Source organism: Lutibacter sp. (assembly GCF_046055765.1).
GTDB lineage: Bacteria > Bacteroidota > Bacteroidia > Flavobacteriales > Flavobacteriaceae > Lutibacter.
This window is the reverse complement of sequence record NZ_JASFZF010000040.1, coordinates 57,672-115,342: the sequence shown is the minus strand read 5'-3', so window position 1 is coordinate 115,342 and position 57,671 is coordinate 57,672. Positions and strand designations below refer to the sequence as shown.

General features: G+C 28.0%; 56 protein-coding genes and 2 pseudogenes (1 of these 58 only partly in view). 32 read left to right on the top strand and 26 right to left on the bottom strand.

Features of this window, described 5'->3' with window-relative positions; translation table 11 throughout:
* The 3 genes from QM495_RS05050 to QM495_RS05040 all read left to right on the top strand — a co-directional run.
* Positions 1-329, top strand: the end of a protein-coding gene (locus tag QM495_RS05050) for a rhodanese-like domain-containing protein (RefSeq protein ID WP_408671021.1). Its footprint begins 676 nt before the window's first position; only the last 329 of its 1,005 coding nucleotides appear in the window; its start codon lies beyond the left edge, outside the window; the stop codon is at positions 327-329.
* Between the two features lie 121 nt (positions 330-450).
* Positions 451-1,494 carry a porin gene (locus QM495_RS05045; protein ID WP_408671020.1) on the top strand — a complete coding sequence of 348 codons (1,044 nt, stop codon included), beginning with the start codon at positions 451-453 and terminating at the stop codon, positions 1,492-1,494.
* Positions 1,495-1,608: 114 nt separating this feature from the next.
* Entirely contained in the window at positions 1,609-2,262 is a 654-nt protein-coding gene (locus QM495_RS05040) for a Crp/Fnr family transcriptional regulator (protein ID WP_408671019.1), read from the top strand.
* Here QM495_RS05040 and QM495_RS05035 read toward each other — a convergent pair.
* The 4 genes and pseudogenes from QM495_RS05035 to ligA all read right to left on the bottom strand — a co-directional run.
* Positions 2,259-2,480, bottom strand: a pseudogene (locus QM495_RS05035) (BRCT domain-containing protein); the annotation flags it as partial. The gene QM495_RS05040 and the pseudogene QM495_RS05035 sit on opposite strands and share 4 nt — an antisense overlap.
* A gap of 15 nt (positions 2,481-2,495) precedes the next feature.
* Positions 2,496-3,062 (bottom strand): exonuclease domain-containing protein, encoded by a 567-nt coding sequence (locus QM495_RS05030; protein WP_408671018.1) that lies wholly within the window; start codon positions 3,060-3,062, stop codon positions 2,496-2,498.
* An 11-nt stretch (positions 3,063-3,073) separates the two neighbouring features.
* Positions 3,074-3,820: a helix-hairpin-helix domain-containing protein gene (locus QM495_RS05025; RefSeq protein WP_408671047.1), complete on the bottom strand. Its 747-nt coding sequence runs from the start codon at positions 3,818-3,820 to the stop codon at positions 3,074-3,076.
* 129 nt (positions 3,821-3,949) lie between these two features.
* Positions 3,950-5,548: pseudogene (gene ligA / locus QM495_RS05020) on the bottom strand (NAD-dependent DNA ligase LigA); the annotation flags it as partial.
* Between the two features lie 205 nt (positions 5,549-5,753).
* Between ligA and QM495_RS05015 the strand changes: the two are divergent.
* Genes QM495_RS05015 through QM495_RS05005 form a run of 3 tightly spaced genes read left to right on the top strand, consistent with a single transcriptional unit; the run spans position 5,754 to position 7,884 of the window.
* Entirely contained in the window at positions 5,754-7,004 is a 1,251-nt protein-coding gene (locus tag QM495_RS05015; protein WP_408671017.1) for an NAD(P)/FAD-dependent oxidoreductase, read from the top strand.
* A 28-nt stretch (positions 7,005-7,032) separates the two neighbouring features.
* Complete coding sequence (locus tag QM495_RS05010) at positions 7,033-7,344, top strand: TusE/DsrC/DsvC family sulfur relay protein (RefSeq protein ID WP_408671016.1); 312 nt, start codon at positions 7,033-7,035, stop codon at positions 7,342-7,344.
* A gap of 36 nt (positions 7,345-7,380) precedes the next feature.
* Complete coding sequence (locus QM495_RS05005) at positions 7,381-7,884, top strand: DsrE/DsrF/DrsH-like family protein (RefSeq protein WP_408671015.1); 504 nt, start codon at positions 7,381-7,383, stop codon at positions 7,882-7,884.
* Positions 7,885-7,920: 36 nt separating this feature from the next.
* On the opposite strand, the gene QM495_RS05000 is transcribed toward QM495_RS05005, so the two are convergent.
* The 3 genes from QM495_RS05000 to QM495_RS04990 form a co-directional block, all read right to left on the bottom strand.
* Positions 7,921-8,829 carry a DMT family transporter gene (locus tag QM495_RS05000; protein ID WP_408671014.1) on the bottom strand — a complete coding sequence of 303 codons (909 nt, stop codon included), beginning with the start codon at positions 8,827-8,829 and terminating at the stop codon, positions 7,921-7,923.
* A 55-nt stretch (positions 8,830-8,884) separates the two neighbouring features.
* Positions 8,885-10,330: a glyceraldehyde-3-phosphate dehydrogenase gene (locus QM495_RS04995; protein ID WP_408671013.1), complete on the bottom strand. Its 1,446-nt coding sequence runs from the start codon at positions 10,328-10,330 to the stop codon at positions 8,885-8,887.
* Between the two features lie 119 nt (positions 10,331-10,449).
* Positions 10,450-11,859, bottom strand: coding sequence for a Do family serine endopeptidase (locus QM495_RS04990; protein WP_408671012.1), 1,410 nt, complete (start codon positions 11,857-11,859; stop codon positions 10,450-10,452).
* Positions 11,860-12,023: 164 nt separating this feature from the next.
* Between QM495_RS04990 and dapF the strand changes: the two genes are divergently transcribed.
* The 4 genes from dapF (at position 12,024) to QM495_RS04970 (ending at position 15,190) form a co-directional block, all read left to right on the top strand.
* Positions 12,024-12,803 carry a diaminopimelate epimerase gene (dapF, locus tag QM495_RS04985; protein ID WP_408671011.1) on the top strand — a complete coding sequence of 260 codons (780 nt, stop codon included), beginning with the start codon at positions 12,024-12,026 and terminating at the stop codon, positions 12,801-12,803.
* Positions 12,803-13,324 (top strand): GNAT family N-acetyltransferase, encoded by a 522-nt coding sequence (locus QM495_RS04980; RefSeq protein WP_408671010.1) that lies wholly within the window; start codon positions 12,803-12,805, stop codon positions 13,322-13,324. The genes dapF and QM495_RS04980 overlap by 1 nt, the downstream gene beginning before the upstream one ends.
* A 2-nt stretch (positions 13,325-13,326) precedes the next feature.
* Positions 13,327-14,361 carry an endolytic transglycosylase MltG gene (gene mltG / locus QM495_RS04975; protein ID WP_408671009.1) on the top strand — a complete coding sequence of 345 codons (1,035 nt, stop codon included), beginning with the start codon at positions 13,327-13,329 and terminating at the stop codon, positions 14,359-14,361.
* Positions 14,362-14,566: 205 nt separating this feature from the next.
* Positions 14,567-15,190, top strand: a complete 624-nt coding sequence (locus QM495_RS04970; RefSeq protein WP_408671008.1) for a peptidoglycan-binding protein LysM — start codon at positions 14,567-14,569, stop codon at positions 15,188-15,190.
* 52 nt (positions 15,191-15,242) lie between these two features.
* Here the strand turns inward: QM495_RS04970 and QM495_RS04965 are convergent, their stop codons facing one another.
* The 3 genes from QM495_RS04965 to dnaA are packed head-to-tail and all read right to left on the bottom strand — an operon-like array spanning position 15,243 to position 17,850.
* A complete protein-coding gene (locus tag QM495_RS04965; protein WP_408671007.1) occupies positions 15,243-15,959 on the bottom strand; it encodes an SAM-dependent methyltransferase in 717 nt (238 codons plus the stop codon).
* A complete protein-coding gene (locus tag QM495_RS04960; RefSeq protein ID WP_408671006.1) occupies positions 15,952-16,413 on the bottom strand; it encodes a low molecular weight protein-tyrosine-phosphatase in 462 nt (153 codons plus the stop codon). Before QM495_RS04960 ends, QM495_RS04965 begins: the two co-directional genes overlap by 8 nt.
* Positions 16,414-16,422: 9 nt before the next feature.
* Positions 16,423-17,850, bottom strand: a complete 1,428-nt coding sequence (dnaA, locus tag QM495_RS04955) for a chromosomal replication initiator protein DnaA (protein ID WP_408671005.1) — start codon at positions 17,848-17,850, stop codon at positions 16,423-16,425.
* Positions 17,851-18,016: 166 nt separating this feature from the next.
* Here dnaA and QM495_RS04950 point away from each other — a divergent pair, with 166 nt between their 5' ends.
* Entirely contained in the window at positions 18,017-18,424 is a 408-nt protein-coding gene (locus tag QM495_RS04950) for an acyl-CoA thioesterase (protein WP_408671004.1), read from the top strand.
* Here QM495_RS04950 and QM495_RS04945 read toward each other — a convergent pair.
* Entirely contained in the window at positions 18,414-18,980 is a 567-nt protein-coding gene (locus tag QM495_RS04945; protein WP_408671003.1) for an IMPACT family protein, read from the bottom strand. The genes QM495_RS04950 and QM495_RS04945 overlap by 11 nt on opposite strands.
* 139 nt (positions 18,981-19,119) lie before the next feature.
* Here QM495_RS04945 and QM495_RS04940 point away from each other — a divergent pair, with 139 nt between their 5' ends.
* Entirely contained in the window at positions 19,120-20,172 is a 1,053-nt protein-coding gene (locus tag QM495_RS04940; RefSeq protein WP_408671002.1) for an isoaspartyl peptidase/L-asparaginase family protein, read from the top strand.
* A 3-nt stretch (positions 20,173-20,175) separates the two neighbouring features.
* On the opposite strand, the gene ribD is transcribed toward QM495_RS04940, so the two are convergent.
* Positions 20,176-21,216 (bottom strand): bifunctional diaminohydroxyphosphoribosylaminopyrimidine deaminase/5-amino-6-(5-phosphoribosylamino)uracil reductase RibD, encoded by a 1,041-nt coding sequence (gene ribD, locus QM495_RS04935; RefSeq protein WP_408671001.1) that lies wholly within the window; start codon positions 21,214-21,216, stop codon positions 20,176-20,178.
* 22 nt (positions 21,217-21,238) lie between these two features.
* On the opposite strand from ribD, the gene QM495_RS04930 reads away from it, so the two are divergent.
* From QM495_RS04930 to QM495_RS04895, 8 genes are all read left to right on the top strand, one after another.
* Positions 21,239-21,730, top strand: a complete 492-nt coding sequence (locus tag QM495_RS04930) for a GNAT family N-acetyltransferase (protein WP_408671000.1) — start codon at positions 21,239-21,241, stop codon at positions 21,728-21,730.
* Complete coding sequence (gene prmC / locus QM495_RS04925; RefSeq protein WP_408670999.1) at positions 21,730-22,578, top strand: peptide chain release factor N(5)-glutamine methyltransferase; 849 nt, start codon at positions 21,730-21,732, stop codon at positions 22,576-22,578. Before QM495_RS04930 ends, prmC begins: the two co-directional genes overlap by 1 nt.
* A gap of 37 nt (positions 22,579-22,615) precedes the next feature.
* Positions 22,616-23,929 (top strand): DEAD/DEAH box helicase, encoded by a 1,314-nt coding sequence (locus QM495_RS04920; RefSeq protein ID WP_408670998.1) that lies wholly within the window; start codon positions 22,616-22,618, stop codon positions 23,927-23,929.
* 19 nt (positions 23,930-23,948) lie between these two features.
* Positions 23,949-24,626 carry a tRNA (guanosine(37)-N1)-methyltransferase TrmD gene (trmD, locus tag QM495_RS04915; RefSeq protein ID WP_408670997.1) on the top strand — a complete coding sequence of 226 codons (678 nt, stop codon included), beginning with the start codon at positions 23,949-23,951 and terminating at the stop codon, positions 24,624-24,626.
* Positions 24,627-24,713: 87 nt separating this feature from the next.
* A complete protein-coding gene (gene rplS, locus QM495_RS04910; RefSeq protein ID WP_408670996.1) occupies positions 24,714-25,064 on the top strand; it encodes a 50S ribosomal protein L19 in 351 nt (116 codons plus the stop codon).
* Positions 25,065-25,845: 781 nt separating this feature from the next.
* Positions 25,846-28,071, top strand: coding sequence for an NADP-dependent isocitrate dehydrogenase (locus QM495_RS04905; RefSeq protein ID WP_408670995.1), 2,226 nt, complete (start codon positions 25,846-25,848; stop codon positions 28,069-28,071).
* 120 nt (positions 28,072-28,191) lie between these two features.
* Complete coding sequence (locus QM495_RS04900; protein ID WP_408670994.1) at positions 28,192-28,416, top strand: DUF6095 family protein; 225 nt, start codon at positions 28,192-28,194, stop codon at positions 28,414-28,416.
* Positions 28,416-29,471 carry a D-alanine--D-alanine ligase gene (locus tag QM495_RS04895; RefSeq protein WP_408670993.1) on the top strand — a complete coding sequence of 352 codons (1,056 nt, stop codon included), beginning with the start codon at positions 28,416-28,418 and terminating at the stop codon, positions 29,469-29,471. Before QM495_RS04900 ends, QM495_RS04895 begins: the two co-directional genes overlap by 1 nt.
* Here the strand turns inward: QM495_RS04895 and QM495_RS04890 are convergent.
* The 7 genes from QM495_RS04890 to QM495_RS04860 are packed head-to-tail and all read right to left on the bottom strand — an operon-like array spanning position 29,464 to position 36,152.
* Positions 29,464-29,958: a DinB family protein gene (locus QM495_RS04890; RefSeq protein ID WP_408670992.1), complete on the bottom strand. Its 495-nt coding sequence runs from the start codon at positions 29,956-29,958 to the stop codon at positions 29,464-29,466. The two genes, QM495_RS04895 and QM495_RS04890, sit on opposite strands and share 8 nt — an antisense overlap.
* 55 nt (positions 29,959-30,013) lie before the next feature.
* On the bottom strand, positions 30,014-30,619 hold the full coding sequence (locus tag QM495_RS04885; protein ID WP_408670991.1) for a hypothetical protein: 606 nt from the start codon (positions 30,617-30,619) through the stop codon (positions 30,014-30,016).
* A 2-nt stretch (positions 30,620-30,621) separates the two neighbouring features.
* Positions 30,622-32,091, bottom strand: a complete 1,470-nt coding sequence (locus QM495_RS04880) for a polysaccharide biosynthesis C-terminal domain-containing protein (protein ID WP_408670990.1) — start codon at positions 32,089-32,091, stop codon at positions 30,622-30,624.
* Positions 32,091-33,170 (bottom strand): non-hydrolyzing UDP-N-acetylglucosamine 2-epimerase, encoded by a 1,080-nt coding sequence (gene wecB, locus QM495_RS04875; RefSeq protein WP_408670989.1) that lies wholly within the window; start codon positions 33,168-33,170, stop codon positions 32,091-32,093. Before wecB ends, QM495_RS04880 begins: the two co-directional genes overlap by 1 nt.
* Complete coding sequence (locus QM495_RS04870; protein WP_408670988.1) at positions 33,167-34,444, bottom strand: glycosyltransferase; 1,278 nt, start codon at positions 34,442-34,444, stop codon at positions 33,167-33,169. The genes wecB and QM495_RS04870 overlap by 4 nt, the downstream gene beginning before the upstream one ends.
* Complete coding sequence (locus QM495_RS04865) at positions 34,441-35,631, bottom strand: glycosyltransferase family 4 protein (RefSeq protein WP_408670987.1); 1,191 nt, start codon at positions 35,629-35,631, stop codon at positions 34,441-34,443. Before QM495_RS04865 ends, QM495_RS04870 begins: the two co-directional genes overlap by 4 nt.
* 5 nt (positions 35,632-35,636) lie before the next feature.
* Complete coding sequence (locus QM495_RS04860) at positions 35,637-36,152, bottom strand: methyltransferase (protein WP_408670986.1); 516 nt, start codon at positions 36,150-36,152, stop codon at positions 35,637-35,639.
* A 287-nt stretch (positions 36,153-36,439) separates the two neighbouring features.
* Between QM495_RS04860 and QM495_RS04855 the strand changes: the two genes are divergently transcribed.
* Both QM495_RS04855 and QM495_RS04850 read left to right on the top strand, forming a co-directional pair.
* Positions 36,440-39,370, top strand: a complete 2,931-nt coding sequence (locus QM495_RS04855; protein WP_408670985.1) for a two-component regulator propeller domain-containing protein — start codon at positions 36,440-36,442, stop codon at positions 39,368-39,370.
* A 9-nt stretch (positions 39,371-39,379) separates the two neighbouring features.
* Positions 39,380-40,132 carry a LytR/AlgR family response regulator transcription factor gene (locus QM495_RS04850; RefSeq protein ID WP_408670984.1) on the top strand — a complete coding sequence of 251 codons (753 nt, stop codon included), beginning with the start codon at positions 39,380-39,382 and terminating at the stop codon, positions 40,130-40,132.
* Here the strand turns inward: QM495_RS04850 and QM495_RS04845 are convergent.
* Together QM495_RS04845 and QM495_RS04840 are read right to left on the bottom strand one after the other, a co-directional pair.
* A complete protein-coding gene (locus QM495_RS04845; RefSeq protein ID WP_408670983.1) occupies positions 40,125-42,545 on the bottom strand; it encodes a hypothetical protein in 2,421 nt (806 codons plus the stop codon). The genes QM495_RS04850 and QM495_RS04845 overlap by 8 nt on opposite strands.
* Positions 42,546-42,815, bottom strand: coding sequence for a DUF4834 domain-containing protein (locus QM495_RS04840; RefSeq protein ID WP_408670982.1), 270 nt, complete (start codon positions 42,813-42,815; stop codon positions 42,546-42,548). It abuts the gene before it with no gap.
* A gap of 100 nt (positions 42,816-42,915) precedes the next feature.
* Between QM495_RS04840 and QM495_RS04835 the strand changes: the two genes are divergently transcribed.
* Genes QM495_RS04835 through QM495_RS04810 form a run of 6 tightly spaced genes read left to right on the top strand, consistent with a single transcriptional unit; the run spans position 42,916 to position 48,351 of the window.
* Positions 42,916-43,863, top strand: coding sequence for a transporter (locus tag QM495_RS04835; protein WP_408670981.1), 948 nt, complete (start codon positions 42,916-42,918; stop codon positions 43,861-43,863).
* A 4-nt stretch (positions 43,864-43,867) separates the two neighbouring features.
* Positions 43,868-44,986 carry a GTP cyclohydrolase gene (locus tag QM495_RS04830; protein WP_408670980.1) on the top strand — a complete coding sequence of 373 codons (1,119 nt, stop codon included), beginning with the start codon at positions 43,868-43,870 and terminating at the stop codon, positions 44,984-44,986.
* Positions 44,987-45,694, top strand: a complete 708-nt coding sequence (locus QM495_RS04825) for a 16S rRNA (uracil(1498)-N(3))-methyltransferase (protein ID WP_408670979.1) — start codon at positions 44,987-44,989, stop codon at positions 45,692-45,694.
* Between the two features lie 4 nt (positions 45,695-45,698).
* Positions 45,699-46,391 carry a DUF4159 domain-containing protein gene (locus tag QM495_RS04820; RefSeq protein ID WP_408670978.1) on the top strand — a complete coding sequence of 231 codons (693 nt, stop codon included), beginning with the start codon at positions 45,699-45,701 and terminating at the stop codon, positions 46,389-46,391.
* 1 nt (position 46,392) lies between these two features.
* On the top strand, positions 46,393-47,298 hold the full coding sequence (locus tag QM495_RS04815; protein WP_408670977.1) for a bile acid:sodium symporter family protein: 906 nt from the start codon (positions 46,393-46,395) through the stop codon (positions 47,296-47,298).
* Positions 47,299-48,351: a lysophospholipid acyltransferase family protein gene (locus QM495_RS04810; RefSeq protein WP_408670976.1), complete on the top strand. Its 1,053-nt coding sequence runs from the start codon at positions 47,299-47,301 to the stop codon at positions 48,349-48,351. It abuts the gene before it with no gap.
* On the opposite strand, the gene QM495_RS04805 is transcribed toward QM495_RS04810, so the two are convergent.
* The 4 genes from QM495_RS04805 to QM495_RS04790 form a co-directional block, all read right to left on the bottom strand.
* Positions 48,341-51,259, bottom strand: a complete 2,919-nt coding sequence (locus QM495_RS04805) for a glycoside hydrolase family 3 N-terminal domain-containing protein (protein WP_408670975.1) — start codon at positions 51,257-51,259, stop codon at positions 48,341-48,343. The genes QM495_RS04810 and QM495_RS04805 overlap by 11 nt on opposite strands.
* Before the next feature lie 29 nt (positions 51,260-51,288).
* Positions 51,289-51,777 (bottom strand): ABC transporter ATPase, encoded by a 489-nt coding sequence (locus tag QM495_RS04800; protein ID WP_408670974.1) that lies wholly within the window; start codon positions 51,775-51,777, stop codon positions 51,289-51,291.
* Between the two features lie 2 nt (positions 51,778-51,779).
* On the bottom strand, positions 51,780-52,598 hold the full coding sequence (locus QM495_RS04795) for an exonuclease domain-containing protein (protein WP_408670973.1): 819 nt from the start codon (positions 52,596-52,598) through the stop codon (positions 51,780-51,782).
* 99 nt (positions 52,599-52,697) lie between these two features.
* Entirely contained in the window at positions 52,698-53,546 is an 849-nt protein-coding gene (locus QM495_RS04790; protein ID WP_408670972.1) for a PPK2 family polyphosphate kinase, read from the bottom strand.
* A gap of 386 nt (positions 53,547-53,932) precedes the next feature.
* On the opposite strand from QM495_RS04790, the gene QM495_RS04785 reads away from it, so the two are divergent.
* From QM495_RS04785 to QM495_RS04770, 4 genes are read left to right on the top strand one after another with little or no spacing between them, the layout of a single operon-like run.
* A complete protein-coding gene (locus tag QM495_RS04785; RefSeq protein ID WP_291805314.1) occupies positions 53,933-54,163 on the top strand; it encodes a ferredoxin family protein in 231 nt (76 codons plus the stop codon).
* 18 nt (positions 54,164-54,181) lie between these two features.
* Positions 54,182-55,264, top strand: coding sequence for a 3-methyl-2-oxobutanoate dehydrogenase subunit VorB (locus QM495_RS04780; protein ID WP_408670971.1), 1,083 nt, complete (start codon positions 54,182-54,184; stop codon positions 55,262-55,264).
* Positions 55,265-56,038: a thiamine pyrophosphate-dependent enzyme gene (locus QM495_RS04775; RefSeq protein ID WP_408670970.1), complete on the top strand. Its 774-nt coding sequence runs from the start codon at positions 55,265-55,267 to the stop codon at positions 56,036-56,038. It begins immediately after the preceding gene.
* 5 nt (positions 56,039-56,043) lie between these two features.
* Positions 56,044-56,607, top strand: coding sequence for a 2-oxoacid:acceptor oxidoreductase family protein (locus QM495_RS04770; protein ID WP_408670969.1), 564 nt, complete (start codon positions 56,044-56,046; stop codon positions 56,605-56,607).
* 101 nt (positions 56,608-56,708) lie between these two features.
* On the opposite strand, the gene QM495_RS04765 is transcribed toward QM495_RS04770, so the two are convergent.
* Positions 56,709-57,659, bottom strand: a complete 951-nt coding sequence (locus QM495_RS04765; protein ID WP_408670968.1) for an NAD(P)H-dependent flavin oxidoreductase — start codon at positions 57,657-57,659, stop codon at positions 56,709-56,711.
* Positions 57,660-57,671: the final 12 nt, after the last annotated feature.

Genomic DNA, 57,671 nt, shown 5'->3' with positions numbered 1-57,671 from the left:
TTGTAGCATCTCCTTCTGATTATTTCATCAATAATTTCTTTAGTGAAACAGATTATACTGGATTTGGTCATATTAGCGGAGCTCACAGAATTTCACCATTAACATTAGCTAATGGAGAGTATAAAAATTTAGATGACTCAGCAAAAGTAGTTACGTATTGCTATACTGGTCAAACATCTGCAGTTGTAACTGCTTGTTTAAGAGTTTTAGGGTATGATGCTTATAGTTTAACATTTGGAATGAATGGTTTAAACCATAGTAGTTCTCAATGGGCATCAAACCATTGGGGAGTTGATAGTCACGCCAAAGGATTACCTCTAGTAAACTAATTAAACAACTAAAAATATCTAAAACTAAAGCTCTAAAAAACAACATTAAATTATAAAATGATGTTTTATAACCAATAAGTAATTACCGTTTTTTAGAGCTTTTTAATTAAAAAAAACACAAATGAAAACAAAAATAATTATACTTTTTTCAATATTCTTCGCATTACAATTCAATACAACATTCGCACAAGGATGTGAAGATGATACACCTGCAACTGCTACTACTGGAGTTCCTTCAACAAGTAGCTCAACTGTGTTTGGTTATATCCAACCACAGTACAATAACTATTTTACAGATCAAGGCGAAAATACCTTTAATTTTAAAAGAGCAAGACTAGGTGTACGCGGAAGAGTAAACCGCTCTTTCTCATATTATTTCGTTTTAGAAACTAGTGCTTTTATTGGTGGTGGAGACGCTTATTTATTAGATGCATTTGTAACTTATGATAAAAATAAATGGGCTAAAATTTCATTAGGATCTTTCAAACAACCATTTGGTAGAGAAGTTACCACAGCTTGTCATTCTTTAACTACAATTGACCGATCAATTGTAGCCGATCAATTAGTTGCTCCTCAAAGAGATATGGGTTTAATGGTATTAGGTGGATCCAACAAAACTAAATTCAAATATGCAGTAGCACTTATGAATGGAAGAGGATTAGGAGTTAAAGATAATAATGAGAAAAAAGACGTAATCGGACGTGCTTCTTATCAAGTACTAGATTTTATGAATGTTGGTGCTAGTTTTAGATATGGATATCCTAATAATGAAAATGATGATAGAACAACTTATGGAATTGATGCATCTGTTAAATATAAAGATTTAACTGTACAAGGTGAATATATTTATGACGAAGGTGATTATAACAGAGCTGCTGGTGGTGGTTGTGGTTCGGAACCGTTAGAATTAGGAGAAAAGAGAGATGGTGCTTATATTATGGCAAGCTATAACATTAATGAAAAAATTCAACCAGTATTCAAATATGAATACTTTGATCAAGACACTGACTTGAAAAAAATTGGTTACCAAGAAAGAATGACAATTGGGCTTAATTATTTCTTTAATAAAAAAACACGTCTTCAAATCAATTATCAAGCTAATATTGAAACACATATTAACATAGATAACGATGCACTTTTAATGCAAATGCAAATAAGATTTTAAAAATAATTCACTTATAATTATTTGATTTAACAAACTCCTGATAATTATCAGGAGTTTGTTTTTATTGATTTTGTAACTTTGGTTATATTATTTTTACATTAAAATAACAAGGTTATGAATACTGACAAAACACTATTATTAGATAAACTAAAGGATTATTATACCGAAATTTTTGAAAAAGAATTGATTGATGAAATTGTGAACGTTGGTATCTATAGAACTATTGAAAGCGGAGGTACTCTTATTGATATTGGTGATAATATGACACATATTCCACTAATTTTAAATGGAGCCATAAAAATTATTCGTGAAGATAAAAATGGTGATGAAATTGCTTTGTATTTTTTAGAAAAAGGTGACACTTGCGCTATTTCATTTGTGAATTGCCTAAACAGATCTAAAAGTATGTTTAGAGGTGTCGCAGAAAAAGAAACTGAAGGAATTTTTGTACCGGTAAATAAAGTTGATGAATGGCTAAAAAAATATGAAACGTGGCGTCATTTTATTATTGACAGTTATCATGTACGCTTAATTGAAATGGTAGAAGCTATTGACAGTTTAGCATTTATGAAATTAGACAATAGATTACTAAAATATTTAACTGATAAAGTTAAAATAATGCAAGATTATACACTTATAATTACACATCAAGAAATTGCTGATGATATAAACACATCTAGAGTAGTTGTTTCTCGTTTGCTAAAAAAACTTGAAAATGAAGGGAAACTTAAAATAAGAAGAAATAGAATTATAATTGAGAATATTTAATGTCTCAGTTTTAAATAATCTAATTCAGAAATTATAGGAATATTTAAATCTTTAGCTTTTTTAAGTTTACTTGGCTCCATATTCTCACCAGCTATTACATAGCTGGTTTTTTTTAAAATAGAATTCCCTACTTTTCCTCCATTATTTTCAATAGATTTTTTTAAATCGTCTCTATTAAATTTAGTAAATATCCCAGAAACAACAAAAATTAATGTATTGAGTTTCTCTGATTTCTACCATTTAAAATTAGCATTGGAAATTGAATTCCTTCTTGAATTATTTTTTTTACTTCTTTTTATTAACTTAAAATCGCCTGTAGTTAGTTTATGATAAACTTTACCACAAATAATCGCATCTTCTAAAGCATTATGATAATTATTTTGCTCTATTTCAAAATAACTTGCAACTGTAGATAATTTATGATTTTCAATAGCTAAATATCTTCTCGATAATTTAAGAGAACAATCTATCTCAAAATTTACTTTAGGCAAACTATAAATATCTAAGTTATAGTTTAAAACTGATACATCAAAACTATAATTATGTGCAACTAATTTTCTCCCTTTAAAAAAAGGGTATATTTCTCTCCATATATCAGGAAATTCTCTTTCATTAATAACATCCTGTAAACTTATTCCATGTATTCTTTGAGCATAAGGATTAAATTTCAAATCTTTAGGTTTAATTAAAGAATAGTACTCATTAATAACTTTCCCTTCTTCAAATTCTGCTATTCCAATTGAACAAGCATTTTTACCATTTGATGTTTCAAAATCAAAGGCAACAAAATTTTCTTTCATAACAAATTTATCTATAATAATATATTAAAAAAATAATTCTCAGTTATAACTTTAATACCTAACTTTTCTGCTTTTACCTTCTTTGCTGGCCCCATTTTTTCCCCAGCAATTAAATATGAGGTGTTTTTCGATAAAGAAGTAGAATTTTTACCACCATTTTCCTCAACTATTTTCTTAAGCTCAACTCTATCTATTGAAAACTTTCCAGAAACAACAAAAGATAACCCTTTTAATTTTTCTGTTTCATTCTCATTCTTAAGCATTTCAAATTGTAAGCCTATTTTCCTTAACCTGTTAACAATCTTAATATTTCTTTCTAAAGTAAAAAAAGCAATAACACTTTTAGCAATAACCTCACCTATTTCATCAACTTCAACTAAGTCTTCATACGAAACACTCATTAAAGTATCTATAGTTTTGTAGTGCTTAACCAATTTTTTTGCCACAGTTTCACCAACAAATCTAATTCCTAATGCAAACAAAACTTTTTCAAAAGGTATTATTTTAGATTTTTCAATTCCTTTAATAATGTTTTTAGCTCCTTGTTCTCTTATTCCTATAATTTTTCTGTTTGAAATTTTTAAAACTGTCGCCTCAAAATTTTTATGCTTGCTAATTCGGTTTTTCGAATCTCTTAATTCATCAATAAAACCAATACTTTTGGCGCTTTCTAATAGTTCTTCAAAATCAGTGTTAAAAAATCCTTTATCGAGTGATTTATTATAAAATTTTAAAAATAAAAATTCTTCCAACGACATGTAACCTTCAAGAAAAGGAAATCTATAGTATTGTGAATTCTTATATTCATCAAATCTTTCTTGAAATTTTAACTTAAACTTTTCAAAAATCTTTTGTTCATTTTCGTTTTCAAACAATAAATTTCGATCTAATAATTCTTCAATAGATTTAACTTTTTTAGCAATTACTTCTGCTAATTTTCTTGATATATTACTATACCCTAAAGCAAATATTGCATCTTTAATTTTTACTTGTAAATGATTTTTCAGCTTTAAACCAGCTTCGTTATTATGATGTACTTTTTCTAAATTAACAATTTCATCTTCTTTTAAAAAGTACAAATCTGAATAATCTGTTAATAATCCTTTTTCATACAACAACTCTACCGTTTCAGCTCCTAAACCATCAATATTCATTGCTTTCCTACTAATAAAATGCTGAATTCTACCTGTAATTTGAGTAGGACAACCATATTCATTTGGACAATAATGCTTTGCATCACCTTCATTCCTAACTAACAAAGCATTACAATCTGGACAATTAGTTATATAGACTGTTGGCATAGAATTTTTAGGTCTTTGCAGAAGATCAACTCCAACAATTTTTGGGATAATTTCACCTCCTTTTTCTACAAAAACAGTATCTCCAACCCTTATATCTAATTTTTCAATTTGATCAGCATTATGTAGGGAAGCTCTTTTAACAGTTGTACCAGCCAATTGAACTGGTTCTAAATTTGCTACTGGAGTAATTGCACCAGTCCTTCCAACTTGATATGTAATTTCATTTAAAACCGTGCTTTCCTGTGCTGCTTTAAATTTAAAAGCAATTGCCCAACGTGGCGATTTAGCGGTAAAACCTAATTCATCTTGTTGCTCTAAAGAATTCACTTTTACAACTACACCATCTGTCTCATAAGGTAATTCATGCCTTTTTATATCCCATTTTTCTATAAAGTTAAAAACTTCATTTATAGTTGAACAAACTTCAATTGCTTTAGGCACTTTAAAGCCTATATCCCTAGCAAATTTTAAAGTGTCAAAATGAGATGTTCTTTGATTTTTAGTAGTAACTATGTGATATAATAAGCAATCTAGCGGTCTTCTAGCAACTTCTTTACTATCCTGTAGTTTTAAACTGCCACTTGCCGTATTTCTTGGGTTCCTGTAAGGATCTTCTCCTGCTTCAATACGTTCTGCATTCATCCTATTAAAACCTTCTAACGGTAAAATAATTTCTCCTCTTATTTCAAATTCATCAGCAAAATGCTCTTTTAAAACTAATGGTATAGATTTTATTGTTTTAATATTTGCTGTAACATCATCACCTTCAAAACCATCACCTCTAGTAACAGCGCTCACTAAAACTCCATCTTTATAACTTAGATTAATGGAAGCACCATCATATTTTAACTCACAAGTATAATTTACATCTTCAGTTTCTAATATTTTTTTTATGCGCTTTTCCCAATCTAATAAATCATCTTTTGAATATGAATTATCTAAAGAATACATTCTATTTTTATGAACAACTGTATTGAAATTTTTAGTGATTTCACCACCTACTCTTTGTGTTGGAGAATTAGCATCGAAAAATTGTAGATTTTCAGCTTCTAATTTTTCTAATTCTTTCAATTTTAAATCAAACTCATAATCTGAAATTGTTGCATTATCCAATACATAATAATTATAATTATGTTCTCGGAGTTCATTTCTTAATTGTTTAATTTTTTCTTCAATATTTAACATTCTATTCAAATTATATCTAGGCTAAAATAATCATATTTTTTAAAGTTTTTAAAGCTATACAAAAATTACTACAAACTTTTTACATTATTAAATATTATGTAACTTTTATTACGTTTCAACCTGATATTTATCATATGTATCGTTATGTAACTATAGTAACTTTACTGTGTAATAATTGATACATAATATATTTAAACAGTTAAATATGAAAAACTTACTTATTTTAGGTGCAGGAACAGCAGGTACAATGATGGTGAATCATTTAAGGCCAAAACTTTATTCTAATGAATGGAATATTACAATAGTTGATCAATATAAAACACATTATTATCAGCCTGGCTTCTTATTTCTCCCTTTTGATAGCTATACCGAAGATCAGGTAAAAAAAACTGGAAAGAGGTTTCTTCCAACTAGGGTTAATTATATTCAGAAAAAAATAGAAAAAATTCTTTCAGAAGAAAATAAAGTAGAACTTGAAGACGAAACACTAGACTATGATATTTTAATAATTGCAACAGGCTCTAAAATTGCTCCTGAAGAAACTGAAGGTTTAATTGGGCCTCTTTGGAAAAAAGATATTTTTGATTTTTATACCTATGAAGGCTCTTTAGCCTTACGTAACAAACTACGTGATTGGGAAGGTGGAAAATTAGTAATTCACATTACTGAAATGCCTATTAAATGTCCCGTTGCACCTTTAGAATTTGCTTTTTTAGCTGATTCTTATTTCCGAAAAAAAGGAATGAGAGATAAAGTAGATATTACATATGTTACTCCATTAACCGGTGCTTTCACAAAACCAACATGTTCAACAGCTTTAACGTACCTCTTAGATGAAAAAGGTATAAAAATGGAAGCTGATTTTTCTATAGAACATATAGATAATGACAAGAAAGAAATTGTAGATTATGAAGATAGAAAAATTCCATTTGATTTATTAGTAACCATACCAACAAATATGGGAGATGAAGTGATAGAAAAATCTGGTTTAGGAGACGATTTAAACTTTATACCTACAGATAATAATACTTTACAGTCTTTAGCAAATGAAAATATTTTTGTAATTGGAGATGCTACAAATGTACCAGCTTCTAAAGCTGGATCTGTTGCACATTTTCAAGCAGAAACATTAACAGACAACATTCTTTTATATATGGATGGATATCCTTTAAAGAAAGAATTTGACGGACATGCAAATTGTTTTATTGAAACTGGAGACAACAAAGCATTATTAATCGATTTTAATTACGTTACAGAACCAGTTCATGGAAAATTTCCTTTTGCAAAAATTGGACCTCTAAAACTCTTAAAAGAAAGTGTATTTAATCACTGGGGTAAATTAGCCTTCAGATGGATTTATTGGAATATGCTATTAAAAGGTATTGCCATTCCTTTTGTTTCAAGAAATATGAGTTTTAAAGGAAAAATTTTTGATATAAAAACAGATACAAAATAATTATTAAATATATAAAACACAAAATATTATGTCAGTAAAAACTATAGCAGGAGTAGATGTAAACGTTTCAGAAGAAGGATATTTAGAAGATATGTCTCAATGGAACGAAGAAATTGCAAAAGAAATTGCAAAAGAAATAAATATTGAATTAACAGATAAACACTTTGAGGTTATAAATTATCTACGTGAAAAAACAGAAGCTAAAGAAACCTTAACCATAAGAAAAGTTGGTAAATCAGGTGTTGTAGATATTAAAGGATTGTATAAGCTATTTCCAAAAGGCCCCTTAAAATTCTCATCAAAAATTGCAGGAATACCGAAACCAACTAGTTGTATATAATTCGGTTTAAAAATATTAATTTAAAAATTAAAAAAAATGAGTACAGAAGAAAAAAAACCTTTAGAAAAAGTTTGTTTAATATGTGCTAAAGGAAGCTTAGAAGATGTGTATGCAAGCCTAGTAATGGCTAATGGAGCTGTTATGGAAGGAATAGAAACCAATGTGTTTTTTACCTTTTTTGGGCTAGATGCTATCACTAAAAAAACAATGAATAATTTACACACAGCAACAACTGGAAATCCAGCAATGAGAATGCCTGGTGGATTACCTTTCCCAACAATGCTTGGTGGATTACCAGGAGTAGAATCTGCTGTTTCAAGTATGATGCGTAAACAAATGGGTGATTTAGATATGCCTCCTGTTGATGAATTTTTAGAAATGATTACTGCGGGTGGTGGTAAAATTTACGCATGTAAATTAGCTATTGATATGTTTAAATTGAAAAAAGAAGACTTATCAGATGAAATATCTGATATTATTACAATTGGCCAATTTTATGAAATGTGTGATGGAGATAGAACTCAAATAATATTTACATAACCCTTATTTTATTGAACCTTGAAAAAGTCAAATCAACTAGTTGTTTTGGCTTTTTTTATGCTTCATTTTACCAAAAGCAATAAATAAAAGACCAACAATCGTAACAAATCCACCTATTAAAGCAATAGTAGGTGGAAATTGATTAAAATAAAGATATGAACCAAGCAATACAAAAATTCCCTTTGTACTTGCTATTATTGCTTTTTTAGACAAAGGAATATATTGCAATGCTAAATAACCCGCAATAACTGTTAAAAATGGCCCTAAAAGAGAACCTATAAAAATATTCCGTACAGCTCTTGTTGAAATAACCAATGAATCCTCAACATAATTTAAAGCTATAATTGAAAAAAATAGTAGAAAAAAACTTCGACTTGTTGTAAAAATTATTGGATGAATTTTTTGAATATTTTTTTTAATAACTACTGCACTAATTGCGGCCAACATACTAGAATACAATACATATTGAGAGCCATCAATAAACATATTTTTAAAACTAGAATTTCCTTTATAACTTATTACAAATGCACCCGATAAAGCTAATAGCATTCCCAAAAGTTCTAAGTTTGAAAACCGTTCTTTTAGTAAAATAAAACTTAAAGCTATTACAAATACAGGAGATATATTACCAATAAAAGAAACAATTGTAGGATTAGAAATTGTATGAATAGATTTGAAGAAAAAGTAGGTACCAACAACTTCAATAATTCCAATTACAAATAGTATTAAATATTGCTTTTTTACAAGTCCTTTTAAGTTATTATAAGTTTTTTTATACCAAGCGTATAATAAAATCCATATTAATCCAAAACTAAACCAATAAACACCAAATTGAGGTAAACTTACTTCTGTAAGGGCTGCCTTACTAAAAATATATACATTTGATACAGCTATTACCGAAACTAATGCCAATAAAAAACCTTTGACAGAATTTGATATTTTCATTCGTCAAAGGTACTTTATAAACTATCAGAGAAAGCAACAATTGTTGCTACAACCACTAATAATAAGTGAACTTTTTTAATTGTGAAATATATTTTGCAAGCCTAATAACTTGGTGAGTATAACCATATTCATTATCATACCAAACGTATAAAACAACATTCTTACCATCACCATTTGAAATAGTTGCATGACTATCAAAAATTGCTGGAGCCGGTGTTCCAACAATATCAGAAGAAACCAATTCATTACTTAGTGAATACCTGATTTGCTCAACCAAATCGCCTTCTAAACAATATTTTTTCATTGTATTATTTATAGTTTCTTTGCTTGCTGCATTTTCTAATCGCAAATTTAAAATTGCTAAAGAACCATTAGGTACCGGAACACGAATAGCACTTGAAGTTAGTTTCCCTTCAAATGATGGCAATGCCTTAGAAACAGCTTTTCCCGCACCTGTTTCTGTAATTACCATATTTAAAGCTGCAGCTCTACCTCTACGATACTTTTTGTGCATATTATCAACTAAATTTTGATCATTTGTATATGCATGAATGGTTTCTAAATGTCCATTAATTACCCCAAAATTATCTTCAATAACTTTTAAAACAGGGGTTATAGCATTCGTTGTACAAGAAGCTGCTGAAAAAATATCAATTTTTGAAGGGTCATACTCTAATTGATTTACACCATGCACAATATTTGGGATTCCTTTTCCTGGAGCTGTTAATAATACTTTAGCAATACCTTTTGCTTTTATATGCCTTCCTAAGGACTCTTCGTCTCTAAAAGCACCCGTATTATCAATTACTAATGCATCAGAAATTCCATAACGTGTATAATCAATTTCTTCAGGGTTATTCGCTGAAATTACATGAACTGTTGTTCCATTAATTATCAACGCTTTTTTCTCAATATTAGCAGTTACCGTACCATGAAAATCACCATGTACTGAATCATTTCTTAGTAATGAAGCTCTTTTCTCTAAAACAGATTCAGTGATTTCACCACGAGTTACAATTGCTCTTAAACGCATTAAATTACCTTTACCAGTAAGCGCCACTAATTCACGAGCTAACAAACGACCAATACGACCAAAACCATAAAGGACAACATCTTTTGATTCAAATTTTTTGTTATTTTTGGCATCTTTAAATCTATCTTCAATAAAATCTTTTATTGTACATTTATCTTCATCTAAATGAGATTCATAAACTAATTTACCTATATCAATTTTTGAAGGTGGTAACTCATGATTTTTAATTTCTTGTGCAATTTCAACAGCATCAAAAATTGAAATTGGTTTTTCTACAAAATCGCTAGCATACTCAACTAAATTTAATATTTCACTAACATTTCTATCTAATAATTGATTTCTAAATAATACGAGTTCCACAGTATTATCGTACCATAAATCACTTATTATCCTAATAAATTTTACAGTTGCTCTTCTTCTATTGGCTTGAAAAGCAAGTTCTTTTTCGTAAATTTCGTTAAATGACATTTTATGTTGTGTTGTTTAAATTTCGGTAAAAATACCTATTTCAAACGTTTTCGCAAAGGTATTAAGCATAAAAAAATCCTTTCAAATAGTGAAAGGATTCTAAATTATTTTTTTAAACTTTATCTAAAAATGTACCGTTCAATTTCACCATTTAAATTTAACATTTCAATTCGTAATACTTCCCCTTCCGTTTTAGTGGCAATCATTTCATTTACATCATCAACTGAGTTTACTTTTTGATTATTAATTGCAATAATAACAAAACCTTTTTTAACACCATAGTACATGAGTTCTTTGTTTGAAATCTCGGTAATTTTAACTCCATTAGCTATGTCTAATTTTTTTAACTCATTTTTATCCAAATTTTTCAACTCTAAACCAAGAGTAGAAACTTTGCTTATTTCATTTTTACTCAGCTTCACATTAACAGTATAGTCTTTTCCATTTCTTAAATAAGTAACTGCAACTGTTTCGTTTGGTCGTTTGGTCCTTAAAAAACCTTGTAAATCGGCAAAAGTTGCAATTTTCACATTATTAAGTTTAACAATAATATCTTCTTTCTTTAAACCTGCTTTTTCTGCTCCTGAATTATCTGCTACACCAGCAATATAAAAACCTTCTGTGATATCAATATCTAAATTTTCGGCAGCTTTATTATTTAATTCACCACCACTTACACCTAAAATTGCCTTTTGGACATTCCCAAACTCCATTAAATCTTCCACAACTTTTTTTGCAATGTTGGATGGAACCGCAAAAGAATATCCAATAAAAGAACCTGTACTTGAAGTAATTGCAGTGTTTATTCCAACTAATTCACCTCTAGTATTCACCAAAGCACCACCACTATTTCCTGGATTTACAGCCGCATCCGTTTGAATAAACGAGTCTGTAATATTTCCATTCCTTTTTAAATCTCTTCCTTTAGCACTAACAATACCTGCCGTTACAGTGGAGGTTAAATTGTATGGGTTACCAACTGCAAGCACCCACTCACCTACTTTAATTTCGTTAGAATCTCCAAAAACAATATATGGTAAATTAGTAGCTTCAACTTTTAACAATGCAATATCATTAGTTGAATCAGTTCCAATCATTTTTGCCTTATAAACCTTTTTATTATTTAAAGTAACTTCAATTTCAGTTGCATTTTTTATTACATGATTATTTGTAATTATATAGCCATCAGAAGAAATAATTACACCACTTCCTGTTCCAATTTGAGAATATTGCTTTATTCCACTCCCCTGTCCATAAAACAATTCAGCAAAAGGATCTCTTACAGTCTTTAATGATGTATTTTTTACGTGAACTACAGCGTTTAATGTTTTTTCTGCAGCTACAGTAAAATCAGTATTTTCAGTCGAGGCAATTAGCCTACTTGTATTGCTAGCTGTAACCATATTTGGCTTTGATTCAACAGCTTTTTCAATTACAATTTGAGGATTTTCTAAAAATAATTTATAAGCTCCAAGTGTAAGTATTCCTCCTAAAGCTGAAAATAAAACGATACTTGCTATTTTTTTCATTTTTTAAACTTTTTTATAATTTAATACTCAAAATTAAAATATATTTTTTCTTAAAAAAATGCTTTAACGCTATATTAACACTCATTTAACTGAGTTTAACACTTTAGAAGTTGTTCTATATTTTTAACAAAAAAAACTATGCTTAATTTACTACATTTGCAATAATGAATCTACATTTTTACAAATATCAGGGAACTGGAAACGATTTTATTATGATTGATAATAGAAACTTAGCATTTCCCGTAAGCAACATACGTTTAATTAAAAATTTATGTGACAGACGTTTTGGAATTGGTGCCGACGGATTAATTTTGTTAGAAAACTCTGAAGAAGTAGATTTTAAAATGAAATATTTTAATGCAGATGGAAATGAAGGTAGTATGTGTGGAAATGGAGGAAGATGCATTGTTGCATTTGCAAATAAGCTTAACATTATAAAAAACAGCACTTCATTTAACGCAATTGATGGTTTACATTATGCTACTATAAACCAAAGTATTGTTAACCTAAAAATGGCTGATGTTACTAAAATTGAAGTTTTTAAAAACCATTTATTTTTGAATACAGGTTCCCCACATCATGTTACTTTTTGCGATACCATTGAGAATTTAAATGTTAAAAAGTTAGGTTCAAAAATTAGAAATGGATCACCATACTTTGATGAAGGAACAAATGTTAATTTTGTAGAACAAGTTTCAAGTAATTCATTTAACGTAAGAACTTATGAGCGAGGTGTTGAAGATGAAACTTTAGCTTGCGGAACTGGAGTTACAGCAGTTGCAATAGCAGCAAATAAAATTAATAAAACTTCAAAGAACTCCATAAAACTTAATGTTTTAGGAGGTCAATTAGAAGTTTCATTTAACATAGAAGAAGGCACTTATAAAAATGTATTTTTAAAAGGTCCTACTCAACTTATTTTTGAAGGAAAAATAACAATTTAATGGCAACTTTACTTGGTAAAAATATAAACTTACGAGCTTTAGAACCTACGGATTTAGAGTTCTTATTCGCTACTGAAAACAATGAGTCTTTTTGGGAAATTAGCAGTACACAAACACCTTTTTCTAAGTATATTCTAGAAAAATATATTGAAAATTCACATCAAGATATCTATGAAGCCAAACAATATAGATTTGTTATTTGTAACGCAAAAAACACCCCTGTTGGAATGATTGATTTGTTCGATTTTAACCCACAACATAAACGTGTTGGATTGGGTATTTTGTTAACTTCTACAAACCAACATAAAGGTTATGGCACTGAAGCCCTAGGGTTGATTATAGATTACGCATTTACTTTTTTAAATGTACATCAACTTTTTGCAAATATTACAGCAGATAATTTAAACAGCATTGCACTTTTTGAAAAATTCAATTTTATAAAATCTGGAATAAAAAAAGATTGGGTTTACTCAAATTCTAGTTTTAAAGATGAAATTTCATACCAATTAATTAAAAAATAAACATGAATATAAAAAAATTATTTTTATTAATTTTTGGATTACTAATAGCAATTGGAAGTACTTTAGCTTACAACTATTATAACAAAATTTACAACCCAAACACTACCAGAGAAGGTTTTATATATATTCCAACAAATAGTAATTTTAAAGATGTTCAAAACTTAGTTCGTCCTTTTCTAAAAAGAGTTAAAACGTTTAACTGGGTAGCAATTAAGAAAAACTACCCTAATACAATTAAATCAGGTAAATACCACATTTCAACAGGTTTAAACAATAATGAACTTGTTAATTTATTACGAAGTGGAAAACAAACAACTGTTAACTTATCATTTAACAACCAAGATACCTTCGAAAAATTAGCTGGCAGAATCTCTATACAAATTGAACCGGACTCAATAACAATTTTAAAAGCTTTAACCGATTTAAATTTTATTGAAGAAGCCGGATTTAAAAATAACACCGCCATTGGAATGTATATTCCAAATACTTATGAGTTTTATTGGAATACCTCTGCAATTGAATTTAGAACTAAAATGCTTAATGAATACCACAAGTTTTGGAATTCAACTAGAAAAGAACAAGCAAAGAAATTAAATTTATCAATAAATGAGGTTATTACTCTTGCTTCAATTGTTCAAAAAGAAACCACCAATAAAAATGAACGACCAATGGTTGCAAGACTATATATAAATAGGCTTAATGATAAATGGCCATTACAAGCTGATCCTACGATTATTTTTGCTTTAAAAAAAGAGTTAGGAAATGAAACCATAATTAAGCGAGTTTTAACAAAAGACTTAGAAATTAATTCACCTTATAATACTTATAAAAATAATGGCTTACCACCAGGCCCAATTGCAATGCCTGATATCTCTTCTATTAATGCCGTTCTTAACCCAGCAACTCATAATTATTATTACATGTGTGCTAGTATCACCTCAATTGGGAAACACGAATTTGCTAAAACATTGTCACAACACAATAAAAATGCTGTTAAGTATCAAAAATGGCTAAATAAACAAGGGGTAAACAGATAAATAATAATAGAGAATTCACTTAAATAATTTAACATCTACATTAAACCATCAGAATTGAGATGAATATTTCATTTTTATTAACAAAAGCCCTGAATTGTTAACAATTTGTTAATTTATAAAATATTATTAGTAAATTAACATTTATATAAAAATATACATTACATTTGCACCCGGAAATTTAAAAGGTAATTAAAACCTTTAAATCATGAAAAAAGTAATAATATTTTTTGGTTTATTAATTTTAGGAACTGTAATTTCTAGTTTTTCTAAAGATAAAAAGACCGACAACAATTCCACTTTCCTAAGTAGAGGAATTAGCATAGTACTCACAGAAGATGAAAGTTTCTCTAAAAATCCAACACACAACATTCCATTTGTTGGTAATTCATTTAATGGATTTAAGGAAGCAGTAGCCTTTAAAGAATCTCAAGGAAACTATCATATAGTTAATACACTTGGTTACTTAGGAAAATATCAATTTGGAAAATCGACCTTAAAAAGGTTTAACATTTATAACTCTCAACTATTTTTAGAATCACCCGAATTACAAGAAAAAGCTTTTATAGCACTTTGCTCTGTTAATAAATGGATTTTAAGAAAAGATATTAAAAGAAGTGTTGGGGAAAAAATAAACGGTATTAAAATTACTGAATCTGGTATTATTGCAGCTGCGCATTTAGCAGGCGCTGGAAATGTAAAAAAATACCTAAGAAGTAATGGAGAAAATAAATTTATAGATGCTTATGGATCATCTATTCAACATTACTTAAAACAGTTTTCAGGGTATGACACTTCATTTATTGAAGCTAACAAAAAACCTGTTATATAATTTGAATTACATTGGTTAAATAAAAAAAGCATCAACAATTGTTGATGCTTTTTTATTCTTTATGAATTATAAATATTGTTGGTCTTTTATGCAAATCTGGCTTTTCAAATTTCCAATCCTTAATTTCTAAAGTCTTAATATACTCAGATTGAAGTGTAATATCACAAGCTACACAAAGCTTAGCTGTTGGAGTTAACGTGCTTTTTAAATCAGTTAACATTTTCTCATTTCTAAAAGGAGTTTCAATAAATATTTGAGATTGATTTTTTTCTTTAGACAATCGTTCTAAATTTTTAATTGCTGCTTTTCTTTCAGATGAGTTAATAGGCAAATAACCATTAAATGCAAAATTTTGCCCATTAAAACCTGAAGCCATCATAGCTAAAATAATTGATGAAGGACCAACTAATGGAGTTACTCTAATTCCCTTTTCATGAGCTAACTTTACAATTTCCGCACCTGGATCAGCAATTGCAGGCACACCAGCTTCAGAAAGCAACCCTACTGAAATTCCTGTTGAGCAAACATCTAAATAGGTTCTTACTTCTAATTGATCAGCATATTTATCTAATTTCAATATTTTTAATGAAGGTTGTGATTTTCTTGGTGCAATTTGTTTTATAAATCTACGAGCCGTTTTTTCATTTTCAACAATAAAATAATCTAATTCTTCAATAACTTTTTTAACCGACAAAGGAAGCACCTCTAATGGCTCATTATCACCCAAAGTTGTTGGTATTAAATACAATTTTCCAATTTCATTATCCATTCGAATTAATTTTTTTTGCTATAATATCACAAGCTTCATCCAACATATTATAAACATTTTTAAACCCAAAACTACCACCGTAATACGGATCAGGAATATCTAAATTTTCGTTGGGGAAAATTTCATTTAAAATAAGCTTTACTTTAGACTTGTCATCTTCATTTCTAGCCAAAGCAATAACATTTTCATAATTAGAATTATCCATCACATAAATTAGGTCGAATTTATCAAAATCTTCAATTAAAAATTTTCGTGCAGATTGACCTGTAATATCAATATTTTTTTTTTTTGCAATACTAATTGACCTTTTATCAGGCTTTTCACCCTTATGATACTCTCCTGTTCCTGCAGAATCAACTATTGTTTTAAAACCAAAAACTTTAGATTTTAAAATTCCTTCCGCTAATGGAGAACGGCAAATATTACCGAGACAAACCATTAATATCTTAGTCATTAAAATAAATTAAAAAGTAAGTTTCTTTGTAATATCATCCACATACTTTCTAAATTGCTTATCTGTTTCTGTTAAATTATCAACAGTTTTACAAGCATGAAGTACTGTCGCATGGTCTCTTTTCCCAATTTGAGAACCAATACTTGCTAAAGAAGCTTTAGTCATTCTTTTAGCAAAAAACATTGCTAATTGACGCGCTTGAACAATATGTCTTTTACGTGTTTTAGATTGCAAAGTAGCCACATCCAATTCAAAATAGTTTGAAACAATTTTTTGAATATAATCTATAGATACTTCACGTTTGGTATTTTTAACAAATTTATCTACAATTTGTTTAGTTAAAGATAAGGTAAATTCTTTCCTGTTAAATGACGCTTGCGCAATCATAGAAATTAATACACCTTCTAACTCTCTTACATTTGATTTTATATGTTTCGCAATATATTCAACTATTTCATCAGGCATCTCAACACCATCTCTGTATAGTTTATTTTGCAAAATTGAAACTCTAGTCTCATAATCTGGCACTTGGAGCTCAGCTGATAACCCCCACTTAAATCTTGAAAGTAAGCGTTGTTCTATGTCTTGCATATCAACAGGCGCTTTATCGGATGTTAATATTACCTGTTTACCATTTTGATGCAATTGATTAAAAATATGGAAGAAAACATCTTGCGTTCCTGTTTTTCCTGATAAAAATTGAACATCATCAACTATTAATACATCAATCATTGAATAAAAATGAATAAAATCATTTCTAGTATTTCCTTTAACAGAATCTATATACTGTTGTGTGAATTTTTCAGATGAAATATATAAAACAGTTTTATCGGGGTATTTGTCTTTAATTTGAACACCAATTGCGTGTGCTATGTGAGTTTTTCCCAAACCAACTCCACCATAAATTAATAGTGGGTTAAATGAAGTTCCTCCAGGTTTGTTAGCTACAGCCATACCTGCTGAACGTGCCAACCTATTAGAATCTCCTTCAATAAAATTATCAAAATTATAATTTGGATTTAGTTGAGATTCAATTTTAACCTTTTGAATTCCAGGAATAATAAATGGGTTTTTTAATTCTCGCTTATTAAAATCTAATGGTACAGTAACTCCTTGCGGATTTATTGGATTTCTATTTGAGCTTGGAATTTTTACAGTATGCTGACTATTACTACTGTAATTATTTTCCATTCTTACATCATAAATCAATTTTGCATCTTCCCCCAATTGCTTTACTAAAGCAACTCTTAATAACTTAATATAATGTTCTTCTAACCATTCATAAAAAAATTTACTAGGTACTTGAATAGTTAATGCTTCACCAGAAAGTTTAATTGGTTTAATTGGTTCAAACCAAGTTTTGTAAGCTTGTTGTTTTATGTTATCTTCAATAAAAGATAAACATTCCCCCCAAACTGATGATGCAGTTTTAATCATTTTATTTTATTATAGTATTTTGAGTTAATTTTTGCCGATAAAATTGAAAACCCCTTCAGCAATTTTGGCTATACAAAAATGTGAATAAATTTTAGTATAAAAAAATAAAATATCTATTGATTATTAACTTTTTTTTACGTATCATAAAAAACTTTAAAAAAAACAAATGATTTCAAATACAATTCAATTTAGGGTACGTTACGGAGAAACAGATCAAATGAGCTTCGCATACCACGGAAACTATGCCCAGTACTTTGAAATGGGACGTATTGAATGGCTCCGAAAATTAGGTATTTCTTATAAGAAAATGGAAGAAACAGGTATTATGTTACCTGTAATTAGTCTAAATACAAATTACTTAAAACCTGCTAAATACGATGACCTTTTAACTCTTAAAACTACTTTAGTTAATAAACCTCTTGTTAAAATAAAATTTAAGTTTGAAATTCACAATGAAAATAATGAACTTTTAACTACTGCAAACGTAACTTTAGCATTTATTAATTCAATAACAAAAAAACCTATAAGAGCTCCTGAATACTTGTTTAAAAAGTTAGAAGAAACTATACAATAAGTTCTTTTATTTTTAAACAACGTAAATTTATAAACTGTTGTTCAACTTTAGCTACATTTTTTTTTCGAACTGAAATTAAATATTCACAATTTAAATTCATTGTTTGTTTTTCAATGTTAAGTTTATTTTCTTTAATAATTCGCATTACCTTATTCATATCCTTGTAATCAAAAATTACTTGAAAATTAACATTCACTGTCTTTTTAACAATTATAGCTTCTTCTAATATTAATTTTGCAGTAGTTTTATAAGCGTTTATTAAACCTCCAACACCTAATTTAGTTCCTCCAAAATAACGAACTACCACAATTAAAACATTTGTAATTTCTTTTGAAAGTATTTGACCATAAATAGGCTGACCCGCAGAGTTATTAGGCTCTCCATCATCATTAGCTCTATATTTAATATCTTCAACACCTAATTGCCAAGCATAACACCAATGCCTTGCAGCGTGATGTTTTTTCTTTAAATATTCAATTCTTAACTTTACTTCACTTTCTTCAGAAATAGGAAATACATAACCAATAAATTTACTTCCTTTATCTTTAAACAACACATCACCAGCTGCTATTTCAATCGTGTTATATGTATCTTTTTCTAAAATAATCTTATTATTTGGATTACAAATATATTAAATCCTATTCTTAAAAATTTCAAATTAAATTGAATATATTTGAGTAACTAAATTTTACCTTATGAATAAATTAATTTACTTATTACTTTCTACATTCATACTCATTTCCTGTAATGTTGAATCTTCAAAAAATAAAAAAATAAAAGTTCGTGAACCAAATTCGTTTGCAATTGTAATTCATGGAGGAGCAGGTGGCATAAAAAGAGAATATTTTAATAGCGAACAACAAGAAGCTTATGCTCATAAATTAGAAGAAGCCCTAAATGCAGGTTATGCAATTTTAGAAAAAGGCGGTGTTTCACTTGATGCAATTCAAGCTGCAATTAACATTATGGAAGATTCTCCATTATTCAACGCTGGAAAAGGAGCTGTTTACAATAGTGAAGGAAACCAAGAAATGGATGCTGCAATTATGGATGGAAAAACTTTAAATTCAGGTGCAGTTGCTGGAGTAAACCATATAAAGAATCCTATTTTAGCTGCACGTGTAGTTATGGATAGTTCTAAACATGTGATGCTATCTGGAAAAGGTGCTGAAATTATGGCTAAAAGTTATGGAATTGAAATGGTTGATAGTAGTTACTTTTTTACTAAAAAAAGATTGAACCAATTAAGAAAAATTCAAGGAAAAGAAAAATTAAAACTTAACCATACTGCTTTTCTTATTAAAAATGAACTAATTGACGATCATAAATACGGAACTGTAGGAGCGGTAGCCATTGATAAAAATGGAAATATTGCTGCAGGAACTTCAACAGGGGGAATGACTAACAAAAAATATGGAAGAATTGGTGATGTCCCAATTATTGGAGCTGGAACTTATGCTAATAATTTAACCTGTGGAATTTCAGCAACCGGAACAGGTGAATATTTTATTAGAACAGTGGCAACTCATGAAGTTTCAAGTTTAATTTTGTATAAAGGTTTAACACCAACAGAAGCTTTACATGAAGTATTATTTAATCAAATTGAACCTCTTGGCGGTGAAGGTGGTATGATTTTAATAGATAAAAATGGAAATGTATCTTGGGATTTTAACTCCACTGGAATGTTTAGAGGATATAAAAAATCGAATGGCGAATTAAAAATTGAAATGTTTGAAAAAACTGAATAACTTTTAGTTTTTATAAACTTTTAAAGTATCAGTTGAAATTTTCTTAATTTCAATTGGTGCTTTTTTTATTTGAGGTGATTTTAAACCACCTTTAAATAAAGTATTCCCTACAAATACATAAGCTTCATCCCATAAGTTCTCATTGATAAAACTTTGTAACGTTTTTGCTCCTCCCTCAATAATTACCGATTGTATTTCGTATTTGTATAAAATATCACAAATTTGTTTTATTATATTTTTTTCAAAATTAATTACTTCAAAATATAATTTTTTTAAATTTAATGAAGGTTTTTCAGTTAAAATTACAGTTAATTCACTATTATCTAGCAGGTTATAATTTTTAGGCAATTTTAAAATTTTATCAATCACAATTCTAACTGGATTATTCCCTGTCCAACTTCTAATTGTTAAACTTGGATTATCATTTAATGCTGTAGTTGTTCCAACTAAAATTGCTTGTTCAGAAGCTCTCATTTTATGAACTAATTGTTGAGAATACATATTTGAAATCCAATTAGGTGAATTTTCAGAATTTTCATCTCTCTTCTTATCCATAAAACCATCAGTAGTTTCAGCCCATTTTAAAATAATAAAGGGTCTTTTTTTAGTATGAAATGTAAAAAATCGCTTATTTAATTCAAAACATTCATTTTCTAAAACACCAACAACCACATTACATCCATTAGTTTTTAAATATTCAACTCCTCTTCCACTCACAATACTATTTGAGTCTATAACACCTATAACTACATTCTTTATTCTACTAGCAACAATTAAATTTGAACAAGGTGGCGTTTTACCAAAATGTGAACAAGGCTCTAAACTTACATAAATAGTTGCATTTTTTAATTGTGATTTATCTTTTACCGAATTAATTGCATGAACTTCAGCGTGTGGCTCTCCAGCTTTTTGATGCCATCCTTCACCAATAATTACATTATTTAAAACAATAACGCTACCAACCATAGGATTTGGGTACGTTTTCCCCAAACCATTTTTAGCTAATTCAATGCAACGTTTTATATATTTTTCGTGTATATTCACATCGTAAAAATAACACATTAAAATGATTCACAACAATTTTAAAATAAGAGAAATAAAACTTGAAGATAACCCTAAAATAGCACAAACTATTCGCGCTATTTTAATAGAATTTGGAGTACCAAAAGTTGGAACGGCTTATGCAGATAAAATATTAGATACTTTATACGAAGCATATTTACCTAAAAAAGCTATTTATTATGTAATAGAAAAAGATGGTGAAATTTTTGGAGGAGCTGGCATAAAACAATTAGATAATTATAAAGGTAATATTTGTGAACTTCAAAAAATGTATTTCTTACCAGAAGCTAGAGGAATTGGCTTAGGAAGTAAAATGATAGACATTTGCCTTCAAAAAGCGAAAGAATTTGGTTTTAAAAAATGTTATTTAGAAACCTTACCCTATATGAAAGATGCTCGTAAATTATATAAAAAAGTAGGGTTCAAAGTCTTAGACGAAAGAATTGGTGACACTTGCCATTATTCCTGTAATGTTTGGATGTTAAAAGACTTGTAATGCTTGTTCAACAATTTAAAAAACAGTTTATTTCTGAATTATCTAGCACATATCCTGAGACAGAAATCCAATCGTTTTTCAATATATTAATCGAATTTAAATTAAATTTATCAAGAGTTGAATTAGCACTTCAACCAACATTAGAATTTAATGAAATTGATTATCCCTATTTTCAAAATGCACTTTCACTTTTAAAAAAAAATAAACCCATACAATATATCATCGGTAAAACTGAGTTTTACGGATTGACTTTTAACGTGAATCAACATGTTTTAATTCCAAGACCAGAAACTGAAGAGTTAGTTGATTGGATAATTAAAGATTTCAAAAACGTACCAAATATTAAAATTTTAGACATTGGTACTGGAAGTGGCTGTATTGCAATTTCACTAGCCAAAAATTTACTAAATGCCGAACTATTTGCCTTAGATGTCTCTTCGGAAGCTTTAAAAACTGCAAAGGAAAATGCTAAAAGTAATAGTGTGTCAGTACATTTTATTGAAGAAAACATTTTAACAGCAGTTAAATTATCAAATACATTTGATATTATTATCTCTAATCCACCTTATGTACGCGAATTAGAAAAAGAGCAAATGCAAGAAAATGTATTAGCAAACGAACCACACTTAGCATTATTTGTTAAAAATGAAAATCCATTGCTATTCTACAATAAAATTGCAGACTTGGCCAAATCACACTTAAATCCAAATGGGAATTTATATTTTGAAATTAACCAATATTTAGGAAAAGAAACAGTGAATCTTTTAAAATCAAAAGGATTCAAAAATATTGAACTTAAAAAAGATATTTTCAATGTAGATAGAATGCTAAAAGCAACTACGATTTAAAAAAATAAATTCGATTTATTTAAGATATCTTTGCTGAATGACACTAAACAAAAAAAATCAGGAAGAAATTCTAACTAAATTAGGCATTGAAAAGTTAAATAAAATGCAAGAAGAAGCCCAAAAAGCAATTTTATTTAATCCTGAAATCATTTTATTATCACCTACAGGAACAGGTAAAACATTAGCTTTTTTATTGCCAATAATTGCCAATCTAAATTCAAAAATTAAAGACATACAAGTTTTAATTCTTGTTCCATCTAGAGAACTTGCTATTCAAATAGAACAAGTTATTAGAGAAATGGGAAGTGGTTACAAAGCTATTGCAGTTTATGGTGGAAGATCTGGTTCAAAAGATAAAATAGAATTGAAACATCCGCCAACCATTTTAATTGGAACTCCTGGCAGAATTGCTGACCATATCAATAGAAAAATAATTAACATTCAACAAATTAAAACATTGGTATTGGATGAATTTGATAAATCATTAGAGATTGGTTTTGAAGATGAAATGAAAGATATTTTAAAAAATCTAACTGCTATTCAGAAAAAAATACTAACCTCTGCAACTCAAAAGGTAAAAATACCTTCTTTTATGGAGCTTAAAAATCCAAAAAGATTAAATTATTTAAGCAAAAAAGAAACAAACTTAAAACTTCAAACCGTTGTTTCACCGAAAGAAGATAAATTAGATTCTTTAGAAAAAATATTGGGAGTTAACAGTAAAGGAAGCGGAATTATTTTTTGTAATTTCAAAACAAGTATTCAAATTGTAAGTGATTTTCTTCATAAAAACAGCATAAATCATGGTTGTTTTTCAGGAGATTTAGAGCAACTAGACAGGGAACGAGCTTTGATAAAATTTAGAAACGGAACACATAAAATATTAATTGCTACAGATTTAGCCGCAAGAGGCATAGATATTCCCGAAATGGATTTTATTATTCATTATGAACTACCTACCCGACCTGATGAATTTATTCATAGAAACGGAAGAACTGCACGTATGAATAGCAACGGAACAGCTTATATTTTAAAATATGAAAATGAAGAATTGCCCATTTTTATTAAAAATTCGGAAGAAATAAAAATTGAATCAATTAAAAAACTTACCAATAGCAATTGGACAACACTTCATATTTCAGGAGGAAGAAAAGATAAAATTTCAAAAGGAGATATTGCTGGATTATTTTTTAAACAAGGAAATATAAAAAAAGATGAATTAGGTGTTATTGAATTAAAGCAAGATTGCGCCTATGTAGGAGTGAAAAATTTAAACCTAGATTCATTGATTTCTAAAATAAACAATAGCAAACTAAAAAAGAAAAAAGTTAGAATTAGCATTTTAAAATAACAACAATTAACTTTGCAATATGCGAATTGATATCATAACAGTTTCACCAGAATTAATTAAAAGTCCATTTGAATTTTCAATAATTAAACGTGCTATTGATAAAAATTTAGTAGAAATTCACTTTCATGATTTAAGAAAATATGCATTAAATAATTATGGGAAAATTGATGATTATCAATTTGGAGGAGGTGCAGGAATGGTTTTAATGATTGAACCAATAGATAAATGTATTTCTAAATTAAAAACTGAAAGAGATTATGACGAAGTAATTTATATGACACCAGATGCACCAACGCTAAATCAACAAACTGCAAATACTTTATCTTTAAACAAAAACATGATTATACTTTGCGGTCATTACAAAGGTGTAGATCAAAGAGTTAGAGAGTTATTTATTACTAAAGAGATTTCAATAGGTGATTATGTTTTAAGTGGCGGTGAATTAGGAGCTGCCGTACTTTGCGATTCAATTATACGACTAATTCCAGGTGTTTTAGGTGATGAAACTTCAGCACTAACTGACTCCTTTCAAGACGATTTACTTTCGCCGCCAGTTTATACTAGACCTGCTGAATATAAAAAACTTAAGGTTCCAGAAATATTACTATCAGGTAATTTTCCAAAAATTGAAGAATGGAGAAATACACAAGCATTTGAACGCACAAAAAAAATTAGACCTGACTTGTTGGAAGACTAATATTTTTTACTAAATTTGCATTCTCAAAATTAACCTCTGACGAAAATCGTGAATGTTGATTATTGATAAACCCATTAAAAGTTAACAATGGAAAATTTAGTAAAATTTATACAAGACGAATTTGTAACTAAAAAAGAATTTCCTCAATTTCAATCAGGGGATACTATAACAGTTTATTACGAAATTAGAGAAGGTGAAAAAACACGTACACAGCACTTTAGAGGCACTGTAATTCAACGTAGAGGATCAGGTGCATCAGAAACTTTCACTATTAGAAAAATGTCTGGAACAGTTGGTGTAGAACGTATTTTTCCTGTAAATTTACCTGCAATTCAAAAAATTGAAGTAAATAAACATGGTAAAGTTCGTAGAGCACGTATTTTCTACTTTAGAGGATTAACTGGTAAAAAAGCCAGAATTACTGAGAAAAGAAGATAAGAAACTCTCATATAATAATATTAAAACCCGTTTTGAAATTCAAAACGGGTTTTTTTGTTGTTAACAAATGTTAATAAACTAAGTTTATATCTTGTTAAAAACTAAGCAGTTATAAATTTGGAAAATAGAAAATTCTGTCATTAATTTACAAAAGAATTAATAGAGAGGGTTAAGGTAAAATTGATAAATGCAAATTTTGAAGTTGAACTAAAATACTCAAAGTGAAATTCTAAATGTTCTTGAACATCGTTTTTAATACTAAGCTTTAAGTAGTAAATGTGCCCAAGTATTTAGCATGAATAAATGGAAACATAGTTTTAAAAACAAAAATTTAAAATAAATGCTTCAAAGCAAGTGGTTTTAATAGACTGCAACAAAGTTTTGAGATTTATTTTAAACGAAACAACTATTTAATAAGAAGTTGATTTTGTAAGAAAGCAACAAGTTACAGCAAAAGTTTTAATTGTGGGTGATCTTTAACGAGAATAGCAAAAGCAATTAAAAAATAGCTGAAGACTTATTAAAAAACGGTTTCAGCAAAAAGCCATGATAATGAGAAATCATTATGATGGCTTTTGTTATTACAACACATTATTGTTCCCATAAATTAACACCTGTTTTTTTGAGTTAATAATAAAACGTACCTCCTATTTATAACGTTTTCACAATCAATTTTATCATCAATATTTAGTATATTTGTTTAGCCGAAAAAACAAATAATTTTGAACATAATAATTACTGTTATTTTGGCTAATTATAGTTTAAAAACAAACAAAATATTATGAGTAACACACCTAAAATTATTTATACAAAAACAGATGAAGCTCCAGCTTTAGCAACTTATTCTTTGTTACCAATTATTGAAGCTTATACAAAATCTTCAGGTATTGAAATAACTACTAAAGATATTTCTTTGGTTTCAAGAATTTTAGCTTTATTTCCTGAATTATTAACTCCAGAACAACAAGTAGTAGATGCACTTGCAGAACTTGGAAAATTAACGCAATTACCAGAAGCAAATATTATTAAATTACCAAATATCTCTGCTTCTGTTCCTCAATTAATTGCTGCAATTAAAGAATTACAAGCCTTAGGTTATGCAATTCCTAATTATATAGAAAACCCAAAAACTGAAGAAGAAAAAGAAATTCAAAAAAAATACAACAGTGTAAAAGGTTCAGCAGTAAATCCAATATTACGCGAAGGAAACTCCGATAGAAGAGCTCCTAAAGCAGTAAAGAATTACGCTAAAAAGAATCCACATTCTATGGGTGCTTGGTCCTCTAATTCAAAAACACATGTTGCTACAATGAAAACAGGCGATTTTTTTCATAATGAAAAATCTATAACTGTAGATAAAGCCTGTGATGTAAAAGTTAAATTTTTTGATAAAAATGGTTCTTCAACTGTTTTAAAAGAAAAAACAACGCTTTTAGATGGTGAAATTATTGATGCAACTGTATTAAATAAAAAAGCTTTAATTAGTTTCCTTGAAGAACAAATTAAAGATGCAAAAGCTAAAAATGTTTTGTTTTCAATTCATATGAAAGCTACTATGATGAAAGTATCTGATCCAATTATTTTTGGACATGCTGTAACTGTATTTTTTAAAGATATTTTCAAAAAATATAGTGATTTAATTAAAGAATTGGGAGTTGATGTAAATAATGGGTTTGGAGATTTTGTTAAAAAAATTCAAAACTTACCTGAATCTCAAAAATTAGCAATTGAAGCTGATATCAAGTCATGTTTAGAAAACAACCCTGCAATTGCAATGGTAAATTCAGACAAGGGAATTACGAACCTTCATGTACCTAGTGATGTAATTATTGATGCTTCTATGCCAGCTATGATTCGTACTTCTGGACAAATGTGGAATGCAGAAGGAAAACTTGAAGATACTAAAGCTATAATACCAGATAGTACCTATGCAAGTATTTATGAAGCTACAATTGATTTTTGTAAAAAGAATGGTGCTTTTGATCCTACAACAATGGGTACAACTCCCAACGTTGGTTTAATGGCTCAAAAAGCTGAAGAATATGGTTCACATGATAAAACTTTTGAAATACAAGGAGATGGAGTTGTAAAAGTTGTAGATGATGATGGTGTAACATTAATGGAACACACTGTTGAAAAAGGAGATATTTGGAGAATGTGCCAAGTAAAAGATGCTCCCGTTCAAGATTGGATTAAACTTGCTGTTAAAAGAGCTAGAGCAACAAACATTCCAGCAATATTTTGGTTAGATAAAAATAGAGCTCACGATGCTCAAATTATTGAGAAAATAAATACATATCTACCAAATTATGATACAACAGGTTTAGATATTCAAATTATGCCTCCAAAAGAAGCAACAATATATACTCTAAAAAGAGTTAAAGCAGGTTTAGATACAATTTCTGTAACTGGAAATATATTACGTGATTATTTAACCGATTTATTCCCAATTCTAGAATTAGGTACTAGTTCAAAAATGCTCTCAATTGTTCCTTTAATGAAAGGTGGTGGTTTATTTGAAACCGGAGCAGGTGGTTCTGCACCAAAACACTTGCAACAATTTTTAAAAGAAGGTCACTTAAGATGGGATTCTTTAGGTGAATTTTTAGCATTAGCCGTTTCACTAGAACATTTGGGTGAAAATTATAATATTCCTAAAGCTTTAATTCTTGGAGAAACTTTAGACGAAGCAACTGATAAATTTTTAGACAACAGAAAGTCGCCTTCACGCAAGGTAAATGAATTAGATAATAGAGGTAGTCACTTTTATTTAGCAATGTATTGGGCACAAGCTTTAGCCGCACAAAATAAGGATGCTGAATTAAAAAAACAATTTACACCTATTGCCGCTAAACTTGCAGAAAATGAAGGAACTATTATTAAAGAATTAAATAAAGCTCAAGGTGAATCTATAAATATTGGAGGTTATTATTATTTTAATGATGATTTAACTCAAAAAGCAATGAGACCTAGCTCAACTTTAAATGGTATTATTTCTTCTATCTAAAATAAATTTTTAATTTAAATTTTAAAAAAGCAAGAATTTAAATTCTTGCTTTTTTTATTAAGATAAACTATTATTCTTTTTTAGTATTTTTGAGCAATAGATAAATTTTAGATCAAAAAAATGAGAACTAATAAAAATGAATTAATAAGAGGATTAAAGTATGAGTTAGCTACTTTCCCATTATTAATTTTAGGTCCAATTTTAATAACTATTGGCTTAAAAGCAATAAAACAACAACACAATTATTTATGGTTTACAATTGGAGTATGTATTGCAATTACAGCAATTATTTTGTTTTTTTTAGGAATTCGAATTATTTTAAATGCTTTTTTTGACGATAAATAATGAAACATATTAATTTTAAAAAAAATACTAATTGGGAATATTGGCCTTCCTATATGTTTTATTTACCTATAGTTCCATATGCTTTATATTTAGCTATTAAATCTAGAAGTTTTGGATTTTTTTCTGCTGTAAATCCAGCAATTGACGGATCTGGCAATGGTTTTGAATCAAAGTTTAAAACTGTTCAATTAATACCTGAAAAATACAAACCTGAAACTATTTATATTGAAATTGGAGAGAAAATTGATTCTATACTTCCAAAGTTAGTTACTTATAAAATTAATTTCCCTTTAATTATAAAACCAGATATTGGATTTAGAGGATTACTTGTAAAAAAAATTAATTCTGAAAAAGAGCTTTCAGAATATATAAATAAATACAATGCTATACCTCTAATAATTCAAGAATATATAGACTTTAAAAATGAATGTGGCATTTTTTATTATAGAATTCCAAACCAAAAAAATGGCACAATAACTTCAATAACACTTAAAAAATACTTAACAGTTATTGGTGATGGGTTATCAACACTTTCTGAACTCATATTGAATGATGAAAGAGCTAAAATTTATTATTCATTAATTTCTGAATTAAACAAAGATAAGATTCAATCAATTCCAATTAAAAATGAAGAAGTAATACTTACTATTATAGGAAATCATTCTAAAGGAACTCAATTTATTAATGGTAACGAACTTATAAACAAAAGATTAACTTATTTTTTTGATGAATTAAGCTCTAATATTGAAGGCTGGCACTATGGAAGAGTCGATATTAAATATGATAATTTTGAAGAATTAATTAAAGGTGTAAATTTAAAAATTATTGAAATTAATGGTATTATTTCAGAACCAACTCATATATATGATGCTTCAAAAGGAACCTATTTTGGAGCCTTAAAGTCTCTTAAAAATCATTGGAAATTAATATACCTTATCGGTATGAAAAATAAGAAGCTACACAAAGCTACTTTTACAAATTTCAACTATTTAATTAGTTTATATTTTAGCTATAAAAAATACCTTAAAAAGGTAAGAAACTTGTCAGCTAATTAATAACTTTATTTCTTGGAGTCGTTGGATTGAATCCAAAATCTTCATCGGGTAATTGTATTCCTAACTGTGAAATAATATACCCAATACTTGCAAAATGATGAATTGCATGACTATGTGCTTGAATTAATATTGCAGACAACGTGTAATTTGCAGTAACAATTCCCAAACCTAAATCATCCGTTACTTTTACAATTTTGTTAAAATCTTCAGCTTTTGATTGTTGTAAATCAGTGATGATTCTATTAAAATATTCAATACCATTTTTAGTGTAATTCTCAGCTAATTCGTTTCGCTTTCGATTTATTAGATTTATTTTATTGGCATCTAAACCTTCAAAAACACAATCAAAAACATCTAAAATATGACGCATATGACCTCCAATACTAGAGTAATATGGTGCTATTGTTGTATTGCTATATTCTTTATCAGAAATACATTTTAACAATTGTATTCCTCTCCTTAAGTTTTTCTCAATAGCATCAATCATATTAATTAAATCGTGATTTTTAGTTTCGTAAATATAAAAAATAAAATTATGGCATTCACTTAATCAAAGTCAAAATTCCTAATAAAAGAAATAATACACTTAAAATAATATTAATGTTGGTTGCAATAAATGAAACTTTCTTTATTATAATTTTAGCAAATAAAATATAGGTGTAAAACAATAAAAATGAGCCCATTGCAGCTCCAATTACAAATAATAAAATAAATGGTTGCGCTATTATAATTTTATCTACAGAAACTAAATAAATACTTAAGCCTAAATAAAATGGTATAGCCAACATATTTACTGATGACATTAACATCCCTTTTAAAAAATAATTTTTACTATTACTTTTCAATGTTGTTGCCATCTTCTTTTTAGAAAGCATAAAAAAGAAAATTGCTAAAGCAAAAAAAACAAAAACTGCTAAAATTTTTAAAATTTCAATAATTTTAGGATTTTTAGAAAAATAATCTGCAAAGAACAATGCAATTCCGGCTTGAAAAAAAACAACTGTAGATGCTCCTAAAGCAAACTTTAAACTATCCTTTTTCCCTGAATTAATTCTAATTTTTAAAGCTGTCATATTTAACATACCTGGTGAAATTAACCCAAAATATGCCATAATAATTCCATATAAAACGTGAACAATGTAACTCATTATTATTTTTTAAATTTACTTTGAAAATATTCAGCAACTAGTAAATTTATCTCTTTTGAAATATGTAATTTTTTAACAATAACAAAATATACGAATCCAATTATACTACTTTTTAAAAGTATATTTAGAATAGGATGAAATGAAAAACTCCAAAAATTAAAAGAAATAAAAATTATTAATACACTAATTAATAGTTTGATAGTTTGAATACTAAATGGTTGAATATTTAATTTGCCTTTTATATAAATAATTTTAAAAATACTGTAAAAAGCAACTACAATTAAAGTTGCTAATGCCGCACCATTAATCCCTATTAAATTAATTAACCATTTATTTAATAAAATAACACTAAATGCCATTGCTAATGATAAATAAAAAAATATTTTATAATATTTAGAATTTACTAAAATTGCATTAGCTGTTCCTAAAGCAAGTTCCAGTAATTTAGCAACAGAAATAATTAAAACAATCCAACTACCTTTTGCAAATTGTGGCTTGTTAATAAACTCATATAAATCATTAACATTTAAGTTAATTAGTAAAAACAATAAACCTCCTATTACCAATAAGTTAATTGATGTTTGTTTGTACAATTTCTCAACATCATCAACCTTATTTTCATTCATATATTTTGCTGTTATAGGGCTTGTAATATGTTGCATGGCTCGAGTTGGAATTGCAACAACACTTGCAATATAAATACCAACTGAATAATATGCCACCTCAGCAATTTGTTTCATTTGTGGTATCATAAACTTATCTATTTCTAATAAAACTCCTGCCGCTGAACCTGCAACAATTATATATAATGAAAATGATAAAATTTCTTTAATGTTCGAAGGTAATTTTAAAACCATCGCTGGCCTACAAATGTAAAACGCATACAATTTCATTATTAAAACTCTTAAACCATAAACAATTACAACAGCATAAATAAATTCTTCATTTGTTAACCACTTAAAGTAAACTGCAACTAATAATAATGAAGTACAAATACGTGCAAATATTTCCTTAATAAAATTTCCAAAAACGGAATTAAATTGCACTTTTGTCCATGAATAAAACACTTCAAAATAGCCCATAAAAATGGCTGTAATAAAAATAAGACCTGTATAATCTTTTATCAATATATTTTCTGAGGAAAGCCAACTTGCAATAGCATCATAAAAATAAACACTAATAATTCCCAAAGGAATAATAACTAACAACGGAAGAAAAATTGTTGAAATCAAAAAACTGTCTTGTTCAACTTTAGTTTTATAAGATGAATAAAATTTAATAACAGTATGCTGCATCCCAAAAACCAATAATGGTAAAATAATATTTGCAGTTGACAACAAAAATGTAATTAACCCAAAATAATCTTCATGTAAAAAATGAGTAAATAGAAAAATTACATTAATACCTCCAATTGTAAACCCTACAAAAAGAATTAATGTATTTATAAAAGATTGCCTTAAAACAATACCCATTACAACAATTTAAGAATTTCAGTGTGTATCTTCTCTCCTACTCGATTTCCATATAACTCCACTTCGAAATTAGCCAGTGAATTTTTAAAATTTTCAAATGCATAAATCATTTTAGTTCTATCACTTCCAATAATTTCAGCAAATCCGTTGTTAACTAACTCAACCCATTCTGTTTCATCTCTAGCTATAATGCAATATTTTTTATTAAAGAAAGCTTCTTTTTGAAGTCCACCACTATCTGTAATTACTAAATTACAATTTTTCAGCAATTCCAACATATCAAAATAACCAACTGGATCTATGATAGTTACATCATACTTTAGTTTGTTCTTATCTAAAATCGCTTTTGTTCTTGGATGTAAAGGAAGTACAACTTGCTTTTGCTTTCCTATTTCTTCTAATCCTGCAAAAATTGATTTTAATTTTTTTAGTGAACCTGTATTTTCTTGCCTATGAATGGTTGCTAAAACAAATTCATTTTTATTTAAATTTAATGTTGCTATAATTGAGGATTTTTGTGCTGAAGTTTTTCCGTAAAACTTAACTGCATCTTTCATAATATCACCACATTTCACAACTTTTGAAGGTAAATTATTAAAACCTTCCTTTTCTAAATTTTTAATTGCAGTCTCTGTTGGGCACAACAATAAATCTGAAATTCTATCAGTTAAAATCCGATTAATTTCTTCTGGCATTTTCATATTAAAAGAACGCAAACCTGCTTCAATATGAACCACTTTAATATTCATTTTTTTTGCAGCCAAAGCTCCTGCAATGGTCGAATTTGTATCTCCATAAACCACAACTAATACTGGCTTTTCTAAAAGTAAAACTTCTTCAATTTTTAACAACATTTGCCCAGTCATTGCACCATGACTTAATCCATTAATTGCTAAGTTATATTTTGGGGTTGGAATTTCCATTTCCTCAAAAAAAATAGCACTCATGTTAGTATCATAATGCTGTCCTGTATGAACAATCACTTCTTCAATTTCTTTGTATTTAGAAATTATTCTACTAAGTACAGCTGCTTTTACAAATTGTGGTCTTGCACCTAATATGGTTACAATTTTCTTCATTCAGTAATTGAATTTATAATTTCAGAAACTTTTTTTGTTAACTCTTTTCTATGGTATTGCTCAATATTTTTGGAATTAACAATTAATTTATCGTCTTTAAACTTTGAATACAAATCTACTATAGTTTTTTTTAATTGATCCCTCTCATTAAAATCAACTGTATAGCCACTATTCGTTTTATGAATTATTTCTGCTAAGTCTCCATTTGTTGGTGCAATTGCTAAAATTGGACGCTTAGCCATTAAGTACTCAAATATTTTTCCTGTTATAATTTGATTTGCACTAGGTACATTGTTTACAATTAACAATAAAACTTGTGATTTTTTCTGAAACTTAATAACCTCATTATGAGATATATAATTTATTATTGATACATTTTTTGTAAGGTTAAAATTTGAAATTTCCTTGATAACAGAATTATCAACCTTACCAATTAACTTTAATTCAAAATCATTTGCAAATGTGTGATTTTCATTCATAATTTCAGCTAAAACTTCCCATAACATTTTAGGATTTCTATCAGCATTCATTAAACCAATATGGGTTAATGTGAATTTTGAATCTAAATCAATATTAAAATTAGTCACTTCTCCATCGAAACCATTTGTAATTACATAAGTATTTTTATTAAATTTATAGTATTTTTCTTTCATTGTGTTCCCTACAACTATAACTGCATTGGCGTTATTTAGCACTTCTTTTTCTAACAAATGATGTTTTTCACTTGCCCTTTTAGTTAAAGGTAATTGATGAAAATAATCTATTTCAGTCCAAGGATCACGAAAATCCGCTATCCAATTTACTCCAAATTGATTCTTTAAATTTAAACCAATTAAATGCATACTATGTGGCGGACCTGTTGTTATAACAACATCTATTTTATTTTTTTTTAAATACTTCTTTAAATATTTTACTGAAGGTTGCACCCAAAATTTTCGAGCATCTGGAATAAAATAATTTGCACGAATATATCGTAATATTTTTCCTGAGATTGAAGGAGTTGGATTTAAAAACCCTGCACTTTCCGTCTTTTTTTTCTTAAATAAATTAAAAATTCTGTTTGGCTCCCAAATTGATTGTTTTAGAATTTCTAAATCTTCTGGAATTTCTTTTAAAAGTGACTCATCTTCAATAGGATAGTTTGGGTCTTTAACCGTATAAATAACTGGTTCAACACCAAACTCTCTGAAATATTTTACAAACTTAAGCCATCGTTGCACTCCTGATCCGCCTGCTGGAGGCCAATAATATGTGATTATAAGTGCTTTTTTCATGAACTTAAATTAGCGTATAAATTTATTAAATTTTTAGCTGTTTTCTCCCAATAAAATTCTTCTTCTACAAATCGTTTCCCATTTTTCCCCAAACTATCCCTTAAGTTTTTATTAGTATATAATTCTACTATTTTATTTGTAAAATCTTGTACATCTTTTTCTAAATGAACTAAACCAGTATTTGTTCTTTTAATTAATTTTTTCTGAGCTGTAGCATTACTCACCAAAACTGGTTTTGAAAAACTCATATATTGAAATAATTTATTGGCATAAGTTGTATCATGGTGTAAATTTCTATGCAAAGGAGAAATACATACCGAACTTGCTTTTATGTAAGATGGGAATAATTTTTCGTTTTGCCAACCTACAAAATCTACAAAATGCTCAATTCCTAAATTTTTAACCTGCAATTTTAAAATTGAATCAGATGAATTACTTCCAACAATAACTAACTTAATGTTTGAAATTTTATCCTTTAAATTATTTATAGAAGCAATGGCAGTTTGTAGTCCTCTCCTTAATCCGGTATCACCTAGATATAATAGCACAAAATTATCTTTATAATTTTCAATTATATTATTTTGAATTTGTGCATTTTTATAATAAGATTTATGAACGGTGTTTGGAACAACAATAATTCTTTCTGACTTTTTATTTGTTCTTTTCGCAATTTCATTTTTTGACTCTTCAGTCACTACAATTACTTTAGTTGCAGTACTAATAAAAGTTTCTTCTTTTTGTTTCCACTTGTTTGCTGAAATTAAATACTTCCCAGGAAATTTTTGTAAATGAGGATAAAATTTCATTATTTCTGGTCTGTTTTCATGTAAATCTAAAACAATTTTAAGTTTTAATTTTTTATTTGCTCTTAAAACAGCTTCAGTTATTTGAATATCATGAATATGTATAATTTCTATGTTATGATGAATCAAAAAATGATTAATTTTTTTCGACATTACCATTGAATAAAATGGAATTGTGTAAACTAACGCCGACAATTTATAAATCAATTTATTTGATTTGTACCTTTTTACTTGAATTTCTTTTAAAACTTCATGGTCTTTTTCTTTATCATATTTTAAACAAAATAAAAATACTTCATGACCGTTTTCAATCAATGAAATAGCTTCGTTTTCAACCCTCGGATCAGGTGGAAACGTTTTGTCTAAAATCATTCCTATTCGCATGTTATTTATTTTTCAGCATAAATTGCATAGTAGCGCGGTGTAAACTTTCGCAAAATAGGTCTAAAACCAATTTTATCAATTGGACTTGTCCATTTAGCTTTCTTTTTAATATTCCACCCTGATTTTTCAAATAACCAATCAAATTGCCAATCTTCAAATTCATGATAATGTCTATCCCACATATCAATCTTACTTCTATAAGCTTTAGAAAACCACAAGTTAAGAGGTACGGTAGCTATAATTTTTTTACTTTCAATAGCATTTAAAACATTAAATGGAGAAACCAAATGTTCAAAAATTTCAAATGCAGTAACAGCATCTATAGTATGTTTTTTAACTATTTCAGGAACTAAGTCTAAATCTTCACCTAAAGTGTTATAAACTATATACCCGTTCTGTTCCATAATTTCACTAAAAGGGTTTCTAACTCCTAAATCTAAAATAGTTGCAGGAGCAGGCAACACTTTTTTTAAGAAATCTAAGGTATGTCTATATCTTTTATGAGGTAACGTATTGTACATTAATCAATTAATTAAGGCTGTAATTAGTTGGCAAGATATTGATTTTATTACAAAAAGTGTTACATAAATTTCATAAAAAAAAGGGCTTAATACAAAGACCTTTTTTCATTTTCATAGCTTATTTTATCTTTATCAAAAAATTTCCCTCTTATTTTGAGTTCACAAAAGCGAATGTACAATCATATAGTAATAATTAAAAATTCATATTTATAAACGTACACATTTAACATATAAAAGTCTTTTTTTAATTCATAAGCGCTATATTTGATTCTTAATATTAATATTTAATGTACCGATTTTTTCATCTTATTATTATTTGTTTAATATTTCAAACTACTTTACAAGCTCAAATACCCGGTTTTACACAGTTTAATAGTAATAATGGATTACCTAGTAATACTGTTTACGATATTAATCAGGATGAAAATGGGTTCATTTGGATAGCAACTGATTATGGTTTAAGTAGATATGATGGTCTTTCATTTAAAAATTATACAATTGCTGATGGGTTGCCTGACAATGAAATTTTGCAACTATTTAAAGACTCAAAAAACAGAATTTGGTTGATAGGATTTAATGGTAAGATGGGCTATATTCAACACCAAAAAATTTATAACTCAGAAAACTCTGATTTACTTAACGACTTAATATTTGAAAACTTTATTTCAGATATATTTGAGGATAGTAAAAATAATATTTGGTTTTTACAATCTTTAAAAACCTTGAAAAGGTTAGATATAAACAATCAAATTACTAGTTTTAATATAAAAAGTCTTTATCAAAGAAACAGTTCAAAACAATTACAAATTGTAGAAAATATTAATGGTGAAATACGAATTTTAAAATCTATTTCAGAAAATGAAAATAGTAATAAAATTTTTAGTTCATCTATTACTAATCTTAATTGGACGAATCTCAACCTTAACCTTTATGATAATAGTACTATTTTAAAACTACGAAATAAAAAAACTGAAGCTTTTAAAAATCTTGATAGTGTTTCTATGAAAATTTCTAAAGAAATTTTCAAAAACTATGCCTATAAAAACTCAAACAATCTACTTTACAGAACTACTCCTTTTGAAGATTCATTTCTTATTACAAATCTAAATAAAGGAGCGTTAATCATAAATCTAAAAAATAAGCTTAAAACTAAAAATATACTTCCTTTAACACAAACGACTAGGGCTTTTGTTGATTTTGAAAAAAATATTTGGATAGGCAGCCAATCTAATGGAATTTACCTTTTCCCAAACCTTAATATTAACGGAATTCAATTTGAAGATAAAACTCAAAACAATCTATTTACCGTAAATGAATTTCAAAATAAGTTAGTTCTTGGAAATGGTCAAAGTGAAATTTTTATTTTAAATAAAGAAAATTTAGAAATAATATCTTCTCTAAAACTAAACAAAAACCCCAAAAGAATACGGCAATTAAAAGTCCATAATAATTTATTGTATATTCTAAGTGATATTAATATTTATACTTTAAATTCAAAATTTGATATTGAAAATTCCATATCTTATAACTCTGATTTAAAAAAAATTTATTTAAATAATTTTAAAGATATTTTTATTTCAGAAAATTATGTGTATACAGCAAACAGCAATGGTATAGGAAAAATAGATAAAACAAAAAATACGTCTAAAAAAATATGGGACAAAAGAAGTACAGCTATTTATATGGATAGTATTGAAAACTTATGGATTGGAACAACTTCTGGACTTTATAAATACAATAAAAAAACTGCTAAAAAATATAACTTAGGTGAATTGTTTAACAGTAGTATTATTTATGCCATTGAAAACTCTAAAAAAGGTTTATTAATTGGGTCAAACTCTTATGGTTTAGGTATTTTAAAAAAAGGAGTATTTAAAATAATTTCAACAAATAATGGCTTATTAAGTAATTATATTAAATCTATTTTTGTAGATAAAAATAATAACATTTGGCTTTCTACTAATTTTGGCTTGAATTGCGTTGAGTTAAATTCTTCAAATAAAATTATTTCAATTAAAAGTTATACAACTTCAGACGGGTTGTATAGTAATGACGTTAGAGCTTCTTACGTTGATGAAAATAAGGTGTATGTAGCAACTTCAAAAGGGCTAAATATTATTGATCTTACTAATAAGTTAAATCCCATTTTACCACCAACAGTTCATATCAATTCTATTCTTATAAATAATAAAAAAATTGATATAGCTAACAACCAGCAATTTAGTCATCGCTTCAATTATTTTCAGTTTAACTTTTCAGGAATATCATTTAGAAGTTTAGGAAATATTACATTTAAATACCGTTTAAAAGGGCTAGAGAATGATTGGATTACATCTAAAACAAATACAGTAAGGTTTTCATCATTAAGGCCTAACAACTATACATTTGAACTTAAAGCAATCTCTAAAAACGACTTAGAAAGCGACCCAGTTTCATTTACTTTCACAATAAATCCTCCTATTTATAAAACTTGGTGGTTTAGAACTTTAATTATACTTGTTCTCATTGCATTAGCAACCTACTTTATCAATCGTAGAAATTCAAAAATTCAACAGAAAAGAAAAACAAAAGAACAAATATCAAATTTACGTTATCAAGCTTTAAATGCACAAATGAATCCGCATTTTATAAATAATTTATTAGTAAATATCAATAGCTTGGTTGATAAAGGGGAAGTAAAAGAAGTACGTGAAAGTCTTAATAAATTTGCCGAACTTGTAAATTTAATTTTAGATGCTACAAAATCAAACCTCATCAATTTAGATGAGGAAATTAGAATGACTAAATTATATTTAGAACTTCAAAAATTGAGATTTAATAAAAATACTACGTACATCATAAATACAGTTCAAATTTCATCTGATTTAGAGAGTATTTTTGTTCCTCCAATGATTTTACAACCAATTATAGAAAACTGTTTTAAACATGGTTTTAAAAATGGAAACAAAACCAATACTATTAGTGTAGATTTTAAAATTGAAAATGATGAATTCCTTATTTGTGAAATTTCAGATAATGGAATTGGAATTCAAAATATTCAAGGCATCCCTAAATCTAATAATTATGGAATCTCATTTTCAAACATTAATGAGCGTCTTCGTTTAATAAATGAATCCAAAGATGAAGAAAAATTGATTTTTATCTCAAATTTAACAGATGAATTTGATAATTTAGTAGGCTTAAAAGTAACTTTGAAAATTCCATTAATTAGTTTTTAAAATATTTGTATGGTTAGAGCCTTAATTATTGAAGATGAAATTGCAGCATATACGCATTTAAAAAATATTTTAGAAACTAGTTTTAGTACTCAAATAGCCATTTTAGGTCACGAAACTAGTGTAGAAAAAGGAATTCAATTGATAAAAGAAATAAATCCACAATTAATTTTTTTAGATATAGAATTAGTAGATGGCAATGGCTTTGAAATATTAGATTTCTTTTCATTTTCTTCAAAATTTGAAGTAATTTTTACGACAGGGTTAAAAGATTATAAAGAAAAAGCCATGGATTATTTTGCCTTTTACTATCTAAATAAACCTATTTTAAAAGAGCAACTAATAACTGTACTCAATAAATTCTTATCAAAACAAACAGCTTTTGATACAGAAAAATATCTCGCATTTAAAAATCAACTTGAAAACAGGCAGAAAAAAATTTCTCTACCCATGAGTAATGGTGATTTTTGTATTATAGACATTGATGATGTTATTTATTGTGAAGCTGATGGAAGCTATACCCATTTTCATACAAAAGACAATAAAGTATATACAACTTCTAATAATTTAAAATCGGTTGAAAATATATTAAAACATGCTACTTTTTTTAGAATACACCGTTCTTTATTACTTAATTTAAAACATATTATTCAATTTAATAATACTGGTGAAATAACACTTACTAACAAGAAAAAACTACTAGTTTCATCAAGAAATAAAACAAGTTTTTTGCGCGTATTAAAATTAATGAATTATTCTATTTAATTTTTCTTCTTTCAATAAAAAACCAACCTAAAGGTATCATCAATAAAAAGGCATAAGAAATTAAGGTTATACTATTTCCTTTTTTTATTACTATTGGATCAAATTTAAATTCTATAATATGCTCACCTTTGGGAATTTCCATTCCACGTAAAACATAATCAACTCTAAAATGCGGTTTTAATTCACCATCAACATAAGCGTTCCACCCATTTTTATAGTACATTTCAGAAAACACTGCAAACTGATCTTTTATTGTTTCCGATTTATAAACTAGTTTATTTGCTTTGTATGCTGTTAACTGAATGCTAGCAGTTGAATCAGTTCCATAATTAGTATTAAAGTCGTTTTTAATTTGCTTTGAATTTATAATAGCTTCTTTTTTAGTATTTAAACTATCTAAAGCTACAATTTCTTCATTTGCATTATTTACAATTTTTAATGTATTTACAAACCAACTATTCCCATTAGCATTGGGATTTTGCTGTAAAGCAGTACGCTGATTTCCATCTTCAAAAATGAAATATTTTGTATTTAACATATTCAATATTTCAATATTATTTTTAGCTATTTGAAAATTATATAGTTCTTGGTAACGTCTAGGTTTTGCAGCGTGATAACCTCCAATAGACTTATGAAAATAAGATGTTGCTCCATCTGACATTATGTTTTTGGTGAAATTTGCAACACGATAAATGCCCTTATCTTTTAAAATTTCTTTATCAATTTCTGAAGCTATAAATGGTTTGTCAATTTTTCTAGCGCTAAAAAAATCTTTATTATTAACATATCTCTTATCTACTAAAACTAAATCAAATAAAATCAAGCATCCCAAAACTAAAATTGCACTATTTTTAGATAATTTTTCTTTAATAAACAGCCACAAAACACCTCCAGATATACTAACTAATAACAATGTTCTTAAACTATCTGTAAAGAAAATTTCTTTTCTATCTTCAATAATAGCATTTAAAAAACCTGGTAGTATTTTATCATAATAATCATCACTAATTCCTTCAAAAGCAAAAAGACTTGAGCCAAATAATGTAAATATTAATGCAAATCCACCTACAACATATATTGAATATTTTAATGCTTTTAGCTTAACTTCCGAAGTTTTATTTGCCGAAAAGAATTCTTTTAAAGTAAGTATTCCCATTAATGGAATTGCCAATTCTGCAATCACTTGAATAGATGAAACAGCTCTAAATTTATTATACATTGGAACGTAATCAATAAACAAGTTTGTCAACAACTCTAAATTTTCACCCCAACTTAAAAGAATTGAAAAAATAACTGCACCTACTAACCATTTTTTTAAATTACCTTTTAACAAAAATATACCCAATACAAATAAAAACATAAATATTGCCCCAATATAAGCTGGTGCAGCAACAATAGGTTGTTTACCCCAGTACATTGGTGCATTTTCTACAAACTGTTTAACTTGTTTGGGGTTTATTTTACCATTTAAAAAATTATAAATATTTGATTCTAAACCTAGATTTTCATAATTTCCCCCCCCCATAAATCGTGGAATAAACAGGTTAAAAGTTTCAACTTTTCCATAACTGTATTCAGTAATATAATCTTTGGATAAACCTGCAGTAGCTTCTTTGGATGAACCATCAGGATTAATGGTTAATTCGCTTTTACTGCGTGTGCTTTGCTCAGAATACTCCTTCATGGCAAGCAAACTAGTTGCGTTTGTTCCAATTGCTAAAATCACAGCAACTACTAAAATCCCTACACTTTTAGCAAAATGAGGAATTTCTTTATTTTTTAATGATTCCATTAATTGAACAATTCCAAAAATTAGCACTAAAAACATCAAATAATAGGTCATTTGAATATGGCTTGCACTTATTTCCAATGACATTGCAAGTGCAGTTACAACAAAGCCAAATAAATACTTTTGTTGAAAAACTAATAAAATTCCTGCTAAAACAAGTGGCATATAAGCAATTGCATGTGCTTTTGCATTATGACCCACACCTAAAATTATAATTAAATACGTTGATAATCCAAAACCTAAAGAACCAACTATTGCTAGTTTCCAATTAACTTTTAAAACTAATAAAAGTACAAAAAAGCTAAAAAAATACAAAAATAAATAATCTGCTGGATGTGGTAAGAAGCGTAGTATTTTATCAACTTTTTTAATAAAATCATTTGGATAATACGTACTTACAGCATAAGAAGGCATTCCTCCAAAAGAAGTATTTGTCCAATAGGGTTCTTCATTATTTTCATTTCTAAAATCTTTAATTTCTTTTGAAGAACCAATAAATTGAGTAATATCACTTTGTTTAATTTTCTTTCCTTGTAAAACAGGCGAAAAATAAGCTACTGCAACAAAAGCAAAAATAAAAATCGCTACTATATATGGTGCTATCTCTTTGAATGTAAATTTCATTTATTTATCATCTTTTACTTCTTCATAATCTACATAATCACCCACATTTTTATTACTTTCTTTAGTCCCTTCTGGCTTCTTAGCAATCACTGTTTCACCTATATTACCAGATTCCTGTTTGTATTGATTTTCTTGTTGCTCTCTCATTTTCTTCTCAACATTTTTAACCACGCTTTTTAAAAACAACGGCATAATATACTTTCCTATAAACTTAAAAGCATAATAAATAATAATAAAATATGCTATTGTCTTTGCTAATCCTACAACCATTTAATAAAGTTTTTATATTTTTCAAAAATAACAATTTGCCCGTAACTAAAACGTTTAATTATATAAAATCTTATATTTGACACATAATCAATCATAAACTATGAAGCGAGTTTTATTACTATTATTTATTTTTAACTATGCCCCAATAATTAATGCCCAATATACAGAAATTATCAATTCTAAACGGCCTGGTTTTTCTGAAAGCCCATACAGTGTTGGAACAGATGTTCTCCAATTTGAAACTGGTGTATTTTATAGAACGAGTAATAATAAAGTATTATATGCAAAACCAAATTCAATTGGTGGAGAATTATTTTTTAGATATGGAAAATTTCTTGACAAACTTGAAATTAATGCTAAAGTTGCCTATCAAAAAGATGAGATTTTAAATAATCCTTCTGAAGCCATCACTAATATTAGTGGTATTAGTGAACTTACAATTGGTGCTAAATACTTATTTTACGAGCAAAAATACACTGATAAATCAAAAGAAATTAGAAGTTGGAAACGTAGGATGGCATTTGATAAAAAAAGATTAATCCCTTCGGTTGGTGCTTTTGTTGGAGTTAATACTAACTTTTTAGGTGATGGTTTTAAAGAAAATGAACTTACACTAAAAGGCGCAATTTTATTACAAAACGATTTTTCCGACCGCCTAGTTTTATTAACTAACTTAATTGCAAATAAAATTTTATCCAACTCCAATGAATATTCATATATTGCCACTATGACCTATGCCTTAAACTATAAATGGTCTTATTTTATTGAAAACCAAGGGATATTTGAAAAACACTATACTCCTAAATTTCATTTTGGAACTGGAATAGCATATTTGTTATCACAAAATTTACAGTTAGACGCTTCAGTAAGAACTAATTTTTTTGATGATTATTCTTTTCTTTACTCATCTATAGGTGCTGCTTGGAGATTAGATAGACATTCTGATGAAGTAATTATCAAAAAATCACCAAGAGCTCGGCTTAGTAAAAAACGTAAAAAAGGAAATTTCTTTTCAAGAATACTTAAAAAGAAGAATAAACGAAATTAATTTTATGATTACACTTCAAGAAATGATAACCAAAAAGGAGATGAAAGCTTTTGTTAAGTTTCCTTTTAAATTATATGAAAACAATCCATATTGGGTACCACCAATTATTAATGATGAATTAGATTCATTTGATAAAAAAATAAATCCAGTTTTTGAACATGCAGAAGCACGATTTTTTATTGCTAAAAAAAACAATGAAATTGTTGGGCGTATTGTAGCTATAATTAATTATACTGAAATAAACCAACAAGAGTTAAAAAAAATGCGTTTCGGTTGGTTCGATTTTATTGATGATCTTGAAGTTTCAAAAATACTACTTAATAAAGTTGAAGAAATTGGAATTCAAAACAATTTAAAATTTATGGAAGGTCCTGTAGGCTTTTCAAATCTAGATAAAGTAGGCGTTTTAACAGAAGGATTTGACCATATTGGAACCATGATAACTTGGTACAACCACGCTTATTATAAAGATCACTTTAAAAAATTAGGTTTTACAGTTGAAAAAGAATACTTAGAAAATAAATTTGCTTTTAAAAATGTTAAACGTGCGCCACTTGAAAGGATTAGTAACATTATAAAAAAACGTTATAACGTTAAATCACTTAATTTCACAAAAACAAAAGACATAATGCCTTATGTAGATGAAATGTTTGATTTGTTTAACGAAAGTTATGCTTCACTACCTTCATTTGTACCAATTTCTAACATTGAAAAAGCCTATTTCAAAAAGAAATATATCAGTTTTATAAATCCTGAGTATATAAAATTTGTACTAGATAAGGATGACAATATTATAGCTTTTGCCATAATTATGCCCTCATTTTCAAAAGCATTACAAAAAGCAAAAGGGAAATTAGTACCTATTGGTTTATTCCACTTATTAAAAGCAAAAAGAAAAAATAAAGACGTACTTCTTTATTTAATTGGCATACATCCAAAACATCAAGGCAAAGGTATTCACGCATTATTATTTCTTGAATTGCAAATTTCTTGCAAACTAAATGGTATAGAAAATTGCATTAGAACTCCTGAGCTGACAAGCAATAAGCCTATTGCTGCTCTTTGGAGAAATTTTGCTCCAGAAACTTTTAAAAAACGTTGTACTTATAAAAAAGTTATTTAAATGCAATTATTTTACAATTCAGAAATATCAACCAAAACCCAACAATTTACTTTTAATAAAACTGAAAGCAGACATATTGTTCGTGTTTTAAGAAAAACCGAAGGTGATACAATTTTTATTACCAATGGTTTTGGATACTTATTTACTTCAGAGATTGTAATAGCAAATGATAAAAAATGTTTGGTTCAAATTACTGAAATAAACAATTTTGAAAAGCCTTGGAATTATTATTTACACATGGCAATTGCACCTACAAAATTAAATGATAGGTTTGAATGGTTTTTAGAAAAAGCAACTGAAATAGGTATTGATGAAATTACACCAATAATTTGTGAACATTCTGAAAGAAAGGTAGTTAAACCAGAAAGATTAGAGAAAATAATTCATTCAGCTGCAAAACAATCTTTAAAATATCACTTCCCAAAATTAAATGAATCAAAAACATTTAACCAATTTATCAATTCGAATTTTGAAGGACAATTATTTATTGCTCACTGTGAAGAAACAACTAAAAAATCATTAAAATTAGCATTAAAACCACAGCTTAAAACTACCATTTTGATTGGTCCAGAAGGTGATTTTTCAATCAAAGAAATTCAACAAAGTTTGGAACATAACTTTATTCCTGTATCTTTGGGAGAAAGCCGTTTACGAACAGAAACTGCAGGTATTGTTGCAGTTCACAGCGTTTCTTTTACAAATGAATAAATAAATGAGGGAACTTTTACAATTACACTTTAAAACTTACAACCTTAATTTAAAGATAATTCTCTTTTCTTTTTTCTTTTTTCTTTTTTCTTTTTCTAATATTTCAGCACAGCAAATTGCAATTTTAAAATATAACGGAGGAGGTGATTGGTATGCAAACCCAACTGCAGTACCAAATCTAATAACTTTTTGTAACAACAATATTAACACTTCTTTAAAAACGAACCCTGAAACTGTTGAAGTAAGTAGTTTAGATATTTTTAATTACCCAATACTATTTATGACTGGGCACGGAAATGTATTATTTTCTGATAATGATACTAAAAACTTAAAAAACTACCTACAATCTGGAGGCTTTTTACACATTTCTGATAATTATGGGTTAGATACTTATATTAGGAGAGAATTAAAAAAAGTGTTTCCAAGTCAAGAATTTCAAGAAATTCCATATAATAATCCTATATTTCACCAAACATTTAATTTTGAAAATGGAATTCCCAAAATTCATGAACACAATGGTAAACCTCCGCAAGGATTTGGTTTATTTTATAAAGATAGATTGGTTTGCTTTTATGATTATGAAGCCGATTTAAGTGATGGTTGGGAAGATGAAGAAATACATAACGACAGCTTTGAAATTCGTGAAAAAGCACTAAAAATGGGTGCTAATATTGTAGAATACGCTTTTAAAAACTAATATGCAGGAAAACTTAGATTCTCTTAAAATAAATTTTGATACTGAAGGTTTATGGGTTTTAAACATTACACTAGCACTTATTATGTTTGGTGTTGCGCTTGGAATTACTCTAGATGATTTTAAACGACTATTTAAATCTCCTAAAATTTTATTAACAGGCGTTATTTCTCAATTCTTCCTACTTCCATTTGTTACTTTTATTTTTATAAAATTAGTAAATCCAATGCCAAGTATTGCATTAGGAATGATGATGGTTGCTGCTTGCCCCGGTGGAAACATTTCTAATTTCATGACACAAATGGCTAAAGGAAATGCAGCTTTATCAGTTAGTTTAACCGCTTTTGCTACATTAATTTCTGTAATAATGACTCCTCTTAACTTAGAAATTTGGGGAAATTTGTATGCACCAACAGCTAAAATTCTTCAAACTATAGAATTAGATCCTTTTGAATTAATGAAGTTAGTAACACTAATTTTAGGTGTTCCTCTTATTATTGGAATGCTAGTTCGAAAATACAAATCTGATTTAGCTGCTAAATTATCAAAAATATTGAAACCAATTTCATTAATCATTTTTATGTTATTTATTGTAATCGCTTTTTATGATAATTTTGATATTTTCATAAACTATATTCACTATGTTTTAATTTTAGTCATTGCACATAATATTTTAGCGTTACTTACAGGGTTTTATTTTGCAAAAGCAATGAAATTATCATTTAAAAATCAAAAAACATTATCTATAGAAACTGGAATTCAAAATTCTGGCTTGGGTTTATTATTAATTTTTAGTTTCTTTAATGGGCTTGGCGGTATGGCATTATTAGTTGCTTTTTGGGCAATTTGGGATATATTTTCTGGTTTAGCATTGGCAACTTATTGGTCAAAACAAAAAACAACTAAATAAATGAAAAGCCTTTGGTATTACATAATGAGGGCTTATTTAAAAGTTGGATTGTTTTTTTTACATAAAAAAATAACGGTTGTTGGCAAAGAAAATATTCCTAAAAAAGGTGCAATATTATTTATTGGAAATCACCAAAATGCGCTTATTGACGCTATTTTAATTCCTATAAGTACTAAAAGAGAAATTCACTTTTTAACACGCGCAAGTGCATTTTCAACTAAACTAATTTCTAAATTTTTAGAGTCACTAAATATGATTCCTGTTTATAGAATTAGAGATGGAATTAGTACAATTGAAAGGAATTTAACAATTTTTGAACAATGCTTTAAAATCTTAAATAATGAAGGTGCTATTGAAGTTTTTGCTGAAGGAAATCATGATTTAAAACGCCAAATTCGTCCATTAAAAAAAGGATTTGCTCGTATTATTTTAGGAACACTTAAAAAACACCCAACACTTGAAATTCAAATTGTGCCAATTGGTTTAAATTATAATTCACACTTAAATTTCCCAAGTAGCGTTTCAATACACTATGGTAAACCCATTTTAGCCAATAATTTTATTAATATTGAGAACCCAGATCTTCGATTTAAGGCTATTATTAATGAGGTTTCTTCAGCATTAAAAAAACTTACACTTCATATTGAAAACGATGAAAATTACAATGAAATTATTCAAAAATTAGAAAATTTAAATGTAGATTATACCAATCCTATAAAAACTAACAAATTAGCTAAAAATATTAAAGTCCAATCCGCAAAAGCAATCATTAAAAAACAACAAATAAACTGGTTTACCCCTATTCATTTATTAGCGAAGATTAATAGTGTATTCCCTTTGTTGGTATGGAAATATTTAAAATCAACTATAACAGATGTTGTTTTCACTAATACTTTTAGATTTGCTTTAATTATAACTATTTTTCCTCTATTTTATGTAATTCAATCGGTATTAATATTCTATTTTTTTAATATAAATTATGCTTTAATTTATTTGGTAAGTAGTATTATTTTAGGAATTATAACGACCAAAACAATGGCAGTTAATCTATAATTGCATCTTGAATAAACTGCTGTATTTGAGTTCTTATATTATACTTTATTAAACCTTTATTATTCATTGTTGGGTACACTCTATTTGATAAAAAAACATAAATAATTTCTGTTTCTGGGTCTGCCCAAGCATAAGTACCCGTAAAGCCACTATGCCCAAAACTTTTGTCAGAAACACAGCCACAAGTCGCTTTTTCTCTCTCACGCAATTGAGGTTTATCAAAACCAATGCCTTTCCTCACCTTATTATTTGCATAGTATCTATGATTAAATTTATCCATGGTTTTTGATTGAAAATAACGTTTACCTCCATAATAACCCTTTTGTAAAAACAACTGCATAATTTTGGCAATATCATTGGTATTTGAAAATAAACCTGCATGTCCACCAATACCACCTTGCATTGCTGCTCCCATATCATGCACATACCCATGAACTAATTGGCTTCTATAATAATAATCATTCTCTGTTGGCACAATACTTTTTTTAGAAAATTTATTTAATGGTAAATAAGTAGTTTTATTTGCTCCCAATGAATTATAAAAATGCTGTTGAGTAAGTTTATTTAAATCTTTATGGTAATAATTTTCAATAAAATCCTTAAAAATATAAAATGGTAAATCGCTATATTTATAACCAATTCTTAATCGTTGTTTAGCACTTATAATACTATCCATCATTATAGTTGTATAATCACTTCTTAAAAATAAGTTATCTGCAATTTTAATACTAAAATCATCTGATTTTTTTTCTCTATAAAATTCAATAGAAGGTTGTTGGGTTACACTATCTAATGTGTATAAATAAAATGGAATCCAAGATTTTAATCTACCATAATGAGATAATATTTCCTTCACAGTTAATGTATCTTTATTCGTATTTTTGAATTTTGGTAATAAACTCCCTAAAGCACTTTCTAATTTCAAAGCTCCTTTTTCTTCTAACTCCATAATTAGAGGTAATGTAGCTAATATTTTAGTTAATGAAGCAATATCATAAATATCATTACTGCTTACAGCTACTTCCTTTTTACTTGTATGATAACCAAACTCTTTTTGATAAACTATTTTGCCTTTTCTTGCAACCAACACTTGTAAGCCAGGAGCCATTTTTTCTTTCAGAATAATTTTAGCAATAGAATCTATTTTACTCAATTTTCGACTACTTAAGCCAACATCTTCAGGTACAGAATATGCCAAACGTTTTAATGAAGTTGACATTAAGCCGTGTCCTTTAGAAAATATATTTTTAATTGAAACGGGGAGCTTTCCTTTAGTTTCTAATGCTCCAAAAATCATTTGAGCAGAAATTTCTTGTGAAATTTTACTGTTCTGGTATGAAAGTAATAGTCCGTTTATATTTTCAAAGGTTTTAAGTTGTAGCAAACTATACGGACTTGCAAAAATATCTAAAATCACAGTATTGGTTCTTGCAATTTCTTGCAACCAAACCAATTCTTTATCTTTAAATTTATAGTCTTTCCACGGACTTAAATTAGATGAATGATAACCTACAATTACGAAATTATACGGTATTAATTTTGTAATTAATTCGTTTAAATTTTTACTAGAAACTACATCAACATTCGTATAGTTTTTTAGCATACTTATAAACTCATTATTCTTAGCATCACCCAATTTTACGTATGCTATTTTCTTTTTATCTAAATTTTGAATTGGAAATACTAATGATTCATTTTTTAATAATGTTATCGAGTTTTCAACCAATTTACGATGTAGTAACTCATCAGAAATTGAGTTTAAATCTTCCTGTAAATTTTCCAAATCCACTAATTTAAATTCATTTAAACCAGCCCAATATTTTGCTTTTAATATTTTTCGAACTGAAAAATTTAATCTTTCTTCAGAAATAACATCTTCCTCTAATGCATTTTTAATTTTACCAATTGCTACAGGAACATCTTCAGGTATTAATAACATATCGTTTCCAGCCAATAAAGCAGCTAATTCTATATCTCCAGGTTTTGCAAAATTTGCAACTCCCTTCATATTTAAAGCGTCCGTTAGTATTAAACCTTTAAAATTTAATTGTTCTTTTAATAATTTTGTAACTACTTTATATGAAAATGACGTTGGCAATTCTTCATTAGGCTCTAGTGCTTTAATACTTAAATGAGCAACCATTACACTTGCTAAATCACTATTGCATAATTGTTTATAAGGATATAATTCAATAGAATCTAATCTTTCAAAACTAAAATCTAGTATAGGTAACATTTTATGAGAATCTGTAGCAGTATCTCCATGTCCAGGAAAATGCTTTGCACAAGCTAACACATGTTGACTTTGCATTCCTTTTATAAAAGCCAACGCTTTTTGGGTAACATTTTCTCTTCCTTCTCCAAAAGAACGATTACCAATTATTGGATTTTGAGGATTTGTATTAATATCTACAACAGGTGCAAAATTAATATGAATTCCTAATCGCTTACAGTGTTTCCCTATTTGTTCACCAAAATCTTCAATTAGTTTGTTATTTCTAATAGCACCAAGTGTCATATTCCAAGGAAAACGATAGGTGTTTTTTAAACGCATCTCTAAACCCCATTCACCGTCAAAACCAATAAGTAAAGGAATTTTAGAAATGGATTGGTATTTATTATTTAATTGGGCTTGTTTTTTAGGGGTTCCCTGCATAAAAATAAGTCCGCCTATATGATACTTTTTAATTAAATTTTCAATAAAATCACTATGCTTTTCATTTTTATTTGAATACGCTTGAACCATAAATAATTGACCAATTTTTTCATCAATAGTCATCTTATTCAATAAAGTATCTACCCATTTATTTTGAGCTAATGAATCACTAGCCATTAATGGATTGAACTTTTGTGCTTGCATAAAAACACTAGTTAATAAAATACCTATGAAAAGTATATTTTTTTTCATCGTGTAATTAAATTCGAAAAAAAATAGAATTATTGTGCCAAAAATCGTTTGTGCCAACTTTTGTCAGCTGTTACTTCCCAATTTTCAGATAAATCTCCAATGGTTGAAACCATATTGTTAAACACCACTGTTTTAGAAGTTATTTTATGTTGTTTGGCATATTTTTGAAAATTGGCCATACTAACGATGTTTATATTCTCTTTATGTTTGAATGAGATATTTAATTTATTAGTTAAATCTAGCTGAAATTCTTTTTCAATATCCTTTATAAAATTAACCGAAGCATCAATTGAACAACCAGAAACTTCATTATAATTTTGATCAACCGCTATCATTATAAATTGATTGTATTTAATTTGAAATGAAGCTTTTATTTGATCTCCATGACCTAACCAATCTTCAATAAATTCTTCTGTTTTATCTTTAATTTCAATAACTTCACTCTCAGAAAACGCTCTATTAGATTGGTATATCCAAACTCTTGAAGAATTTTCTAAACTCTCAAAATTCACTAACATCTTTATATTTTTTGATTGAATTTATTTTTTAAATCATCTAAAGTAGTTTCTTTCTTTTTAGGAAATGTTTTCTCTTTTATTTCACTTAATACTTTTTTTGTATATAAAGGAAAATCAGCATTTTGAATCCAAGAAAAATAGCCTTTATCTTTCTTTAAAACATCTTTTACTCTTTGATTTTTATATTTTCCAAACGTGAAAATCTCATCATCTTCATTATTATATTGAATAAACCCTGCAAAATCGGCTCTTTTATTAAATGTTGAATATTCATTTAAAAAATTTACATTATTTTCTAAATCCTCATATTTATCTAATTGTGCTTTCAAAATTTCATAAGTAGCCAATGTATCAGCTTCTGCTGAATGTGCATTTTCTAAACTTTCACCACAATAAAATTTATAACCTGCACTCAACGTTCGTTCTTCTTTTTTATGAAAAATAACTTGTACATCAATTGCTACTCTATCATTCATATCAAAATCAACTTCAGCACGTAGCATTTCCTCTGCTAACAAAGGAATATCAAATCTATTTGAATTAAAACCCGCCAAATCACAACCTTCAATAAGTTCACTTACTTGTAGTGCTAGTTCATTAAAAGTTGGCTCTGCAACAACTTTTTCATTAGTAATTCCATGAATATCTGAAGATTCCTTTGGTATTTCCATTTCTGGATTTACCAACCAAGTTTTACTTTCTTTATTTCCATTTGGAAATATTTTTAGTATTGAAATTTCAACAATTCTATCTTTTGCAATATTAATACCTGTTGTTTCTAAATCGAAAAATACAATTGGTTTTTCTAATTTTAATTCCATAGTGAATTTTAAATAATTAAGATGTAAATATACAATTTGTAATTTATGATTTATGCTTTTAGATAAGTAGTTTTATTGATTTTTTAATAAAATTTTAAATTACTCACTTTCAAGTTGTTTTTTATAATTTTCTATTTCTACTTGGTACTTTTTGGGGAGTTTAGGCTCTTTAAAATTATATGTTTTTAAGGATTTTAAAATTGTTTCTGCAACTAACAGCCTAGTTGTTGGCTTATCATCAGCGGGAATTATAAACCAAGGAGCATTTTCTTTTGACGTTTTGTTTAACAAATCTTCATAACAAAATCTATATTCATCCCAAAGTTTACGCTCTTTTAAATCGCCTGGTGAAAATTTCCAATTTTTTTCTTTTAGACGCAATCTTCTTAACAACCTATTTTTTTGTTCTTCTTTAGAAAGATTTAAAAAGAATTTTAAAATGATAGTCCCATTATTTACAATATGCTCTTCAAAGTTATTTATTTCTTCCATCCTATTCGTAAAAAAATCATCATCTAACACCGCAACACTTGTTGCTGCAGGTATATTTTCTCCAATAATATATTCAGGATGTACACGTGTTACTAAAACATTTTCATAATGAGTTCTATTAAAAATTCCTATTTTCCCTCTTTCTGGTAATGCTATATAATGACGCCATAAATAATCATGTTTTTTTTCTAATTCTGAAGGCACTTTAAAACTATGAACGTTAATACCTTGCGAGTTAACATCTTTAAAAACTTCTCTAATTAAACTATCTTTTCCTGATGTATCCATGCCTTGTAAACAAATTAAAACAGCGTATTTTCCTTCAGCATACATTGTATTTTGAAGTTTACTAAGCTCTTTTCTTATTTTTTTTAGCTTTTTTTCCGCATTTTTATCAACTACTTTTGTGGTAGTTTCTCTTAAATTTACTGTATTATTAACTTTATATTTATTCATTTTACTAAATTTTAGGTAGATTTATTTACCAATTTCAATTAAAAACCAACTAATATTATTTTAGGATATTTTCAAAGTTTTTAATATTTCTATTTTACATTATTTTTATCGAAAATACTAGATAATAAAGAATTAGTGAAATTATACAGCTTTTTATTCAAAATATATTTGATAATTAAAACTAAATTTAAAAAATACAGATTGCAATTAGTAGTAAAACAAACACTTACAAATAGAAAAAAACTTAAAACTTTTCAATATTTAGAGTGCAAACTATTAATGATAATTACCTCAGATTGACATTTATCATAGTTATTACAACGTTTTCGTTATATCTTTGAGGATAATAAAATTACAACGTATTATTTATATATAAAATTATTAATATGGCAAAAGTTAAAGGAGCAATTGTAGTAGATAATGAAACATGTAAAGGATGTGAGGTTTGTATACCTGTTTGTCCTGAAGATGTAATTAGTATGTCAACCGAAGTAAATAGAAAAGGATATCACTATGCATATATGAGTAACCCTGAAGCATGTACAGGTTGTACAAACTGTGGAATTGTTTGCCCAGATAGAGCAATATCAGTGTATAGAGTAAAAGTTCAAGCATAAATTAATAAACGAATTAGAATGGCGGAATTAAAATTAATGAAAGGTAACGAAGCATTGGCTGAAGCTGCAATAAGAGCAGGAGCTGACGCTTATTTTGGCTACCCAATTACACCACAATCTGAAGTTATTGAATATTTAATGGCAGAGCGTCCTGAAAAAAGAACGGGAATGGTTGTATTACAAGCAGAAAGTGAAATAGCAGCAATAAATATGGTGTATGGTGCTGCCAGCACTGGTAAAAAAGTATTAACATCTTCATCTAGTCCCGGTATATCTCTTAAATTAGAAGGAATATCATATTTAGCAGGTGCTGAATTACCAGCAGTTATTGTAAATGTTGTTAGAGGTGGCCCTGGTTTAGGAACAATTCAACCTTCACAAGCCGATTATTTTCAATCTGTAAAAGGTGGTGGACATGGTGATTACAAATTATATGTATTAGCACCAGCATCAGTGCAAGAAATGTCTGATTTTGTTGAAGACGCTTTTGATATTGCTTTTAAATATAGAGCTCCTGTATTAATTCTTTCCGATGGTCTAATAGGTCAAATGATGGAAAAAGTAAATTTAAAAGACCAACAACCTCGATTGACAGATGAAGAACTTATTGAAAAATATGGAGATTGGGCAACTACTGGAAAACCAAAAACACGTGAACGTAATATTATTACTTCACTTGATTTACAATCAGAAAAAATGGAGGCTAGAGTTCGTCGTTTAATGAAAAAATACGAACAAATGGAAAAAGAAGATTTACGCTATGAAAAAATAATGTGTGATGATGCAGAATATTTAATTGTAGCTTATGGATCAAGTGCAAGAATTAGTCAGAAGGCTGTTGAATTGGCTCGTAAAAAAGGCTTAAAAGTTGGTTTATTAAGACCTATTACTTTATTCCCTTACCCTAAACAAGAGTTGTTTGAATTAGCTGATCAGGTAAAAGGTATATTAAGTGTTGAGTTAAATGCAGGACAAATGGTTGAAGATGTTAGACTCTCTGTTGAGTTTAAAGTACCTGTTGAACATTTTGGTAGAACTGGAGGAATTATTCATACTCCTGAAGAAATTCTTGAAGCATTAGAACAAAAAATCATAAAATAAATGGACATATTAGATATTATAAAACCAGAAAACCAAGTATTTTGTAAAACAAAATTAATGACCGACACACCCTTGTCTTATTGTCCTGGTTGTGGTCATGGTACTGCGCATAATTTAACCATGGAAGTGATTGATGAAATGGGAATCCAAGAAGATACTATTGGTGTTGCTCCAGTTGGTTGTTCTGTTTTAGCTTACGATTTTATGAATATTGATATTACACAAGCTGCTCATGGACGTGCACCTGCTGTTGCTACAGCTATTGCTAGAACTTGGCCAGAGAAATATGTATTTACCTACCAAGGTGATGGTGATTTAGCAGCCATAGGAACAGCAGAAACAATCCACGCTTGTAATAGAGGTGAAAATATTGTTATTATTTTTATTAATAATGGTATTTATGGAATGACTGGTGGACAAATGGCTCCAACTACTTTAGAAGGAATGAAATCTTCAACCTCACCCTATGGGAGAGAAATTGAAACAATGGGATCTCCTTTAAAAATGACTGAATTAGTTGCAAATTTACCTGGTGTATATTATGTAACTCGTCAAGCAGTTCACAATCATAAAAGTGTGAGAAAAGCTAAAAAAGCAATTAGAAAAGCTTTTGAAAATACACGCCTTAAAAAAGGGCTTTCGTTTGTAGAAATTGTATCAAACTGTAATTCAGGTTGGAAAATGACACCTAATGAATCTAATATTTGGATGGAAGAAAATATGTTTCCATACTTTCCTCTTGGAGATATTAAAGTTAATGGTAAATTAAAATAAAAATTATGACAGAAGAAATTATAATAGCAGGTTTTGGTGGTCAAGGAGTACTATCAATGGGGAAAATATTAGCCTATTCTGGCATAATGCAAGATCAAGAAGTTAGTTGGATGCCATCGTATGGACCAGAAATGCGTGGTGGTACTGCAAACGTAACCGTTATTTTAAGCGATGATAAAATTAGTTCTCCATACTTACAAATATTTGATACTGCCATTATTTTGAATCAACAATCAATGGATAAATTTGAAGAAACTGTGAAACCTGGAGGCATTTTATTATATGACCCTAATGGTATTTCTCATCATCCTACAAGAACTGATATTAACATTTTCCAAATTGAAGGTACAAAATTAGCTACTGAAATGGGAAACAAAAAAATATTTAATATGGTGGTATTAGGTGCATTTCTAAAAGTAAAACCTATTGTTAAATTAGATAATGTAATTGAAGGATTAAAAAAATCTTTATCTGAACGATATCATCATTTAATACCATTAAATAAAGAAGCTATTACTATGGGAATGAATAAAGTTACCCCATTAAAAGTTACTGAAAACATTTCATAACTTAGATTTTAATTGTTAGTTAATTAAAGATTCGATTACTTTTCTTTCTTATTAAGAATAAAGTAATCGAATTTTTAATTATAAATCTAATACAAGTAATTTTACCTCACTAAATTCTCTATTATTTCTTTAACCGGTAAAATAGCCTTGGTATACTCAATACTTGGTCCAGCAACCCAAACTGTTTTATACGTAGCTTTTGTGGCTGCATTTGTAACGGTATTTGTGCCAATTAAAAAACGAATTAGTTTTACCCATTTTTTTAGTTTCTTATTCTTGTTTAAAAATGATTCTATCCAAGATTGTTTTGTCCCAATTTTCTGAACATAAGGTGTATTTATAACCGTACAAGGAGTTCCAGAAATTCTTTCTGTCATTATTATATCATCAGCTCCGTTATCAACACAGGCTTGTTTATATTCCGCTGTTACGCTAGCTTCCAAAGAAGCTATAAACGGACTTCCAACTGAAACGCCTTCAGCTCCATAACTTAACATTTTATCAATATCTGCTTTACAACCAACGCCACCAGCTGAAATTACAGGAATGGTACAGTTTTTAACTAGTTCAGTTATTAAATCTTTGGGTGAAATAGCTCCTCTATGACCACCTGCTTCATTATTTACAGCAATAATAGCATCTGCTCCTAAACTTTCAACTTTTTTAGCAAATTTTAAATCGGTTACATCGCAAAATACTTTAATATTCTTTTTATGAGCTTGATTTATAGTTTCCTCAGGACTACCCAACGACGTAATTATAAAATCTACACCTTCTTCACAAATTACCTTTAACTGATCTTTATATTTAATATTTGATTTATTCACAATAAGGTTAAACCCAAACGAACCTCCTTCAAGTTTTGCTGTTCTTAGTTCTTTTATTGCGACTCTTAATTCTTTAAGAGTTTTATAATTTAAAGCCGGAATACAACCCGCAATACCACTTTTCATAGCTTCAATTACCATTTTAGTATTTGACACTAAAAACATTGGTGCTTGAATTATTGGGTATTTAATGTTTAAAAGTTTATTTAATTTAACACTTTTCATTTTGGTGATTTT

Bases quoted from the DNA above. Each gene is read 5' to 3' on its own strand.
- QM495_RS05045 (WP_408671020.1), top strand. From the start codon at position 451: ATGAAAACAAAAATAATTATACTTTTTTCAATATTCTTCGCATTACAA.
- QM495_RS05040 (WP_408671019.1), top strand. From the start codon at position 1,609: ATGAATACTGACAAAACACTATTATTAGATAAACTAAAGGATTATTAT.
- QM495_RS05030 (WP_408671018.1), bottom strand. From the start codon at position 3,062: ATGAAAGAAAATTTTGTTGCCTTTGATTTTGAAACATCAAATGGTAAA.
- QM495_RS05025 (WP_408671047.1), bottom strand. From the start codon at position 3,820: ATGTCGTTGGAAGAATTTTTATTTTTAAAATTTTATAATAAATCACTC.
- QM495_RS05015 (WP_408671017.1), top strand. From the start codon at position 5,754: ATGAAAAACTTACTTATTTTAGGTGCAGGAACAGCAGGTACAATGATG.
- QM495_RS05010 (WP_408671016.1), top strand. From the start codon at position 7,033: ATGTCAGTAAAAACTATAGCAGGAGTAGATGTAAACGTTTCAGAAGAA.
- QM495_RS05005 (WP_408671015.1), top strand. From the start codon at position 7,381: ATGAGTACAGAAGAAAAAAAACCTTTAGAAAAAGTTTGTTTAATATGT.
- QM495_RS05000 (WP_408671014.1), bottom strand. From the start codon at position 8,829: ATGAAAATATCAAATTCTGTCAAAGGTTTTTTATTGGCATTAGTTTCG.
- QM495_RS04995 (WP_408671013.1), bottom strand. From the start codon at position 10,330: ATGTCATTTAACGAAATTTACGAAAAAGAACTTGCTTTTCAAGCCAAT.
- QM495_RS04990 (WP_408671012.1), bottom strand. From the start codon at position 11,859: ATGAAAAAAATAGCAAGTATCGTTTTATTTTCAGCTTTAGGAGGAATA.
- dapF (WP_408671011.1), top strand. From the start codon at position 12,024: ATGAATCTACATTTTTACAAATATCAGGGAACTGGAAACGATTTTATT.
- QM495_RS04980 (WP_408671010.1), top strand. From the start codon at position 12,803: ATGGCAACTTTACTTGGTAAAAATATAAACTTACGAGCTTTAGAACCT.
- mltG (WP_408671009.1), top strand. From the start codon at position 13,327: ATGAATATAAAAAAATTATTTTTATTAATTTTTGGATTACTAATAGCA.
- QM495_RS04970 (WP_408671008.1), top strand. From the start codon at position 14,567: ATGAAAAAAGTAATAATATTTTTTGGTTTATTAATTTTAGGAACTGTA.
- QM495_RS04965 (WP_408671007.1), bottom strand. From the start codon at position 15,959: ATGGATAATGAAATTGGAAAATTGTATTTAATACCAACAACTTTGGGT.
- QM495_RS04960 (WP_408671006.1), bottom strand. From the start codon at position 16,413: ATGACTAAGATATTAATGGTTTGTCTCGGTAATATTTGCCGTTCTCCA.
- dnaA (WP_408671005.1), bottom strand. From the start codon at position 17,850: ATGATTAAAACTGCATCATCAGTTTGGGGGGAATGTTTATCTTTTATT.
- QM495_RS04950 (WP_408671004.1), top strand. From the start codon at position 18,017: ATGATTTCAAATACAATTCAATTTAGGGTACGTTACGGAGAAACAGAT.
- QM495_RS04940 (WP_408671002.1), top strand. From the start codon at position 19,120: ATGAATAAATTAATTTACTTATTACTTTCTACATTCATACTCATTTCC.
- QM495_RS04930 (WP_408671000.1), top strand. From the start codon at position 21,239: ATGATTCACAACAATTTTAAAATAAGAGAAATAAAACTTGAAGATAAC.
- prmC (WP_408670999.1), top strand. From the start codon at position 21,730: ATGCTTGTTCAACAATTTAAAAAACAGTTTATTTCTGAATTATCTAGC.
- QM495_RS04920 (WP_408670998.1), top strand. From the start codon at position 22,616: ATGACACTAAACAAAAAAAATCAGGAAGAAATTCTAACTAAATTAGGC.
- trmD (WP_408670997.1), top strand. From the start codon at position 23,949: ATGCGAATTGATATCATAACAGTTTCACCAGAATTAATTAAAAGTCCA.
- rplS (WP_408670996.1), top strand. From the start codon at position 24,714: ATGGAAAATTTAGTAAAATTTATACAAGACGAATTTGTAACTAAAAAA.
- QM495_RS04905 (WP_408670995.1), top strand. From the start codon at position 25,846: ATGAGTAACACACCTAAAATTATTTATACAAAAACAGATGAAGCTCCA.
- QM495_RS04900 (WP_408670994.1), top strand. From the start codon at position 28,192: ATGAGAACTAATAAAAATGAATTAATAAGAGGATTAAAGTATGAGTTA.
- QM495_RS04895 (WP_408670993.1), top strand. From the start codon at position 28,416: ATGAAACATATTAATTTTAAAAAAAATACTAATTGGGAATATTGGCCT.
- QM495_RS04890 (WP_408670992.1), bottom strand. From the start codon at position 29,958: ATGATTGATGCTATTGAGAAAAACTTAAGGAGAGGAATACAATTGTTA.
- QM495_RS04885 (WP_408670991.1), bottom strand. From the start codon at position 30,619: ATGAGTTACATTGTTCACGTTTTATATGGAATTATTATGGCATATTTT.
- QM495_RS04880 (WP_408670990.1), bottom strand. From the start codon at position 32,091: ATGGGTATTGTTTTAAGGCAATCTTTTATAAATACATTAATTCTTTTT.
- wecB (WP_408670989.1), bottom strand. From the start codon at position 33,170: ATGAAGAAAATTGTAACCATATTAGGTGCAAGACCACAATTTGTAAAA.
- QM495_RS04870 (WP_408670988.1), bottom strand. From the start codon at position 34,444: ATGAAAAAAGCACTTATAATCACATATTATTGGCCTCCAGCAGGCGGA.
- QM495_RS04865 (WP_408670987.1), bottom strand. From the start codon at position 35,631: ATGCGAATAGGAATGATTTTAGACAAAACGTTTCCACCTGATCCGAGG.
- QM495_RS04860 (WP_408670986.1), bottom strand. From the start codon at position 36,152: ATGTACAATACGTTACCTCATAAAAGATATAGACATACCTTAGATTTC.
- QM495_RS04855 (WP_408670985.1), top strand. From the start codon at position 36,440: ATGTACCGATTTTTTCATCTTATTATTATTTGTTTAATATTTCAAACT.
- QM495_RS04850 (WP_408670984.1), top strand. From the start codon at position 39,380: ATGGTTAGAGCCTTAATTATTGAAGATGAAATTGCAGCATATACGCAT.
- QM495_RS04845 (WP_408670983.1), bottom strand. From the start codon at position 42,545: ATGAAATTTACATTCAAAGAGATAGCACCATATATAGTAGCGATTTTT.
- QM495_RS04840 (WP_408670982.1), bottom strand. From the start codon at position 42,815: ATGGTTGTAGGATTAGCAAAGACAATAGCATATTTTATTATTATTTAT.
- QM495_RS04835 (WP_408670981.1), top strand. From the start codon at position 42,916: ATGAAGCGAGTTTTATTACTATTATTTATTTTTAACTATGCCCCAATA.
- QM495_RS04830 (WP_408670980.1), top strand. From the start codon at position 43,868: ATGATTACACTTCAAGAAATGATAACCAAAAAGGAGATGAAAGCTTTT.
- QM495_RS04825 (WP_408670979.1), top strand. From the start codon at position 44,987: ATGCAATTATTTTACAATTCAGAAATATCAACCAAAACCCAACAATTT.
- QM495_RS04820 (WP_408670978.1), top strand. From the start codon at position 45,699: ATGAGGGAACTTTTACAATTACACTTTAAAACTTACAACCTTAATTTA.
- QM495_RS04815 (WP_408670977.1), top strand. From the start codon at position 46,393: ATGCAGGAAAACTTAGATTCTCTTAAAATAAATTTTGATACTGAAGGT.
- QM495_RS04810 (WP_408670976.1), top strand. From the start codon at position 47,299: ATGAAAAGCCTTTGGTATTACATAATGAGGGCTTATTTAAAAGTTGGA.
- QM495_RS04805 (WP_408670975.1), bottom strand. From the start codon at position 51,259: ATGAAAAAAAATATACTTTTCATAGGTATTTTATTAACTAGTGTTTTT.
- QM495_RS04800 (WP_408670974.1), bottom strand. From the start codon at position 51,777: ATGTTAGTGAATTTTGAGAGTTTAGAAAATTCTTCAAGAGTTTGGATA.
- QM495_RS04795 (WP_408670973.1), bottom strand. From the start codon at position 52,598: ATGGAATTAAAATTAGAAAAACCAATTGTATTTTTCGATTTAGAAACA.
- QM495_RS04790 (WP_408670972.1), bottom strand. From the start codon at position 53,546: ATGAATAAATATAAAGTTAATAATACAGTAAATTTAAGAGAAACTACC.
- QM495_RS04785 (WP_291805314.1), top strand. From the start codon at position 53,933: ATGGCAAAAGTTAAAGGAGCAATTGTAGTAGATAATGAAACATGTAAA.
- QM495_RS04780 (WP_408670971.1), top strand. From the start codon at position 54,182: ATGGCGGAATTAAAATTAATGAAAGGTAACGAAGCATTGGCTGAAGCT.
- QM495_RS04775 (WP_408670970.1), top strand. From the start codon at position 55,265: ATGGACATATTAGATATTATAAAACCAGAAAACCAAGTATTTTGTAAA.
- QM495_RS04770 (WP_408670969.1), top strand. From the start codon at position 56,044: ATGACAGAAGAAATTATAATAGCAGGTTTTGGTGGTCAAGGAGTACTA.
- QM495_RS04765 (WP_408670968.1), bottom strand. From the start codon at position 57,659: ATGAAAAGTGTTAAATTAAATAAACTTTTAAACATTAAATACCCAATA.